A 54176-nucleotide genomic window follows, 5' to 3' on the forward strand; every position below is an offset into this window, starting at 1 on the left:
CTTTCGCTGGGATGACGAATGTGGCGGGGGCGAGCATTGAAGGGCCATGACTTTCCCATGGCAATTAGCGTAAGGCGCTCGCCATGGCTCGCCCTTCCCGCCCCGCAGATATTCCCGGCCTTCCTGCACGCCGCGCCGCTTTGCGGCTGCTCGACGCCGTCCTGCGCCGGGGCGACCCGCTGGAGCTGGCGCTGCATGGCGCGGCGCAGGGGCTCCCCGCAGCCGATCGCGCGCTTGTCCATGCCATCGCCGCAGAAGCGCTGCGCCATCTGCCCGACCTAGACGCGCTGATCGACGGCGCGACTCGTCAGCCGCTGCCGAATGATGCGAAAGCGCGCATGGTGCTGCGGATCGCCCTTATCCAGGTTCTCGCGCTTGGCACGGCGCCGCACGCCGCCATCGCGACTGCCCTGCCGCTGGTGGATGGCGGGCCGCGCAAGCTGGTGCATGGCGTGTTCGGCACAGTGACTCGCGCCGCGCCCGCTCTGCCGGACCCGCCTACCCTGCCTGAAGAGGTCGCCGCGCGGTGGGAAGCGCAGTGGGGAGGCGACATGCCCGCCGCTGCGGCAAGCGCCTATGGCGTGCGTCCGCCCGTGGACGTCAGCCTGCGCCACCCGGCAGAGACGGCCGACTGGGCCGAAAAGCTGGGCGGCGAAAGCTTCGCTCCTGGTCATGTCCGCCTGCCCGATCATGCATCGGTTACGGAGTTGCCCGGCTTTGCAGAAGGCGTATGGTGGGTTCAGGATCTAGCGGCGTCCTGCCCCGCCCGCCTGCTCGGAACAGGCGGAGGCCGCACCGTGCTGGACCTTTGCGCCGCGCCCGGTGGCAAGACGATGCAGTTGGCCGCCGCGGGGTGGCAAGTGACTGCGCTGGATCAATCGAAGAAGCGCCTGGAACGGCTGAGCGAGAATCTGGCACGCACGGCGCTGGCCGCTACGATAGTGCAGGCGGACCTGCGCCAATGGGAGCCTGAACGCCAAGCCGACGCCATCCTGCTCGACGCTCCGTGCACCGCCACCGGCATTTATCGCCGCCATCCCGACGTGCTGCACCGCATCGGTCCGCGCCAGATCGCCGAGTTGGCAGAGCTGCAAGCCGAACTGCTGAGCCGCGCTGCCCAATGGCTGAAGCCTGGCGGGACCCTGATCTACGCCACCTGCTCGCTCGAAAAGGCGGAGGGCGAGGAGCAGCTGGAGGCATTTCTGCGTCAAAACCCCGGCTTCAGCCTTCAGCCAGCACAACAAGGCGAATTGCCGCAGGGCATTTGTCCCGATCCGGAGGGTTGGCTGCGCACTTTGCCCGACACATTGGCCGACAAGGGTTGCACGGATGGCTTTTTCGTTGCCCGCCTTGCTCGCGCGGCACAATGAACTAAGATCGGGGAACGTCAGAAAGGCCACGCTTGCGCCCGACCGAGCCCCTCCCCCTGCACCATAGTTGGCCGCTCTACGATCTGCGCCAGCATCTTGCGTCAGTATCCCTGGACGATCGCACCGCACGCGACGATCAGGCGCTGGCAGAGCGCGGGATCGGGCTGTGGCATTGCGATCTCAGCGACAACAGCCTGTCGTGGACCAGCGGCGTCTACGACCTGTTCGGCATAGAAAGGGGCGTCGCCGTTCCGCGCCCGCTTGCCACTTCGCTTTACCAGCCAGATTCGCGCGAGGCCATGGAGCAGCTGCGCGCCTACGCCATCCGTCATCGGCGCGGCTTCACCCTGGACGTGGATATTCGCCCGCTGGATGGCAGCGAATGCACGATGCGCCTTATCGCCGCGCCGATCCTGGAAGGCACGCGCGTGATCGGCCTGCATGGCGTCAAACAGTTTCTCCCGCGCGGCTCGGCGGGTTCCTGCGGCCTTGACCCCACCATTTTCATCCTGCCCTGAAATCCTTGGCCATACCCGCCGCAAAAGCCTGTGGATAAGGTCGAACTGCAGCGTTGCCCTTGATCGGTGGCGCGGCTAGAGCCGACTGTTGATGACCAGCCCGATCCTTATCTCGCCCTCCATCCTGTCCGCCGACTTCGCCCGCCTGGGCGAGGAGGTCCGCGCGATCGACGAAGCGGGTTGCGACTGGATTCATATCGATGTGATGGACGGCCATTTCGTGCCCAACATCACCATCGGCCCGGCCGTGGTGAAGGCGCTGCGCCCCCACAGCAAGAAGCCGTTCGACGTGCATCTGATGATCTCTCCGGTGGATCAGTATCTGGATGCCTTCGCGCAGGCAGGTGCCGACATCCTGACCGTCCATCCGGAAGCTGGGCCGCATATCCACCGCTCCATCCAGCACATCAAGTCATTGGGCGTACAGGCTGGCGTGGTGCTCAATCCCGGCACCCCGGCCAAGATGCTCGACTATCTGATCGATGATGTCGATCTGATCCTGGTGATGAGCGTCAATCCCGGCTTCGGCGGGCAGAGCTTCATCGAGAATCAACTGCGCAAGATCGAGGCGATCCGCAAGATGATCGACAAGAGTGGGCGCGACATCCGCCTGCAGGTCGACGGCGGCATCGACTTCACCACGGCGCCGCGCGCGATCGAGGCGGGCGCGGATGTGCTGGTCGCGGGCACGGCCACATTCCGTGGCGGGCCTTCCGCCTATGCCGACAATATCCGGAAGCTCAAGGGCGGGTGAGCGACAGGCGGCGCATCCCCAGCCCTTCGCTTGCGGATACGGCGGAATCAGAACCAGCCGAAAACGGGATCGAACAGGGCAAGCGGCTCATCCGCGTGGCGGATGACAAGGGCCTGTCGCTGGCCCAGCGGATCGCCAACCGCTTTTACCTGATGAGCTGGAAGACGCCGATCCACGGTCGGCGGCTGAAGGGAAAATATCCGCTCAAGCTGCTCGCGGTGCCCGATGATGAAATTCCGGGCGATGCGAAGGCGGGGCAGGCCATCCGCGCCGGTTATTTCCTGTTCCGTGGACTGAAGCAACCGCTCAACACGCTGGATTTCGACCGGCTGAGCGTCGTGCCAGCCTTTGCCGATTATCTGCACAGCTTCGCCTGGCTGCGCGACCTGTCGTCCGCCGCCACGCGGGAACAGGGTGCGCCCGTCGCGGAAGCCGTGCTGCGCAAATGGCTGGAGGCGCATGCCGAAACGCCGAGCGAACCGGCCTGGCGCGCGGACAATGCGGGTTGGCGACTGCTGTTCTGGTCGGCCCATGCGCCGCTCATCCTGTCATCCAGCGACCTGGTCTATCGATCGCTGGTGCTGAACTGCATCGCGCGGACGGCGCGGCATCTGGATCGCGGCGCTGACAAGGCACCGCTCGGCCTGCCTCGCCTGGTCGCCTGGGGCGGCATCGTCGCCGCCTCCATGCTGCTGCCCGGTGGCGCGGCACGGAAGATTTTCGGGGAAGCAGGCCTCAAGCGCGCAATCGACAATGCGGTGCATGGCGATGGCGGCATCGTGTCGCGATCGCCGCTGGATCAGCAGGGCGCCATCATGCTGCTTTCCATGGTGCGCGCCGTCTATGACGTGCGCCGGGAACAGGTGCCGCCTTTCCTGACCGAAGCGCTGGGGCGGATGGTGCCCGCCCTGCTTGGCCTCGCACATGGCGATGGGGGGCTGGGCAGCTGGCAGGGTGCGGGCGCTATCGATCCCTCCACGGTCGAAGCGGTGATCCGGGCGAGTCGGGTGCGCGCGCGGCCGCTGCGGCAGGCGAATGACTGGGGGTATCAGCGGCTGGTCGCGGGCCCTACCATCGTTCAGATCGACGCCGCGCCGCCGCCCGTGGCGCGTTTGGCAGCGGCGGGATGCGCCTCCACCACCGCGATCGAGATCAGCGATGGGCCGCAGCGGCTGATCGTCAATTGCGGCGGCGCGGCGCTGGAGGGCGCGTGGATGCCCGATGGGCTGGCGCAAGGGCTGCGCACCACGGCGGCGCACAGCACGCTGGTACTGAACGACACCAATTCCACCGCGCTGATGCCGGACGGCACGCTCGGCCGTGGTGTCACCGAAGTCGAGCTGCACCGGCAGGAGCAGGAAAGCGGCAGTCGCATAGAGATCAGCCATGATGGCTATGTCCGCCGCATGGGCTATGTCCATCGCCGCCTGCTGCTCGTCAGCATCGATGGCCGGGAAATCCGGGGCGAGGATTTGCTGACCCCCGCCGCCCGCCGCCGCAGGCCGGTGAAGCTGCCCGCGCAGTTGCGCTTCCATCTTGCGCCGCTGGTGGAACCTACGGCCACGGCCGACGGTATGGGCGCTCTGTTGCGGATCGAAATGGGGCCGATCTGGCAGTTCCGCGCCAATGCGGGGAAGCTCGCGATCGAGGAGAGCCTGTGGGTCGATGGAGAGGGCCGCCCGCACCAAACCCGCCAGCTGGTCATCACTGCCGAAGCGCTGCCCGGCGGGTCGACGATCGGCTGGCTCTTCAAGCGGATGAGCTAAGGCTCTTAACATCCAATCCTGTCCTTGCCGCATGGGCCCGGCAGGACTAGAGGGCTGCGGCAAGCCTGAGCGGCACCCGAACAGCAGGAAGCATCATGTCAGACGTCACCATCAAACGCGCCCTCCTTTCCGTGTCGGACAAGTCCGGCCTGGTCGAACTGGGCCAGGCGCTGGGCAAACATGGCGTCGAACTGGTGTCCACCGGCGGCACGGCCAAGGCTCTGCGTGATGCCGGGTTGGACGTGAAGGATATTTCGGACCTCACCGGCTTTCCCGAAATGATGGATGGGCGCGTCAAGACGCTGCACCCGAAGGTTCATGGCGGCCTGCTCGCCGTGCGCAACAATCCCGACCATGTCGTCTCGATGCAGGAGCATGAGATCGGCGCGATCGACCTCGTCGTCGTGAACCTTTACCCCTTCGCCGCCACGGTCGCCAAGGGGGCAGAGCGCGAAGAGATTATCGAGAATATCGATATCGGCGGCCCCTCCATGGTTCGCTCCGCCGCGAAGAATCATGAAAGCGTCGCCATCGTCACCGATCCGGCCGACTATGCTCGCCTGATCGCGGAGATGGAGGAAAAGGGCGGCGCGACCAGCTATGATTTCCGCCGTATGCTGGCGGCAAAGGCCTATGCCGCCACGGCCGCCTATGACTCGATGATCGCAAGCTGGTTCGCCTTTGCCGATCAGGGCGTCGATTTTCCCGAGACGCTGGCCGTGTCGAGCAAGCTCGGGTCGAGTCTGCGCTATGGCGAGAATCCGCACCAGTCCGCCGCGCTCTATCTGCCTGTTGGCCCGTCAGCCAACGGCATTGCTCAGGCCAAGCAGATCCAGGGCAAGGAGTTGAGCTACAATAATTATAATGATGCGGACGCCGCGCTCGAACTGGTCAGCGAGTTCCGTGATGGCCCGCCGACTGTGGTGATCGTGAAGCACGCCAATCCCTGTGGCGTGGCGACCGGCAACACGCTGATCGAAGCCTATGAAGCGGCGCTTGTCTGCGACAGCGTATCGGCCTTTGGCGGCATCATCGCTGTCAACCGTCCGCTCGACGGGCCTACGGCCGAGGCGATCAGCGGCATCTTCACCGAAGTGGTCGCGGCACCCGATGCCGATGACGATGCGAAGGCGATCTTTGCGAAGAAGAAGAACCTTCGCCTACTGCTGACCGGCGAACTGCCCGATCCCGCCCGCACCGGGCTGATGATGAAGAGCATCGCTGGCGGGCTGCTCGTGCAGAGCCGCGACAATGGCCGCATCACGCGCGACCAGTTGAAGGTCGTTACCAAGCGCGCGCCCACTGATCAGGAATTGAATGACTGCCTGTTCGCCTGGACCGTCGCAAAGCATGTGAAATCCAACGCCATCGTCTATGCCAAGGGCAACAGCACCGCAGGCATCGGCGCGGGGCAGATGAACCGCCTCGAGTCCGCTCGCATCGCGGCGTGGAAGGCCAAGGATGCCGCTGAAAAGGCAGGGTGGAGCGAAGCCCGCACCATTGGGTCGGCAGTCGCGTCCGACGCCTTTTTCCCCTTCGCCGACGGCCTCCTCGCCGCGGTCGAGGCTGGCGCTACAGCCGTGATCCAGCCGGGCGGATCCATCCGTGACGAGGAAGTCATCGCGGCGGCGGATGAGGCGGGGCTGGCCATGCTATTCACCGGCATGCGGCACTTCCGCCACTGATCCTGTCATGCCGATGCGAGAGGGGGCACATTCCTTTCGCATCCGCAAAAATAGCTGATTTCTGCCACTTTCAGCCAAGTGGCCTCTTCCCAATGCCTTGCGCACATCCTATTTTCGAGCCGACCCCAGGCCCATGCAGGCTGCGGGCAACCATTGTTCGCAGGAGACATAGGATGACCATGAAGACGCTGGCGGCGTTGGCTGCCACGATGACCCTCGCCTTACCTGTTTCGGCACTCGCCTCAAGCACGCTGGTCGTGGATGCCCGCGCAGGCACAGAGACGCGCAGCATCATGGTTTCCGTGGCCGACCTGAATCTGGCGAGCGCGCACGGCGCCCGCTTGGCAAATTCCCGCATCGATCGCGCAGCCAAGCAGGCCTGCGGCTGGTTCAGCGGCTCGATCCAGCAGCCTACGCGTGAATTCCGCGACTGCTACAGCAGCGCCCTGGAAAGCGCGCGGGGCAGTCTGGACGGTTCGGTACAGGGACAGCATCAGGGCTGATCCGTCACGAATAGCGACAGGGCCGTACATGCGGCCCTGTCATGCTTACCCGCCCGTTAACCATTCCTTAGATGATTTCCGCCACTCCCGATGATAGAAGTTAGCCTATCGGGGGGCATTGCATGTCGGAAATCGACCAGAATGTGGATGTCGCCATCATCGGCGCGGGTCCGGCAGGCCTGACTGCGGCCTATCTGCTGACGAAGAAGGGCTACACAGTCACCGTCATCGAGAAGGACCCCCGCTATGTCGGCGGGATCAGCCGCACTGTCGAACTGAACGGTTTCCGCTTCGATATCGGCGGCCACCGCTTTTTTTCGAAGTCTAAAGAGGTTGTCGATCTCTGGAACGAGATCCTGCCCAATGATTTCATCCAGCGTCCCCGGATGAGCCGCATCTATTATGAGGGCAAATTCTACAGCTATCCGCTGCGCGCTTTCGAAGCATTGTGGAACCTTGGCCTGTGGCGATCGACGCTATGCATGGCGAGTTTCGCAAAGGCCAGGCTGCTGCCGAACCGCAACGTCCGCTCCTTCCAGGATTGGACGGTGAATGCCTTCGGGCACAAGCTGTTCTCGATTTTCTTCAAGACCTATACCGAAAAGGTCTGGGGCATGCCCTGCAACGAGATGTCGGCCGATTGGGCGGCGCAGCGGATCAAGGGCCTGTCGCTCTGGGGCGCAGTGAAAGACGGGCTTAAGCGGTCGATGGGGCTCAACAAACGGCCCAATGACGGCATGGCGGCCAAGACCTTGCTTGAAAGCTTTCGCTATCCGCGCCTTGGGCCCGGTATGATGTGGGAAGCGGCACGGGATTTCGTGGTCGCTCGCGGGAACCGGGTGCTGATGGCGCATGGTCTGAAGCAACTGTCACATGACCAGGGCTCCGGCCAATGGCAGATGGTTGCCCAGGGCCCGGGCGGCGATGTGCTGCTGAAGGCCCGTCATGTGATCAGTTCCGCGCCGATGCGTGAGCTTGCAGGCCGCATCCACCCCCTGCCCGCAACGCTCGGCAATGCGATGGAGCTGAAATATCGCGACTTCCTGACCGTCGCCCTGATGATCAAGTCGGAAGACCTGTTTCCCGACAATTGGATCTACATTCATGATTCAAAGGTCCAGGTCGGCCGCATCCAGAATTTCCGCAGCTGGTCTCCGGAGATGGTGCCCGATCCGTCGCTCGCTTGCGTGGGCCTGGAATATTTCTGCTTCGAGGGCGACGGCCTCTGGTCATCGAGCGACGACGCCTTGATCGAACTGGCCAAGCGCGAAATGGCGATCCTGGGGCTCTGCGACCCCGCCGACGTGGTCGGCGGAGCGGTCGTTCGCCAGGAGAAGGCCTATCCGGTCTATGACGACGACTATGCCGCCAATGTGCTGAAGATGCGGACCGAGCTGGAGCAACTCTACCCGACGCTGCATCTGGTCGGCCGCAACGGCATGCATCGTTATAATAATCAGGATCATGCGATGATGACCGCCATGCTGACCGTGCGGAACATCGAAGCGGGTGAACGCCAGTTCGACACCTGGGCCGTCAATGAGGATGCCGAATATCATGAGGCTGGCGCGGAAGGCGAAGAGACGGTCGGGCAGAAGGCAGCGCTGACCAGCCTGCGGCGGGTCCCCGGTCGCTTGAGGGCCGCTTGAACCGGCAGTCATGGCATTGACGAACCTAAGCTATCTGACCAGCGCTGTTGCCGTTCGTTTCACGCTCGTCCGCTATGTGCTGGCGAGCCTGTGCGCGCTCTGCGCCGACATGCTGTTGTTCCTGGCGCTGCTGCGGATTGATGTTCCGCCGACCCTGGCGGGCGCGATTGGCTATACCGGCGGGCTGCTGCTGCACTGGCTGATCAGCGTTCGCTTTGTCTTCCCGTCGGCTGTTGGTCCTACAACCAAGCAACGGCTGGGCTTTGTCGTCAGCGCAGCGGTTGGCATCGGCGTGACCTCGGGCCTTATCAGCGCATTGGGAGCGGCAGGCATGGCTCCGGCGATGGCGAAGCTCTTTGCCATCCCGGTAAGTTTCCTGGGGGTATATGCGATCCGGAAATATGGCGTCTTCGCCGCTCGCTAAGGCCCGTACAGGGTTCACCCGCGACCTGGGGATGCACGGCGTTCCGCGCGCCCGCTGGCTCATCCTGGCCTGGCTATGCTGTGCCGCTGTCCTGCTGTGGCTCTCCCGAAACGAGCTTGGCGCCTTGGGGTTTCGTGATCCGGATGACGCGATGCGCCTTCAGCAGGTGCGGGACTGGCTTTCCGGCCAGCCCTTCCTGGACGTCAGTCAGCACCGCGTGAACCCGCCTTTCGGCGGCCCGATGCATTGGTCGCGGATCGTGGATGCGCCAATCGCGGCCATGATCCTGATCCTGCGGCCGATGGTGGGCAGCAACCTGGCCGAGATAGTGGCCTGTTCGGCGGTTCCGTTGATCTTGCTGGGGGCTTTGGTGTGGGCCGTCCATTGCGCGTCTGCGCATGTCGCCGGGAAGCCAGCGGCCATGCTGGCGCCCGTCCTGGTGCTCATCACGCCGACAATCCTCGTTCAGTTCGGGCCACTGCGGATCGATCATCATGGATGGCAGATCCTCATGGCGGCGATCGCGCTCGCAGGCGCGATGGACCCGCACGCCCGACGCGGCGGGGTGGTCGCTGGCGGGGCAATGGCGGTCTGGCTGCAGATTTCGAGCGAGGGGTTGCCCTATGCCGCCTTGTTCGCGGCCATATTGGCGTTGCGCCAGTGGCGCGATCGCAATGAAGTTGCCCGCTTTGTGGCCTATGCCCTGACTTTGGGCGGCGCCGCGCTGTTCTTGCTGGCCATCCTGCGCGGCCTGCCTCCCCTGGTGCAGGCGCAGTGCGACGCGCTGTCAGCGGCCTATGTGTGGCCACTGCTTGCCTTTGCGGTTGTCACACCCCTTGCCTTTCACCTCGCTCCTGCCTCGGCACTGGGGCGCTTCCTTGCCGCCGGGTCGGGTGCCCTGGCAGCGGCTGCGCTGTTCGTCATTACCGGCCGCCCCTGCCTGACGGGCGATCCGTTCCAGGCACTTGGGCCGATCGCCTATAAGCTTTGGTATCTGCACGTCATGGAAGGCCGTCCGATTTGGGAACAGGGCCGCTCGATGATGGGCCTTATCCTGCTGCCGCAGCTGGCAGGGCTGACTGGTTCGCTTCTGGCCGTGCGTGCCAGCCAATCGGCAAAGACCCGCGACCGATGGCTGGCTGTGGTGCTGCTTCTGACCGGATCGACGCTGATCGCCATGCTGGTGATGCGGGCTATGTCCGTGGCTCATGTTCTGGCCTTGCCGGGCCTTGCCTGGCTCATGTTGCGGCTCTTCCGCCGCGCGCAACAGCAATCCGCAACCCTGCCGAGGGTGTTTGCCTCTTCCGCCGTCGCCCTGCTCACGCCAGCGGCCTTGTGCGCGATCTGGATCGCGGTGACGGCGAGCGCGGACGACAAGGCAGAAAAAGCGGCTACGCCCGCCGGAGAATGCCGCAGCGCCGACGCCTTGGCACCGTTGCGGCGACTGCCCCGATCAACGCTGTTTGCCCCGCTGGATATGGGCCCCGACATTCTGATCAGGACCCATCATAATGTCATCGGCACGGCCCATCACCGCAATGCGGCCGGGATCACCGCAGTCGTCGAAGCCTTCACCGCGCCGCCATCAAGAGCCAGGGACATTCTGAGCGCGTTGAATAGTGGCAAGGGACCGGACTATCTGGTGACATGCGCAGGCCTCAATGAATTCAGGCATTATGCCGACGAACATCCCGGCAGTCTGGCGTCTGTGCTGGACAAGGGCGCTACTCCCGCATGGCTGAAGCCGGTGAAGGTTCAAAGCACCGCAGCCCTGCGGGTCTACAGGATCATGCCGCCGAAAAGCTGAGGGCAACGCCGTTCATGCAATAGCGCTTGCCGGTAGGTCGCGGCCCGTCATCGAACACATGGCCGAGATGGCCGCCGCACCGCGCGCAATGGACTTCGATACGGGGATATACCAGCGAGAAATCCCGCGACGTGCCCACGGCGCGTGGCAGCGGCGCCCAGAAGCTTGGCCAGCCGGTGCCGCTGTCAAACTTCGTCTTAGCGTCGAACAAGCCCTGTCCGCAGCCTGCGCATTTGAAGATGCCAGGACGATGTTCCTTGTTGAGCGGGCTGGTGAAGGGATGCTCGGTCGCATGTTTGCGCAGCACGTTGTACGCTAGGGGGCTCAAGCGTTTGCGCCACTGCGCGTCCGTCAGCGAGAAGGGATAAGCGGCAGCCTCGCCTCCTCCAAGGGCCCAGACGGTAAGTGCGGCGGCTCCGCCCAAGCTACTCTTGAGAAGGTGACGGCGATCCATCATTCTGTCCTAACTTGCCGGGGCTGAGCGGCGCCTGAACAATTTCCTGCTGCTACCCTGCCCAGATTTGAGGACATGCCGCCGGAACAGCCCTACGCCTAGCCGAATGATAGCAGCCACCCAGATCGCCTGCCAGATGATCGCAACGATATGGGGCCAAAGGGCTGCATCCTGCGCCGCCCGCGCGATCATCGCGAAGGGTGAGGAAAAGGGAAAGAGGATCGCGGCGATTTCAGGCGCTGATCCCATATGATCGACGGCATAGGTGGCGAAGAAGAACACGCCCATCTGCGCCATGGTGACCGGCATGTTGAGAGTCTGCACTTCGCGCACTGTGGCGGCCTGCGCGCCAATCCCGAGGAATAGGGAGCCAAGAAGCGCATAGGCCATGGTGAAGTAGATACCGCCAAGCAACAGAAAAATAGGCCATCCGACTGCGGGAGTGGGCGGCGCGATATCCGGGCCTGCGAAGATCCTGACGCCGAACACGACGCCTGCTCCCCAGAAAGCGATGCCGACGAAGCTCATCCCGAGCATCGCGATGAGCTTGCCGAGGAACACAGAGTCGATCGGAACGGCGGCGGCCAGGATCTCGATCACCTTGTTGGTCTTTTCCTCGACAAGATTCGACAGGACCATGCCGGCCAGCAACATGGTCAGCAGGAAAATGAGCACTTGGGCAGCACGGCCGGTCAGCAGGCGGGACTGCGCTTCCGCGCCAGCGCTCGCCGTCACCAGCTGCTTTGCGACCCGCACATGAGGCAATTGCTCGCCGGCCACGGCGGCGCTGGCAAGCAGGTTTATATCACCCTCCAGCATGGCCAGGTCGCCGGCCTTTCCTGTCAGCACGGGTTTGTCGATCGTGCCTGAAACAATGGCGATGAAGCGCGTGTCCGGCCGCGTGAGCAAAGAGCGAGGGTCACTTGGGGGAGCGCGTTGCAGGCGGGGGAGGTTGGCCGCCCCAACGCGCGCGGCCAGCATGTCGTGCGCATGTTCCATCCGCGCGGCGTCATCGGCCGCCATGGCCAGGCCGACGGTCGGACGCAGGCTTTCGGTCGTGATCTTTTCACCCAGCCCCCCGAACGCCATGCCGATCACCACCGGGAACAGGGGACCGAGCAGGAAAAGGATGAAGGTCTTGGAAAAGATCACGGCGGAAAAATCGCGGCGGGCAATCACCAGGGCGGCGCGCAGGATCTGGCTCATCCGGCCAGTTCCTCTTCCGCACCCTGCATCTGCCGGGCCGCGGCTGCGCCCGCAATGGAAACGAACGCGTCATGCAGGCCCGGCCGTTCGATCGAAAGGCTCTCAATGCCTGCCTGTCCGTCGAGCAGGGCGCGCAGCAGCGGTTCGATCCCCTCGTCCGGCAGATCGAAATGCCAGGCGCCATCGGCCGCCAATGTCTCGGCCGGGAGTGCGCGGCGCCAACTGCCATCGCTCGCGCGCGTCCTCAGTCGCACTTGCGGCCGGAGCTTGTCCCGCGCCTCGCTCACCGATCCCTCGAACCGGATCTGCCCACCAGCCACGATCGCGATGCGTTCGCAAAGACGTTCGGCGTGCGCGATGACATGGGTGGAGAAGAGGATGGTGACGCCGCGCCGTGCCTGATCACGGATCAGCGTTTCCAGCTTGCCCTGGTTGATCGCGTCCAGGCCGGAAAATGGCTCGTCCAGAACGATCAGCTTCGGCTCATGAACGATCGTCCCGAAAAGCTGAACGGTTTGGGCCATGCCTTTCGACAATTGGCGGATCGGCTTGTCGACAGAGGCGCCCATGCCATGTTCGGTGAGCATCGCCCGGGCGCGTTCCCGCCCGACCTTGATCGGCAGCCCGCGCAGGGCACCCATGAAGGCGATCGCCTCCGCGGCCTTCATGGACGGGTAAAGGCCGCGCTCCTCAGGCAAATAGCCGATAGCGCGCGCCTGGCGCAGCGGAACGTCGTCGCCCAGCAATCTACGATGGCCTTCATCAGGATCGATGATGCCGAGCAGGGTGCGCAGCAAGGTCGTCTTGCCCGCCCCGTTCGGCCCCAGGATGCCATAGATCGACCCGGCTGGAACGGCGATGTCGATGCCATCGACTGCCCGGAATTTGCCGAAAGTCTTGACAAGAGCATGGCCTTCGACGGCATAGGCCGAAGAAGGAGCCGGATTGTTACGGATCATCCCCTCCTGATAGTCGCACAGCATGCCAACGCAAACCGAATCCTTGGAACAGCGCCTGAAGGCGCAGGCGCGGCGGCTGGGCTTTGCCGCATGCGCCATCGCGCGCGCGGACGCTGCACCTGAGGCGGGACGGCGGCTGCGGCAATGGCTGGACGATGGGTGCCATGGCGAGATGCTGTGGATGGAGGAGCGCGCCGAGCAGCGAGGCTCGCCGCAAGCGCTGTGGCCCGACGTGCGCAGCGTCATCATGCTTGGGATGAGCTATGCCCCCGCGCGCGATCCGCTGGCGCTGGCCGATGAGGGCGACCGTGGACGGATTTCGGTCTATGCGCAGGGGCGCGACTATCATGATGTGGTGAAGAAGGGGCTGAAGAGCCTTGCCCGCTGGCTGGTCGAAGAGCAGGCAAGCGCGCTCAAGGTCTTCGTCGATACCGCGCCGGTGATGGAAAAGCCGATCGCGGCGGCGGCGGGGCTGGGTTGGCAAGGGAAGCACAGCAATCTTGTCAGCCGCGACCATGGCAGCTGGCTCTTCCTGGGCGCGATCTACAGCGAGATTGCCTTGGAGCCCGACCTGCCGGAAACGGACCATTGCGGCAGTTGTACCGCTTGCCAGTCGGCCTGCCCTACCGATGCGTTTCCTGCGCCCTATGTCGTCGACGCGCGCCGCTGCATCTCTTACCTCACCATCGAGCATAAAGGGCCAATCCCACGGGAGTTTCGCGACAAGATCGGCAATCGCATCTATGGCTGCGACGATTGTCTGGCAGTGTGTCCGTGGAACAAGTTCGCCGACGCGGCCGCCGCCAATCGGGCGTTCATCGGCCGGGCCGAACTGGCCGCGCCTGAACTTGGCGACCTGCTGGCGTTGGACGATGCGGGGTTCAGAGAGGTCTTCTCGGGATCGCCCATCAAGCGGATCGGACGCAACCGGATGGTGCGCAACGCCGCGATAGCAGCAGGAAACAGCGGTGATCCGAAGCTGCTGACACCTTTGCGTCCTTTGCTGACCGACGACGATCCCGTCGTGGCAGAAGCGGCCGCCTGGGCCGTGGAGCGGCTATCGGCGCTGTGACCTAACGGTGGAGAGCTGAAGCGCAGGCGCCAGCATCCATATCGGCGCCAGCGGGCGTCCGTGCATCGACATGGGTGACGACCGGCTCCTTGCCGCGAGCAGGGGTGTAGAGATAGGCGTCAAGCACGCAGCGGCCATTCGCGAACTGAAGCTTGCGCATGCTGCTTTCCCTGATGTCCAGACGGGGCGTGCCGAATTGCTGGACGAGGTGGCGCGCGTCCATGCCCATGAGCGGACCTGATTTCATGAAGGCGCTGGCGGGCGGACCCGAAGGCGACCGTCCAGCTGGTGAAGGCGGCACGATCGAGCCACCACAGGCCGACAGAGACAGGGCCAGCAAGGCGCAGAAGACAGGATGAGGGGCTTTCATGAAGACTTGCTCCGGACACCGTGCAGCATGTGTACCGCCATAGCCGCGCTCCAAACCGGTGCAAGCAGGTTGATGAAGGGGATGAGGAACAGAAGCGCCGAAACGAGGCCTAGAAGCCATCGGCTGCCGCCAGACATGGTGACAAGCCCGGCATGCCGCTGCTCCACCATCTCGCTGAGGTCGCGGCCGAGGAGATAGGCATTGAGTATGAGGAAAAGCAGGATCGTCCCGATACCGGTTATCAGAAGGACCAGATAAAGAGGGAGCGCGAGCAGGTTCCAGCCCGCCGACCGCCCGGCCGAGCGAAGAGCCAACCGGACGCTGCGCGCAAAGCCCAAGGGACGAGCCGAAGCTGCGGCGGCGGGATAGCTGTCCTGCTCCACCGCAATGACGATATCATCGGCGAACAGGTTCATTATCGCCATGGCGATCGTCCGGAAGAGCAACCAGGCAAGGGCAAAGACGACCAATGCGGTTGCCGCAGCTTCGGCAAAGCCGCCCCCGCCCCATCCGAGATATTGCCGCGCGCCATGTATCAGCGCCCAAAGCGCCAGAGCGGCCACGGCGAAAATGATCAGCGTCAAGGCCAGCGTCTTTGCAAGGAGGCGCAAGGCCGCTGGATGAAAGATCGCGGGGAAGGCGCGAAAGGCAGCGGCGATCACCATGATGACGCTATTCCCCGCCGCGCCTGTCCGGTCAATCTGCAACATTGCGCGCGGCAGCCGGGCCGGATAGACACGGCGCGATTTCACAGCCTTCTGATAAGGATTTCGCGTGACCGCTGCTGCTGCTCCCTCGCTAGATGTTGTCGCGATCGGCAATGCCATCGTCGACGTGCTTGCTCCTAGCGACGACGCATTCCTGGCCGAACATGCGCTGGCGAAGGGCGGCATGCAGTTGATCGATGCGGCGACTGCCGAAACGCTTTACGCCAACATGGGGGCGGCTAAGGAAATCAGCGGGGGATCGGCCGCGAACACGCTTGCCGGGCTTGCAGCCCTTGGCAAGCGCTGCGCCTTTATCGGGCAGGTCTGCGACGACCAACTGGGCGCGGTTTTCACCCATGATGTGCGAGCGCTCGGCATTCGTTACGATACGCCAGCGGTGAAGGGGGACGTGCCCACGGCTCGCTGCCTGATCCTGGTCACGCCAGACGCGCAGCGGACGATGAACACTTTCCTCGGCGCGTCACAGTTCCTGCCGGAATCGGCCCTTGACCTTGATCTGATCCGATCCGCATCGATCCTCTATCTGGAAGGCTATCTGTGGGACCCCGAGCAGCCGCGGGCTGCGATGCGTGCGGCCATCGATGCCGCCAAGGACGCCGGACGCAAAGTCGCCTTCACGCTGTCGGACGGCTTCGTCATCGAACGGCATCGGGATGATTTCGTGCAGCTTATCGATCAGGGCTTGGTCGACATCCTGTTTTCCAACGAAAGCGAAATCCAGTCGCTGGCGCAGATTGACGATTTCGACAAGGCGGTCGCCGCTTTTTCTGGCCGGGTTCCAGTGCTGGTTTCAACACGGAGCGAAAATGGCGCAGTCGCTGTCGTGGACGGTGTCCGTTATGAAGTTCCGGCAGCGCCCGTTGCACAGATCATCGATACGACGGGCGCGGGCGACCTGTTCGCTGCGGGCTTCCTGGCCGGGCATGTCGAGGGGTTGGACGTGCATCATTGCCTGGAATTGGGCGCTGCTGCCGCGGCCGAGGTCATTTCCCATTGGGGCGCGCGGCCGGAGCAGGACCTGAAACTGATCCGGGCGGCACTTCCAAGGTAAGAAGGCCGGACCGACACTGAGCGCGTGCGGCTCGTTCCTGATTGCAGAGACAATGGCGGCACAGCCTTGGCTAGGCTTGAACGGCTTTCTGCCGCCGGAACAGGGCGCGGTCGTCGGGACCGAAGCCCCACCGCCATATGACCAGGCTGTAGACGACCAGAATCGTCGCCACGCCAAAGACAAGCTCCACCCATTCAAGCGCCGGTGGCAGGGCGACGAAAGCGGCGCCGACGATGCAGGCGACGCCGCACGCGCTGAGCAGCGGCCAGCGCCATGCATTCACCCGCGCCTTCAAAAGGTGCGATAGCAAGCGCGCTTTTACGAGCGCCCCTACCCCGAGCGCGATGGTCAGCGCCAAGGCGGGTGCAGCTGCTATCGCCATGACCGGGAGTTCAAAGCGCCGCGCCAAGGCTATCAGGCCGAAACTGAGCGCAGCCTGCAATCCGATCATGACCAACGAAATCATCAGATTGCGATGGCGAGCGATGTAGACGAGCGCGGACTCGCTGACCACCGCGGTCGCCGCGACGACTTCGGCGAGCAGGAGGAAGGCGAGCGCCCCGGTGCCGCCGACGAAATGCGGGCCGACCAGGCCCATCACGGCCTCGCCCGGAATACCAAGCGCCAGGGCAATGCCCGCCTGCGCAGCGATGATCCAGAAGCCTACCTGGCTCACCTGCCGCGCAATGGCGGTCAGATTGCCTTCGGCAAGATTGCGCGTGATGACGGGGCCCAGGATGGGATCGAAGCTGGTCTTCAGCTTTTGCGGCAAGGATGCGACCTGCTGCGCGACATAATAGACGCCGACGATGGCGGGGCTGACGAACAGGCCCAGGATGGCGAGGTCAAGGCGGCGCGACCCCCACTCCACGCCATCGGCAGCAGCGAGCGGCAGGTTGCGCCGCGCCAGCCTCCACAACCTGCCGAAGTCCGGACGCCAGCCGAAGGGAATGCCATAGTGGCGGGTCATGGGGATGATGGACGCAACCAGCGCGGCGACCATGGAGACGACGTATGACAGGATCAGGCCGTCGCGCGTCGAGTAGAAGGCGAAAGCGAAGGCACCGATGCTGATCGCCCAGGGTTCTATGATGGACCTGGCCCGAACCGTCGCCCCTATATCGAACCGATAGGCACAAGCGGCCAGCGCGACATCCGATCCGGCGACCGCGATGACGATGAGTGCCAGCAGACGGTCCAGGCCATTGATGCCGCTATTGGGGAACATGGCTTGGGGGAATGCGACCAATATGCCGCTGCCGATCGCGGCGGCGATCAGCGTCACGAGCATCGCGTCGGTCACCACATGGCTATGCGGGCGCTCGGTCTGCGCCAATGCGCCAGCCAGGCCACGCTTCAGCCCAAGCGTTGCAAGCTGGGCGACGAATTCGACGACCAGCACGGCATAGGCGAAGCGGCCAAGGGCATCCGCACCGTACCAGCGGCCTGCGATGAACAGAAAGGGCAGGCGCGCAGCCAGCCGCAGGAGAAAGCCGAACACATTTGTCCGGCCGCCTTTGGCAAGCGCCGCGATATCATCCTGTTGCGCGGAGGGATTTTGCTCAGCCGGCAAAGAAAGAGAGTCCCCCTGTCGCGTCATATTTTCTGGTGCCGGATGGTAAACAATAAATGATCGGAGAGCGACGGATTTATTCCGGCCGCAACGGACGGGCGAGCAGCGCGTCGATGACTTCACCCAAGGGCGCCGCATCTTCGAGCAGGGCACAGACAGCTTCCACCACCGGCATTTCGACGGATGCCGCACGGGCCGCTTCGCGCAGCACCGGCGCGGTGAAAGCGCCTTCGGCGACTGTGCGGCGATTGGCAAGAAGCTCCCCTGCCGGCTTCCCTTCGCCCAGCCCCTTCCCGAGGGAGAAATTGCGCGAATTGGTCGACGAGCAGGTGAGGACCAGGTCACCCAGGCCCGACAAGCCCGAAAGAGTTTCAACCCGCGCCCCCCGAGCAAGGCCGAACCGGGTCATTTCGGCAAACCCACGGCTGATGAGTGAAGCGCGGGCATTGAGCCCAAGGCCAGCGCCCTCTGCAACGCCGCACGCGATGGCGAGCACGTTCTTCACAGCTCCGCCGATTTCCGCGCCTACGACGTCGTCCGACACATAGGGGCGGAAGGCGGGGCGCGCGACACGCGCCGCTATGCGATCGGCCAGTTCTGCATCTTCGCATGCAAGAGTGATGGCGGTAGGCAGTCCCCGCGCGACTTCATGCGCGAAGGTCGGGCCGGACAAGACACCAATCGGCGAGCGAGGCTGGGCCTGCCTGGCGACTTCAGACATCAGCAGACCGCTGCCCGCTTCAATACCCTTTGAGCAGAGGACGAGCGGGAGACCGGCAGGCAGTCCGGTTACGATGGTGCGCAGATGCTGAGCTGGGCAGACGATGAGCAGCAGGTCGCGATCCGCCATATCCGCCATATCACCTGTGGCATCCACGGCGGGACTCAGAGGAATGTTCGGCAGATAAAGCGGATTGAGATGGTCTTCATTGACCGCGCTGACCACGTCCGGCTCAAGCGCCCACAAGCGAACATGCTCCCCCTGGGAAGCAAGGGTCTGCGCCAGCGCCGTGCCCCAAGCGCCCGCTCCGATAACGCCCACCTTCATGCCTTCACTCCTGCCCCGCGCGCTTTCTCCGCATCCGGATCCAGCGGCCAGCGCGGCCGAGCTGGAACGGTAAGATCATCGACCAGCCCGGCCGCATGGCGCTCCGCCCCCGCCCAGGCGATCATCGCCGCATTGTCCGTGCAAAGCCAGAGCGGCGGCGCGACAAAGGGAAGATCATGCCGCGCGGCGAGCGCTTGGAGCGCTGCGCGGATCGACTGGTTGGCAGCGACCCCTCCCGCGACGACGAGGGCGGTTATCCCTTCAAGCGTAGCGAGCTGCTTTTCCGTCCGATCGACTAGGCAATCTATTACCGCCTGCTGAAAGCTCGCGGCGATATCCTCGGTTGCATATTGGCCCGATTGAGCCGCGCGCATTACGGCGCTCTTCAGGCCAGCGAAGGAGAAATGCGGCTCGGCCGTTCCGACCAGGGGGCGCGGAAGAGGTACGGCTTGCGGGTTGCCGCTGGATGCCGCGCGTTCGACCGCCGGTCCACCCGGATAGCCGAGGCCAAGCAGTTTCGCAGTCTTGTCGAAGGCCTCTCCGCTGGCGTCATCGATCGTCGTCGCCAGCCTGGAATATTCTCCTGGTCCGCGAACATGGAGCAGTTGGCAATGCCCGCCAGATACCAGCAGCAGCAGATATGGGAATTGCAGCGCCGGATCAGCGAGGCGGGGCGACAGGGCGTGGCCCTCCAGATGATTGACGGCGACCAGCGGCTTGTTCACGGCATGGGCGAGCGCCTTGCCCGTCACCAATCCGACCATCACGCCGCCGATCAAACCCGGTCCCGCCGTGGCGGCGATCACGTCCACCTGCTCCAGCGTCAGTCCGGCGTCGGCGAGCGCGGCTTGGATCAAGGGAGCAAGCGCCTCGACATGCGCGCGGGCGGCGATTTCCGGCACCACGCCGCCATAGGGGCGATGCGCCTCTTCCTGCGTCGCCAGCCGGTGCGCGAGGATTTTGCCCTCAGCCGTCACCAGCGCTGCCGCAGTTTCGTCGCAGCTTGATTCCAGGCCAAGGATGATCGTCATTGCCGCTTCCATCTAATGCCCACGGATATTAGAGCAAGCGGCATATGACATCGCACTCCTACACGCCTGATCGTCCGCTGCGCCTTGGTACGCGAGGTTCGCCATTGGCGCTGGCGCAGGCGCGCATGACGGCGGAGGCGCTGTGCGCGCGGCATGGGTGGGATGCGGACGTGATCGCGACTGTCGTCGTCCAGACGAGCGGCGACCGGATTCAGGACAGGGCACTGGCCGAAATCGGCGGCAAGGCGCTGTGGACCAAGGAACTGGACCGCGCGCTGATCGAAGGGCAAATCGATTTCGCCGTTCATTCCATGAAGGATGTGGAGACTATACGGCCTGCGGAAATCACGATCGCGGCGATGCTGCCGCGGGCGGATGTGCGGGATCGGCTGGTCGGGGCGGAAAGTTTCGAGGCGTTGCCGGACAATCCGGTGGTGGGGTCGAGTTCGCCACGGCGGGCGGCGCAGGTGAAGCGGCTTCGCCCGGATGCGCGGGTCGTGCTGTTCAGGGGCAATGTCGCGACGCGGCTGGCGAAGCTTGCTGCCGGAGAGGTGCACGCGACCCTGCTTGCAGCGGCCGGGCTCGACCGGCTGGGGCAGCCGGACGTGGGAACATGCATTCCGCTTGACGTCATGTTGCCAGCGCCATCGCAGGGGGCAGTGGGGATCGAGACGCTGAGCGGCAATGCGGAGATGCTGGCCTTGCTCGCCGAGATCAACGACGTCGATACGTTCGATTGCGTGACGGCGGAGCGCGCGGTTCTCAAGGGTCTTGGCGGCACATGCCATTCGCCAATCGCAGCCCTGGGCCGTTTGGAGGATGGCGGCATTCGTCTTGCAGCGGAGATATTGAGTCCCGATGGCCGCGAGCGGGTCGAGGATGTGAGGATCATCAGCCGAGGGGACAGCGCCGCCGCCGAAGCGCTGGGACGATCGCTGCTGGAGCGAGCAAGCGCAGAACTGCGCGCGCTGTTCGAAGCGTGAAGCCCGTCATCATCCTGCGGCCGGAGCCAGGGGCGAGGGAGACGGCTGCGCGGGCGATGAAGCTCGGCCTTATGCCCCGCCTGTGCCCCCTGTTCGAAGCGCGGCCGATCGACTGGGACGCACCGCCAGCCGAGCGGTTCGACGCGCTGCTCATGACCAGCGCGCAGGCAGCGCGGCTCGGCGGGCCGCTGCTTTCCCGATACAGACGGCTGCCCGCCTATGCGGTCGGGCACGCCACGGCCCGCGCCATGGAAGAACAGGGATTCGAGCATGTTACGGAGGGCGACCGGGATGGCAGCGCGATTGCCGCGCGCATCGCGGCTGACGGGCACGCCCACGTCCTGCACCTTGGTGGAACGACCCTTGCCCGGATCGATTCCGGGCCGCTGACGATCGATCGGGTGGCGGTTTACACGATCGGAGGGCGGCCGGACGCAGAGATCGATCCCCATTTGGAGCCCGGCGCCATACTGCTGGTTCATTCGCCTCGCGCCGGGAGTAGGCTCGCGGAACTGATCGGGCCGGAGCGGCGCGGCAGCCTGCATGTGATCGCCATCAGTCCAGCCGCGCTTACCGCTTGCGGGCCGGGCTGGTCGAGCGGCCAGGCGCCTGAATTGCCCGATGATGAGAGGATGCTGGCCCTCGCGGCGCGATTGTGCGAATGATCCCGCCAAGATGGAAGAGAGGTCCTCGATGAGCGAAGAAGGCGGCGCAGCGAGCGCGACAGCGATCCCGCCGGTTCCTGCACGCACGCGGGGTTCCTGGACGACTTTCCTTGCCGTGGTCCTCGCTTTCGTGATCGGCGTGGCGATTGCGATAGTGGCGATGTTCTATTTCCAGGGGCGCTGGGCTGGATCGCCCTCCCGCCCTGCCCTAGCCGCTGATCCTTATCCAAGATCCGGCGTCGCGCTGCGTCCGCTGTCGGCCGACGCCGGGCAAATGCTGGACGGGCGGGTCGTACAATTGGAAGAGCGGCTCAACCGCATCACGGTCGAGGCTCAGGCAGCCTCAGGCAACGCAGCCCGCGCCGAGGGGCTGCTGGTCGCTTTTGCCGCGCGGCGCGCGCTCGATAGCGGGACGCCGCTCGGCTATGTCGAAGGACAGTTGAGGCTGCGCTTCGGCCAAGCCCAGCCCCGCGCGGTGGCGACCATCATCAATGCTGCGCGCGAGCCGGTGACGCTCGCCGACCTGCGGGCCGGCCTTGCCACCGTGTCGGATCAGCTGACGACCCCGGGGCCGCAGAGCAGCTGGTGGGATTCGGTCGAGCATGAAGCGCGCGCTTTGTTGACCATCAGGCGGTCATCCACGCCCTCTCCCCGCCCCGAGGCCGCGATGGAGCGTGCACTGCGCTATATCGACGCGGGGCGGGTGGGTGCGGCGTTGACGGAAGTCGAAGCCATGCCGGGTAGAGCCGCCGCCGACCGGTGGATGCAGTTCGCCCGCCGCTATATAGAAGCCCGGCGCGCGCTGGACCTGATCGAGACGGCGGCGATCCTGGAACCCCGGCAGTTGCGCGGCGTCGACGGCGGGCCAGTCGCGCAAACCTCTCCCCTCGCCCCCTGAACCCACTGTCATAATCGGCGAGCCGTTGCCCCGGCTGCACGAAACCATTGGACGCGCTGGGCATTTGTCATGAGAATGTCATCTTTCGCCCTCCGGGCCATGGAGACTATTTTCTCGTGCCGCCTTATGTTCGATCGATCAGTGGTTTGTGGAAGGGGCGCGAGGCGCAGCCCGCGCGGCAGGTTGGTCGGCCGTCCTGGCAGCATCTGATCGCCAACGCATCCATGCCTGTCGATCTCGCCCGCACGCGGGCGCGAAGGGCCGCCTTGTCGCGCGCGATAAAGGGTGACGGGCGGCATGTCCTGTTGATTCCCGGCCTGCTCGCGTCCGAACAGAGGATGGAGCCGATGCGCACCATATTGGAGGCGGCAGGATTCCATGCCCATGGCTGGGGCATGGGGCGCAATCTTGGCCCGCGCCCTGACACGCTGGAGCAGATCGGCCGGAGGGTGGACGCCATCCGCAGCCGGAGCGGCGCGCCCGTAACCCTGGTGGGCTGGAGCCTCGGCGGCCTGTTTGCGCGGGAATATGCGAAATGTGCACAGGAGAAGGTTGCCGGGGTGATTACCCTCGGATCGCCCTTTTCCGGCGATCCACGCGCCAATCATGCATGGCGGCTCTATCAGATGGTGGCAGGCCATCCGGTCGATTGCCCGCCCTTTGCCTGCAGCCGGGATGTGAAGCCACCGGTTCCGACCATCGCGCTATGGTCGCGGCGGGATGGCGTCATCCTGCCGGAATGCGCGAAGGGCCGTGCCCATGAGCGCGACAGAGCCATCGAGGTGGACTGCACGCATATGGGCTTTGCCGTTGCGCCGGAAGGCATACTGGCCGTGGGCGAGGCGCTGAAAGCGTTGGGCAACTGATCTGGTCAGCTGTGTTTTGGAAACATGTTCAATCTGAACCACTTGATCCGTTCAGATTGAGCTTGTCGAAGCCCTCTCCTCCTTGAGAAAATTAGAGCCCTTCGACGGGCTCAGGGCGAACGGTGTGAGAGGTGGTGCCGATCTAAGCACAACTTTCCAGGGTCAGCCTAAGCGCCGAAGCGCTTCCTCCTTAGCGATCAGCGGCAGGAGCTGCGCCATGTCGGGGCCATGATCGAGGCCTGTGAGCGCACGGCGGAGCGGCAGGAACAGCATCTTGCCCTTTCGACCGGTCCGTTCCTTGAGCGCGCCAGTGAGCGCGGGCCAGATGTCAGGCCCGAAGTCCAGGCCGAGCAGGATTTCGCGCGCGGTGGCGAGGAAGGCGCGATCATCCTCATCAGGCGCAGGCGCTTCGACAGGGCCGGTCACGATACGCCACCAATCGGCGGCCTGCGACATATTCTCCAGATTGGGCCGGATGGCGTTCCATCCAGCTTCATCCATCCCGGCAGGCAGGCGGGCGGACACGGCTTCGTAGGGTAGAAGGTGGACGATCTTCTGGTTGAGCGTTGCCAGTTCCGCTTCATCGAAACGCGCGGGCGCGCGGCCGAAATGCGCAAAGTCGAAGCTTTCGACCAACGGATCGACATCGGCGAAGGGCTCGATCGGCATGGAGGTGCCAAGGCGGGCGAGCAGGGAAAGGACAGCCATTGGTTCCAGTCCGATTTCACGGAAATGCGCAACGCCGAGTGAGCCCAGCCGCTTGGAAAGCTTGCCTTCGCTGCCGGTCAGCAGAGCCTCATGCGCGAAGGATGGCAGCTGCGCGCCCAGAGCGGCGAACATCTGGATTTGCGCCGCCGTGTTGGACACATGGTCTTCGCCACGCAGCACATGGGTTATGCCCATGTCGACATCGTCGATCACGGACGGGAGCATGTAGAGCCAACTGCCATCGGCGCGGCGGATCACGGGGTCGGACAGCAGCTTGGGGTCGAAGCGCTGCTCGCCACGGATGAGGTCGGTCCAGAGGATCGGCTGATCATGATCGAGCCTGAAACGCCAATGGGGCTTGCGGCCTTCGGCTTCATGGGCGGCGATCTGGTCGCCGGTCAGCGACAGGGCGGCGCGGTCATAGACCGGGGGAAGGCCCCGGCCGAGCAGCACCTTGCGCCGCAGTTCCAGTTCCTGGCTCGTTTCATAGGCCGGATAGACATGGCCCGACGCCTTCAACTGCTCGAAGCGGCTTTCGTAGAGGGCGAAGCGATCCGATTGCTTTTCTTCCGCGTCCCAATGGACGCCGAGCCAGGACAGGTCCGCCTTGATCGCGTCGGCATATTTGGCGCGTGACCGTTCAAGATCGGTATCGTCGAGGCGCAGAAGGAACTTGCCGCCGCTTTTGCGCGCCCAAAGCCAGTTGTGCAGCGCGGCGCGGATATTGCCGACATGAAGGTTGCCGGTAGGCGAGGGAGCGAAGCGGGTGATGACGGTCATGAGCTTAAAGCGTCCGGAAAGCGTTGGTGATCGGATAGCGGCGATCACGCCCGAAATTGCGAATGCCCAGCTTTACGCCCGGAGGCGACTGGCGGCGCTTATATTCCGCGACATAGAGGAGGCGCTCGATCCGGGCGACGACATCCTTGTCGAAGCCGCGCGCGACAAGCTGTTCGACGGACAGTTCCTCTTCGACCAGGCCATAGAGGATCGGGTCCAGCACTTCATAGGGCGGTAGGCTGTCCTCATCCTTCTGGTCCTCGCGCAGTTCCGCGCTTGGCGGCTTGGTGATCACGCGCTCCGGCATGACCGGACCAGAGGGCCCGAGGCCGAGCGAGGAGACATTCTCGTTCCGCCAGCGGCTGAGGTCGAAGACGGTGGTTTTGTAGGCGTCCTTCAACACCGAATAGCCGCCCGCCATGTCGCCATAGATGGTGGCGTAGCCGACCGACATCTCGCTCTTGTTGCCTGTGGTCAGCAGCATGTGGCCGAACTTGTTCGACAGGCCCATGAGCGTGACGCCACGGATGCGGGACTGGAGATTTTCTTCCGTCAGGTCGCGCTGCCGCTCCGCGAAGACATCGGCGAGCATCGTGTCGAACGCTGCCACGGCAGGTTCGATTCCGATGCTGTCGTAGCGGATGCCGAGCAGGCGGGCGCATTCGACGGCATCGTCCAGGCTGTCCTGGCTGGTGAAGCGCGACGGCAGCATGACGCTCCAGACGCGATCGGGTCCCAGGGCGTCCACCGCCACCGCTGCCGACAACGCCGAATCGATGCCGCCTGACAGGCCCAGGACGACGCCAGGAAAGCCGTTGCGGTTCACATAGTCGCGCAGGCCGAGCACCATCGCATTATAGATGTCGGCCGGGCGGCTATCGAGTTCATGCCGATCGCCGGGGATGCAGACCCACTGGCCTTCCCACTTTTCCCAATGGGTGAGGACGAGGGCTTCTTCCCAATCGGGCAGTTGGTGAGCGATGCTGCGGTCGGCGCCCATGACGAAGGACGCGCCGTCGAACACCAGTTCATCCTGGCCGCCCACGCGGTTGAGATAGACGAGCGGCAGGCCGGTTTCCCGCACGCGCGTGCCAGCGACGGCGTTGATGCGGCGATCGTCCTTGTCGACTTCGAACGGGCTGCCATTGGGGCTGATGAGGACTTCCGCTCCTTCCGCGCGCAGATGGGCTGTGACGAAGGGAAACCAGATATCCTCGCAGATCGGCACGCCGATCTTCACGCCGCGGAAATCGATGGGCGCGGGCAGCGGGCCGGGCGCGAAGAGGCGCTTTTCATCGAAGGTGCCATAATTGGGCAGCTCGCGCTTTTGCCGGATGGCGGTGACCGCGCCGTCTTCCAGCAGGGCGACGACGTTGAACAACACGCCTTGCGACACGACCACCGTGCCGACCAGCATCGCCGGGCCGCCGTCCGCCGTCGCTTGCGCCAGGCGATCCAGCTCATGGTTCGCGCGGTCGACCAGCGCGGGCTTCAGCACCAGGTCTTCGGGCGGGTAGCCGATCAGCTGAAGTTCGGGAAAGACGATGAGGTCGGCTCCGGCCGCGCGGGCCCGCCATTCGAGCATCGCGTCCGCATTGGCCTTCAGGTCGCCCACGCTCTGTGTCATCTGGGCAAGGGCGATCACGAGTTTGTCGGTCATGGCCGCGCCCTAGTCCATTTTGCCCGCCTGCGCAAAAGCGCCTTTCCACTGAGGGCAAGCGCCGCTAAAGGGGCCGCGTTTCGCGCATCGTCATCCAATCGTCACAGGGGTTTGGCCATGAAACTCATGACCGGCAATTCCAACAAGCCGCTTGCGGCCGCCATTGCGGATTATATCGAGATCCCCCTGACCGATGCGAGCGTCCGCCGCTTCGCCGATGAGGAAGTTTTCGTGGAAATTCACGAGAATGTCCGGGGCGAAGATGTGTTCGTCATCCAGTCGACGGCCTATCCGACCAACGACAATCTGATGGAATTGCTGATCATGATCGATGCGCTGAAGCGCGCGTCGGCCAAGCGAATCACGGCGGTCGTCCCTTATTTCGGCTATGCCCGGCAGGACCGGAAGCCCGGGCCCCGCACCCCGATCTCGGCCAAGCTGGTGGCGAACCTCATCACCACGGCTGGCGCGAACCGCGTGCTTTCGGTCGATCTGCATGCGGGGCAGATCCAAGGCTTTTTCGACATTCCGACCGACAATCTGTTCGGCGCGCCGGTCATGTCGGCTGACATCCAGGCGCGTTTTGGCGACCGGAACCTGATGGTCGTGTCGCCGGATGTGGGCGGCGTGGTGCGTGCCCGTGCGCTTGCCAAGCGGCTGGACAACGCGCCGCTCGCCATCGTCGACAAGCGGCGTGAGCGCGCGGGCGAATCGGAAGTGATGAACATCATCGGCGACGTGAAGGGCCGCTTCTGCGTCCTGATCGACGATATCGTCGATTCGGCCGGGACGCTTTGCAACGCAGCCGGAGCGCTGAAGGCTGCGGGCGCGGAAGATGTGGTTGCCTATGTCAGCCATGGCGTGCTGTCGGGCGGCGCGGTTGCCCGCGTCGAGGCTTCCGAGCTCAAGGAGCTGGTGATCACCGATTCGATCCAGGGCACGGACGCTGTGTGCAATGCCAAGAGCATTCGCCACCTGCCGATCGCGCCGCTGTTGGGCGAAGCGATCAAGCGGATCGCGGATGAAAGCTCGGTCTCCAGTCTGTTCGACTGACCGGCGAAGTTGCGCCGCGCGACTTCTATGAAGCGCCCGGCAGCAACAATATGGGCAGGCAGAATAGCAGGATCAGGCCGCCGACGACCCTCTGCGCGCGGGAAATGCCCAGTGGCGCGCCCTGCCAAAGCATCGGGCAGGCAAGCAGCGCCAGCAGCAGGAGCATGTTGGACAGGGCGGCCGATCCCCCAATGGGCGCGTCCTGCCGTAAGGCTAGCGCGCCCAGCAAGGCAGCGAAACTCAACATCCAGCCGATCAGCGCCACAGCCATTCCCTTCCGATACGAACGCATAAACGGCGCGGGTTGCCGAAGCTTAAACGGCGGACCTCCAAGGATCATAGGTGCCGAAGCTCCACAGATTGCCTTCCGGATCGAGCGCTTCATAGCCGCGACCGGGATAGCCCTGATTGTCATGCGGCTCGTTCACCACCACCGCGCCCTGATTGCGGGCATGAAGACAGTGCACATCGGCGTCCGCGACCACGACATAGATGCAGGTCGTGACGCCGCCCAGATCGCGCGGCGTGGTCCAGCTGTAGAGCGACTCCGCCTCACCATCGCGTGCGCTGCCGAGCATCACCATGCCATCGCCCAGGACTAGCTGCGCATGATGGATGATGTGCGGATCGGTCTCATCCTCATGACAGGCGTGCAGTTCAAAGCCGAAGGCGTCTTGCAGGAAGCTTATGGCCGCCGGGGCATCGGCATAGCGCAGGCCGGGGATCACTGGGGAACCGGGCATCTTTTCCCTCCTTCATCGATCGTCAAGCGGGCTGGCTAAGCCTAGCGCAACGGGCGCTTTCCGGCTAGGCGGGAGCGATGACAACCCGCGACGACCTGACCCTTGCCCACCGCCTGGCCGACGCTGCCGCAGCGGCGATCCGGCCTTTCTTCCGCGCGCGATACGACACGGAGTTCAAGTCGGACAAGTCGCCGGTGACAGAGGCCGACCGGGCGGCCGAAGCGGCGATCCGGGCCATATTGGAAAAGGAGCGCCCGCAGGATGGCATTATCGGCGAGGAATATGGCGCAACCCGCGAAGATGCCGAGCGCGTCTGGATCCTCGACCCGATCGACGGCACGCGCAGCTTTATCGCGGGACGGCCGATATTCGGCACGCTGATCGCGCTGACCCAGGCAGGCTGGCCAACCATCGGCATCATCGACCAGCCGATCGCGAAGGAACGTTGGGCAGGCATGATGGGCCAGCCGACGACCTTCAACGGCGCGGCCGTCACCAGCCGCCGCTGCCGCTCATTGGAAGAAGCCATCCTTGCCAGCACCGGTCCGCAATATTTCCCCGGCTGCACCGGCGAGCATTTCTCGCGGCTGGCAGGGCAGTGCCGCGATACGGTGTGGGGTGGGGACTGTTATAATTACGGCCTGATCGCGTCGGGGCATGTCGATATCGTCGTGGAGGCCGGGTTGAAGCTGCACGACATCGCCGCGCTGGTGCCTGTCGTGGAGGGCGCGGGCGGGCGCATGTGCGATTGGGCGGGCGACCCCATCACGGCTGAAAGCGACGGGCGCGTGATCGCCTTGGGTGATGCGGCGAGGCTGGATGATGTGCTGGAAGCGCTGGCGGAGGGGCATCACGATCATTGACGCTCAGGCCGTGAGCCCGGCTACCGCTTCAGCATAGATGCGCCTGCTTTCATCATCGAAGCAGATGAAGAGGATGAGGTCGAGGGCCAAGGGAAAGGCAGTCAGTTCTTCCCGCACCGTCCGGGCCGCGACCTTGGACGCCTCATCTTTCGGATAGCCATAAATGCCTGTGGAAATGGCGGGGAAAGCGATGCTGCGGAGGCTGTTTTCGCGCGCCAGTCCGAGCGACGATTTGTAGCAGTTCGCGAGCAACTCCCCTTCGCTTGCACCCCCGCCCCGCCACACCGGGCCGACAGTATGGATGACATGCGCAGCGGGCAGATTGTAGCCGCGGGTGATCCGTGCCTCCCCTACCGGACAGCCGCCGAGCATGCGGCATTCGGCAAGCAGTTCGGGGCCTGCCGCCCGATGGATCGCGCCATCCACCCCGCCTCCACCAAGTAGAGAGCTGTTGGCGGCGTTGACGATCGCATCCGTCGCACAACGGGTGATGTCGCCAGTCCGGATATCCCAGCGGCACGTGCCGGAGATCATGACGCAGCCCGCACTGTAGGTCGCATTCGCCGCATTGCCCTAGAATATCCCGAGAAACTTCTTCTTCTGCTTCTTTTCCTGCCTGGCACTGGCCTTGCCGGACTCTTCCTTTGACGTGGTGCCCCGGCCGACATCATCTCGTGGCTTGCCGTCCTTCGTGCGCTGGGCAGCGGCCGTCGCGCCCGCCAGGACGGGGCCGCAAGCCGCGCTCCTGGCGTCACCTACATCGACAAAGGCCAACACGGCAGCGAGCGGGCTCGCCGCGATTCCGAGCGCTGCCGCCGCGCCGCCGCGCGCCACCAGTTCAGGACTGATGACGTCGATGCCGGGCTTTGCGAAATAGCCGTTGATGCCGACCGGCGACTGGCCCGAAAACAGGCTGAACTTCTTGCCATCGGCGCGGAAAACAAGATCAAGGCTCTCGTTACGGAAGGAGAAGCCGCCCCGTCCCAGCATGACATTCTTCTTGGTATCGATGATGATCGGATCAGCCGCAGCGATGCCGTTGCGGACAGTGAAGGCGATGAGCCCGCAGTTGATCTGGACAGGCTCCTTCAGCTTCTTTTCAAACATCTTCGTGATGAAGGTGCCCACATCGAGTTCGGCAAGCTGCACATTGCGCGCCCACATGGTGCCGGCAGGCAGGATGACAGCAATCCTGCCATTCGCGGTGCTGAGCGAATCATGCACCGTATCGCCAAGGCCGGTTATCTGCGCCCGTGCCTTGATAATGCCGGTGGTGCCCGATTCCTCGACACCCCAGCGGCCAAGCAGCTTGCCCATGGGCGTGGGCGAGAGGCGGACATCATAGCGGGTGCGGACCGGCTTGCCCCGCGCATTTATCTCTATGTCCGAACTGACATGCCCGGCGGACATGTCGAAGGTGAGCGGCGACAGCGTCAGCAGGCTGCGCTCCAGCGCGAGCGTAAGGCCGATATTGGAGATCGGCACGTTGGGCGCCCGGACCTGACGCACGTCATAGCGGACATTGGCGTCGAAATTGCGCAGCGCCTCTACCCGGAGCGGCGCATCCGGGAGGATGCGGGGTCTGCCGCCGACATTCTCGATCGCGCCACTTGCGCCCTGCGCTTCCAGCTTCTGGGGATTGTAGCCGATGAAGGGTCCTACATCGACTATGTCGAGCGTGCGGGTAGCCAGGTCCGCATTCAGGCGCAGGCGATCGTTGGGCAGCGAAACGGTCATGCGGCCGGAAAGGTCGCTGTCTCCGAACCGGCCCTTAAGATGAGTGAAGCGCCATTCTCCATCCTGCTTCGTAAGCGCGGAGGTGAAGCGATAGGTGCGGGTTTCAGGAATGGCGACGCCGAGGAAATCGAACAGCAGCGCAAGATTGGGACCGCGCGTCACCAGCCGCAGGTCCGCCCCTTCGATCTCGGTCGCACCGGGCAAGGTGCCGCTGATCTCCAATATCGTCGTCCCCGACTGCGCGTAGAGCGCGAGGCTGTTCTTGCCGCCCGTTATCGTCTGGTTGGGCGAAAGCAGCCCACCACGCAAGGTGAAGGGGCGGCTTCGCATCGTGCCGTCGCCGGAGAAGCGAATGTCGCTTGCAAAGCGCGTGTCCTGCGCCTTGACGGTTTCGAAGCGTATGTCGGTCGACAGCTGCATCCGGGGGTCGCGATACCGCAAGGTCGTCCCCGCGAGCAGCGCTCGGCGGATAAGCGGCAGATCGAGCGGCTCTCCCTTCTTGTTCGGATCACCGAAGGTCCATGTATTGCTCTTGCCATCCCGCGACCATTCAAGGTCAGCGGCGGCGTTGCGAAGCTCAAGCCAACGGACGCGATATTTGTCGCCGAAGATAAGGCTGAGCGGTGCGATCCGCGTATCGATAAGATCGGAATAGAAGAAATGCGGGCGGCTCGCCCAAGGCGTGTTGGCGATCGACATCCCCTCGGCGCGGAACTTGATGGTGATGGGCGCGAAATAGAGTTGGAAGTCGCCAGCAACGTTGACCGGACGTTCCAGGCGGCTGGTGAGGAAGCGTTCGAACGGATGTTTGAGGAACCGGCCCTTGGTGATGAACAGGATCAGCCACAGCAGAAATATCAGGCCGATGATGTAGGCGATGATGCGAAGGGGCAGCGGAACCTTGCGCCATTTCTGGCGTGCGGAGGACCAATAATGGCCGATGCCTCCTGCCGCGCCGCCGGGCGCAGGAGCCTCTTTTGCCGGAGTGTCCGGCCGCAAGGGATCGGCATCGGCCATGGCGCAAGAACGCCCGTCCCCGTCTTTGGGTCCGAATCACCTTGCCTTTGAAGGTGCTTCCGACTATGCGCGCCCCTTCGCGATATTTGGAAGGACCGCCCGGCTAACTAGGGCTGCCGTGGCTGTCCGTAATCGTCGCGCTGAAGAAGGAGACGAAAATGCCCAAGCTCAAGACCAAGAGCGGTGTGAAGAAGCGCTTCAAGTTCACCGCTTCCGGCAAGGTCAAGCACGGCGTCGCTGGCAAGCGTCACCGCCTGATCAGCCACAACGCAAAATATATCCGCCAGAACCGCGGCACGTCGGTCATGTCCGACGCCGACGTGGCTCACGTGCGCCTCTGGGCGCCCTACGGCCTGAAGTAAGGAGTAGAGGCACATGGCACGCGTAAAACGTGGTACGACCACCAAGGCGAAGCATAAGAGGATTCTGGATCAGGCGAAGGGCTATTATGGCCGTCGCAAGAATACGATCCGCATCGCCCGCCAGGCTGTCGAAAAGGCCGGCCAGTACGCTTATCGCGACCGCAAGGTCAAGAAGCGGACCTTCCGTGGCTTGTGGATCCAGCGCATCAACGCTGGCGTCCGCGCTGAAGGGCTGACCTATTCGCAGTTCATGCACGGCCTGAAGCTGGCCGGCGTCGATCTGGACCGCAAGGTTCTGGCCGACATCGCGATGCACGAAGGCGAGGCGTTCAGCGCCATCATCGCCCAGGCGAAGGCTGCGCTGCCCGCGGCCTGAGCATAGAACGATCGAAAGATCGTCCAAGGGGCGCCGGGGCAGAAGCTTCCGGCGCCCTTTTTGTTTTTCAGTCCAATCTCCGTTCGCCCTGAGCCTGTAGAAGGGCGCGCGGCTTTGAAAGGCTCAGCCCAAACGAGGGTGAGCAAAGGAGGCTGATCCCATGTCGCTGCATGTCTGGTGGCTCTATGTCACGGCGGTTTTCCTGATCTCGGCCACGCCGGGGCCGAACATGCTGCATGTGATGACGCAGAGCATCGCCCATGGTCCACGCAAGGCGGTGGCCACCATGGCGGGGCTGATGAGCGCGGTGCTGCTGTGCCTCATCGCCTCCGCGCTGGGTCTGGGCGCGCTGCTGAAGGCGTCGCCGCGCCTGTTCGATGTGCTGCGCTATGCGGGCGTGGCCTATCTGATCTGGTTGGGGATCAAGGCATGGCGCGCTCCGGCAACGGGCGGCGGCGATGCTGACGCGGGGCAGGCTCAGCGCGCCAGCAAGCTCTATGGCACGGCGCTGCTGACGGGCCTGTCCAACCCCAAGCTCATCATCTTTGCCGCCGCGCTGTTTCCGCAGTTCATCGACACCACCCGCCCCTTCGCGGTGCAGCTGGCGATACTGGTGGCAAGTTTCGTGGTGATCGAAAGCTTCTGGTACAGCGTCTATGCGCTCGGCGGCATGAAGCTGAAGCGCTGGCTGGAGCCGGCCAACCGGCAGCGGCTGTTCAATCGAGGAACGGGCCTGCTCTTCATTGGATTTGGCGGGGCGCTGCTGGGCGCGCGGGCCTGACCCTTTTCTTGGCGCTCGCGCCCGGCTAAGGCCCGCACAACTTTCGCCTTCGCGGGACTGCTGAAAATCATGAGTGAGATTTCCAATCTGAAAGCCGGCCTGATCGCCGACATCAATGCCGCCGATACGCTCGATGCGCTGGAAGCGCTGCGCGTCGGCGCCATGGGCAAGAATGGGGTGGTGACGGGACTGCTCAAGACATTGGGGCCGATGAGCCCCGAGGAGCGGCTGGAGAAAGGCCCGCCGATCCAGGATCTGCGCGAAAGCGTGACGGCGGCGCTTGCCGACAGGAAGGCGGCGCTGGAGCAGGCGGCGCTCGACGCGAAGCTTGCGGCCGAGAAGATAGACATGACCTTGCCCGCCGGCATCGGCCCGCAGGGATCGGTGCATCCGGTGAGCCAGGTGATGGACGAACTGGCGGAGATTTTCGCGGACCTGGGCTTCTCGGTGGCGACAGGGCCGGAGATCGAGGACGACTGGCATAATTTCACCGCGCTCAACATTCCCGAGACGCATCCGGCGCGGGCGATGCACGACACCTTCTATTTCCCCGACGCCGAGGGCAAGAAGATGCTGCTGCGCACCCATACGTCGCCGGTGCAGATCCGCACGATGATGAGTGGCGAGCCGCCGATCCGCATCATCGCGCCGGGCCGGGTCTATCGATCCGACAGCGACGCGACGCACACGCCCATGTTCCATCAGATCGAGGGGCTGGTGATCGACAAGGGCATCACCCTTGGGCACCTCAAGTGGACGCTGGAGACCTTCCTCAAGGCCTTTTTCGAGCGGGACGACATCGTTCTGCGGCTGCGGCCGAGCTACTTCCCCTTCACCGAGCCTTCGGTCGAAGTGGATGTGGGCTACACGCTGACCAACGGCCAGCGGGTGATCGGCGGCGACGGCGATGCGCCCGGCGGCGGCTGGCTGGAAGTGCTGGGCAGCGGCATGGTAAACCGCCGCGTGATCGAGGCTTGCGGGCTGGATCCGGACGAGTGGCAGGGCTTTGCGTTCGGTACGGGCGTCGACCGACTTGCCATGCTGAAATATGGGATGAACGACTTGCGCGCTTTCTTCGACGGCGATCTGCGCTGGCTGAAACATTATGGCTTTTCGGCGCTGGACGTGCCGACGCTGAGCGGAGGAGTGGGCGCATGAAGTTCACGCTGAGCTGGCTCAAGACGCATCTCGCCACCGATGCCGACCTTCCGACGATCCTGAAAGGGCTGACCAACATCGGCCTGGAGGTCGAAGGCGTGGAGAACCCGGCGGACAAGCTCGCGCCCTTTCGCATCGCCAGGGTGCTGACGGCGGAGCCGCATCCGCAGGCGGACAAGTTGCAGGTGCTGACCGTGGATGCGGGCGATGGCCCCTTGCAGGTCGTGTGCGGCGCGCCCAATGCGCGCGCGGGCCTTGTTGGCGTGTTCGGAACCGAGGGCGCGGTGGTGCCGGTGAATGGCATGGTTTTGAAGAAGACCGCCATTCGCGGGGTCGAGTCCAACGGTATGATGTGTTCGTTCCGGGAGCTGGAACTGGGCGAAGACCATGAAGGAATCATCGAATTAAACGCGGATTCTCCGGTGGGAGAGGTCTATGCCCGGTGGGCGGGGCTCGATGACCCGGTGATTGATGTGAGTATAACACCTAATCGCCAGGACTGCATGGGCGTGCGGGGGATTGCGCGCGATCTGGCGGCAGCGGGCTTGGGCACGCTCAACCCGATCATCGTGCCGACGGTGGAGGGCGTGCGTCCGGGACCGGACGTCCGGGTCGAGGATGAAGATGGCTGCCCGGCCTTCTTCGCGCGCACGGTGCAGGGCGTCACCAACGGCCAGTCGCCCGAATGGATGGCGCGACGGCTGAAAGCCATTGGGCAGAAGCCGATCAGCACGCTGGTCGATATCACCAATTATCTGATGATCGACCTTGGCCGTCCGCTGCATGTCTATGACATGGCGACGCTGAAGGGTCCGCTGACGGCGCGCAAAGGCAAGTCGGGCGAAGAGGTGCTGGCGCTCAACGGCAAGACCTACACGGTTGACGAGACGATGACCGTCATCGCCGACGATGAAGCGGTGCACGACATTGGCGGCATCATGGGCGGCGAGCATTCGGGTGCGACCGACGCCACGACCGACGTACTGATCGAATGCGCCTATTTCACGCCGGAGCGGATTGCGGTCACCGGGCAGAAGCTGGGCCTGACCAGCGACGCACGCGGACGGTTCGAGCGCGGGGTCGATCCGGCCTTCCTGGATGATGGCCTGTCGATCGCGACCGACCTGGTGGTGAAGCTGTGCGGTGGCACGCCGAGCCAGGCGACGCGCGCCGGTGAGCCGCCGGTCGCCAACAAGATCGTCCGCTACGAGCCGTCGCAATGCTTGGCGCTGGCAGGCGTCTATGTGAGGGACGACGAGCAGAAGCGCATCCTCGAAAGCCTGGGCTTTGGCGTGGAGGGGCATGACGCCACGTTCGAATATGAAGACGGAATGCCGGTGACCACGCCCGCCCATTGGAGCGTTTCCGTGCCGAGCTGGCGGCGGGACGTCGATGGCTGGCCCGATCTGGTCGAGGAAGTGGTGCGGATCGTCGGGCTGGATCAGGTGCCCTCCACCCCCCTGCCCCGCGCACCGGGCGTGGCGCGGCCGACGGCGACGGCGGAGCAACTGGTCGAACGGCGGGTACGGCGCACCGCGGCGGCGCGCGACCTGGCCGAGGCGATTAACTGGTCCTTCATCTCGGAGAAGGAAGCCGCATCAGTCGGCGGCGGCGACTGGACGCTCGCCAATCCGATTTCCGAAGATCTGAAGGTGATGCGGCCTTCGCTGCTGCCCGGCCTGCTGTCGGCGACGCGGCGCAACATGGACCGCGGCGCGGCTTCGGTGCGGCTGTTCGAGGTGGGACGGCGCTATTTCGCCGAAAAGGAGCGGGCGACCATCGGCTTCGTGCTGGCGGGCGAGAAGACGCCGCGCGGCTGGCAGACGGGCAAGGCGCAGGCTTTCTCGGCCTTCGATGCCAAGGCGGAAGTATTGGCGCTGCTGGCGGCCGCTGGCGCGCCGGTGGCGAACCTGCAGAGCTTTGGCGAGGCGTCGGGCGCTTACCATCCGGGGCAGTCAGGGACGCTGCGGCTGGGGCCGAAAGTGGTGCTCGCCGAGTTCGGGGTGCTGCATCCTTCGCTGGCTAAGCAATTTGGCCTGACCGGCACTGTGGTCGCGGGCGAGATCTTCCTGGATGCGATCCCGGCCAAGCGGAAGAGCGGCTTCATGCGCGCGCCTTATGCGCCGCCCGCATTGCAGGCGGTAAAGCGCGACTTCGCCTTTGTCGTCGATGAGGCGGTCGAGGCGGACGCTCTGGTGCGTGCGGTCAAAGGCGCGGACAAGAAGGCGATCGTCGATGCACGGTTGTTCGATGTGTTTGTCGGCCCGGGCGTCGATGAGGGGCGCAAGAGCCTGGCCATTGAGGTGACGTTGCAGCCGGGGGAGAAGAGCTTCTCGCAAGACGAGCTGGACGCCATCAGTGCTGCGGTGGTGAAGGCTGCGGAGAAGTTGGGCGGGACGCTGCGGGGGTAATCCAGGCGGTTTGGTTCGATCTCGACGAAACGAACGGGGGTAGGGAGGGGCTGAACCTGCGGTAGTTTCCTTGCCGTCGTCCCGGGCTTGAGCCGGGACCCCGCTTTTCTTCAGCCATGCGAACGAGGAAGCGGGACCTCGGATCAAGTCCGGGGTGACGATCTCGATTGACCCAGTGAACATCATACAGGGGGTGTGCGATGGACGAGTTGATTACGATCGCTTCGGACGGCCTCACCGCCAGCATCAATCCGCTTGGCGCGGAGCTTTGGTCGCTCACCGACGCGCAGGGCCGGGAACTGATGACCGATGCCGATCCGCGTTGGTGGACGGGGCATGCGCCTTTGCTCTTTCCCTTCGTCGGGCGGTCACGAGGCGACAGCTATCGGCTTGGCGGGCAGGACTATCCAATGCCGCAGCATGGATTTGCCCGGCGAATGGCCTTTGCGCAGGTGGAGCATCTGTCCGAATCCGTGACTTTCCGGCTGGAAGCGAATGCAGTGACGCGGGCGGTTTATCCGTTCGATTTCCGGCTGGACATGCAGTTCGCGGTTGCAGGCGCCACCTTGATGATGACGGCCACCGTCATGAACCGGGGCGAGGCGGACATGCCCTTTTCCTTTGGCTATCATCCAGCCTTCGCCTGGCCGCTGCCTTATGGCGGGGCGGCAGACGCGCATGTCGTGGAGTTCGAGAAGGCGGAGCCCGCCCCGATCCGGAAGGTGGGGGATGAGCCCGGACTGATCGCGCGGGAGAGCGTACCGTCGCCGGTCGAGGACAATGTGCTGACGCCCAGCCATGCGATGTTCGAGGGCGATGCGCTGATCTGGGATGAGATGGAGAGCCATAGCCTCCTCTGGGGCGTGCCGGGGCAAACCCGGTTGAAGATCGACTTTCCCGATACGCCTTGGCTGGGGCTGTGGCAGAAGCCCGGCGCGCATTATCTCTGCGTGGAGCCTTGGGCGGGCATGGCGGACCTGGTCGGGTTCGAGGGCGACGTTTGGGAGAAGCAGGGGATCATGCGGTTGCTGCCCGGGGATGAGCGGCGGTTCCGCATGGACGTGACGCTGGTGGACGTGTAACGGCCGCGTCAATGATTCCGTTCGGGCAGTCTGGACGAGTCACGCCCTTCGACAAGCTCAGGGCGAACGGTTGTTTTTGATAGAGCCCCTGACAGGATCATGACCATTCCATCCCGCCGCACCTTCGCGATCATTTCCCACCCTGACGCCGGTAAGACGACGCTGACCGAAAAGCTGCTGCTGGAAGGTGGCGCGATTCACCTGGCCGGTGAGGTCAAGGCGCGCGGGGCGAACCGGCGGGCGCGGTCGGACTGGATGAAGATCGAGCAGCAACGCGGCATTTCCGTGACGTCCTCGGTTATGACGTTCGAGCGTGATGGGATCACGTTCAACCTGCTCGACACGCCGGGGCACGAAGACTTTTCCGAAGACACCTATCGCACGCTGACCGCCGTCGATTCCGCCGTCATGGTGATCGACGCCGCCAAGGGCATCGAGCCACAGACGCGCAAGCTGTTCGAGGTCTGCCGTCTGCGCAACGTGCCGATCATCACCTTCGTCAACAAGGTGGACCGCGAGGGACGTGATACGTTCGCGCTGCTGGACGAGGTAGCCGACGCGCTGGCGCTCGACGTGTGCCCGATGAGCTGGCCGGTCGGCATGGGCGGCGAGTTCGAGGGGATTTACGATTTCGCCAAGAACCGGCTTCGTCAGCCTAGCGGCCCTTCCAAGGAGTTCGAGGGCAAGGAAGTGTTTGTCGAAGGCATCGATGACGATGCGCTGGCCGAGCATGTATCCGCGCGGGGGCTGGAGAAGCTGCGCGAGGAAGCGGAGCTGGCCGTGGGCGGCTACGCCGATTTCGATCTGGCCGCCTATCGGCATGGCGATTTGACGCCGGTCTATTTCGGGTCGGCGCTCAAGCTGTTCGGCGTGACCGAGCTGATCGATGCGCTTGCCGCCCATGCGCCACCGCCGCGCGCCCAGCCGGCCGAGCCCGCGCCGGTGGAGCCGGAAGATAGCGAAGTGACCGGCTTCATCTTCAAGGTGCAGGCCAATATGGACCCGCAGCACCGCGACCGGATCGCGTTCATGCGGTTATGTTCGGGCAAGTTCCGGCGGGGGATGAAGCTGACGCCGAGCGGGTCGGGCAAGCCGATCGCGGTGCATTCGCCGATCCTCTTTTTCGCGCAGGACCGCGAGATTGCGGACGAGGCGTTTCCCGGCGACATCATCGGCATTCCCAATCACGGGACATTGCGAGTGGGTGATACGCTGTCGGAAAAGGCGGGCGTGCGCTTTACCGGCCTGCCGAACTTCGCGCCGGAAATCCTGCGGCGCGTGGCGCTCAAGGACCCGACCAAGACGAAGCAGTTGCGCAAGGCGCTTGACGACCTGTCCGAAGAAGGCGTGATCCAGGTTTTCTACCCGGAGATTGGATCGAACTGGATCGTCGGGGTGGTCGGGCAGTTGCAGCTGGACGTGCTGATTTCGCGGCTGGAGGCGGAGTATAAGGTGGCGGCCGGGCTGGAGGCTTCGCCTTTCGACACGGCGCGCTGGATTTCCGGTGACGATGCGGCGATCAAGGATCTGGTGTCGTTCAACGGGGCCAATATGGCGAAGGACCGGGACGGCAATCTGGTGTTCATGGCCAAGAGCGCGTGGGACATCGGATACCAGCAGGAGCGGCATCCCAAGGTGAAGTTCAGCGCGACCAAGGAGCGTTGAGGCATTGGCGGACGCCGAATGACCGCCATCCTCTACAGCTTCCGGCGATGCCCCTATGCCATGCGGGCGCGGATGGCGCTGATCGCCAGCGGGCAGAAGGTGGTGCTGCGCGAGGTGGCGTTGCGTGACAAACCGGCGGAACTGGTCGCCGCGTCGCCCAAAGGCACGGTGCCGGTGCTGGTCCTGCCGAATGGCCGCGTGATCGACGAGAGTCTGGACATCATGCGCTGGGCGCTATCGCGGCATGATCCCGAAGGCTGGCTTGACGGGGATGATGCAGCCCTGATCGCGCGCAATGACGGGGCGTTCAAGCATCATCTCGACCGATACAAATATGTGAGCCGCTACAGGTCCGATCCGCTGGAACATCGGTGCGCGGCCATGGAAATATTGGCTGGGCTTGAGGCGCGGCTGGAGCGGAGCAATTACCTTACCGGCGAGCAGCGGAGGCTGGCGGATATCGCCATCTTTCCCTTTGTGCGGCAGTTCGCCGCCGTGGAACCGCAATGGTTTATTGCGCAGCCCATTCCGCTGGTGAGAAACTGGCTGGACCTGCTGACGGGATCCCCCTTGTTTGCGCGCGCGATGCTGCGGATCGAGCCGTGGCGGGAAGGGGATGCTGCGGTTCTGCTTTAGCCGCGCCGCAGCAGGAAGACAGCGTGCTCGGCGAACAGGTTCGCGTTCGCATGCGTGGTTTCCTTGTCGCCCTTCAGGAACCACTGGCCATCGATCTTCCAGCCGCGTTCCTTCACCAGCGCACGGAAGTCATCGACCGTGACATGATGAATGTTGAGCGTGTCGTACCAGGTGTCGGGCAGCAGGCGCGTCACCGGCATGCGGCCGCCCCACATCAGCGAGAGCCTTCCGCGCCAATGGGCGAAGTTGGGGAAGGACACGAACGCCTGGCGGCCGATGCGCAGCAGTTCCTCCACCACCAGGTCCGGACGACGGGTGGTCTGGAGCGTCTGGCTTAGAATCGCGTAATCGAAGCTGGCGTCAGGATAATAGGCAAGGTCGGTATCGGCGTCGCCCTGCACCACCGACAGGCCGCGGCCGACAGCGGCGGCGACATTATCGCCGTCGATCTCCAGCCCGCGCGCATCGACCTGCTTGGCGTCGCGGAGCGCGGCCATCAGCGCGCCGTCGCCGCAGCCGACGTCCAGCACCCGCGCGCCCGGCGTGACGGTGCGGGCGATGAGGGCAAGGTCGGGACGCAATCCCTCTTCGCTCATGCGCGGCCGCCCTTCAGGAAGCCGTCGACCACGCGGTTCAGTTCGGGACATTCGAGCAGGAAGGCGTCATGTCCGAAGGGGCTCGACAGTTCGACGAAGCTCGCCTGCGCGCCGCTGGCGTTGAGGGCGTGGACGATGACGCGGGATTCCGCCGTGGGATAGAGCCAGTCGGTATCGAAGCTGACCAGACAGAAGCGCGCTTTGGAGGGCGCGAAGGCGGTGGCGAGGCTGCCGCCATGATCCTCCGCAATGTCATAATAGTCCATCGCCCGGGTGATATAGAGATAGGAGTTGGCGTCGAACCGTTCGACGAAACTCAAGCCCTGGTGGCGCAGGTAGCTTTCCACCTGGAAGTCGGCGTCGAAGCCGAAGGTCTTGGCGTCCCTCCCCTGCAGGCGGCGGCCGAATTTCTCGGTGAGGCCTGCTTCGGAAAGATAGGTGATGTGCGCCGCCATGCGCGCGACGGCAAGACCTGCGCTGGGCACCTGGCCATCGGCATAATAGTCGCCCCCGCGCCAGTTGGGATCGGCCATGATCGCCTGGCGGCCGACTTCGTGGAAAGCGATATTCTGGGCGCTGTGGCGCGCGGTCGAGGCGATGACAATGCAGCTTTCGACGCGGTTGGGGAAGATGGTCGGCCAGCTAAGCGCCTGCATGCCGCCCATTGAGCCACCAATGACGGCAGCAAGGCGGCCTACCCCGAGATGATCGAGCAACAGCGCCTGCGCGCGCACCATGTCGGCGATGGTGAGCACGGGAAAGCGCATGGCGTATGGGGTGTTGCTGGCAGGGTCGATGCTGGCCGGGCCACTGGAGCCCATGCAGCTGCCGATCACATTGGCGCAGACGATGAAATGCCGTGCGGGATCGACGGGCTTCCCCTCCCCCACCATGCGCCACCACCATCCGGGCTTGCCGGTGACTGGATGATCGGACGCGACATATTGGTCGCCGGTCAGCGCATGGCAGATGAGGATGACGTTGGAGCCGTCAGCATTCATCGCGCCGTAGGTTTCATAGGCGATATCAACGGGCGCGAGGACCGCGCCGCTGTCCAGCCGGAGGGGGCCGGCGAGGCGGACCTGGCGGCGGAGGCCGAAACGGCTGTCGTCGGTGGAGGAGGCGCTGGCCATGGTGCAAGCGGGCTAGGACCGTGGAGGGGTGCTGTCAATCGGGTGGGGATCGGCTAGGACCGCTGCATGAGTCAGACCCGCATTCCTATCGTCGTCTATGGACCGCTATCCCCTTATCTGGAGGAGCAGCTGAAGGCCCGCTTCCAGGTGCATGAGGTGGCGGCGGATGCCGATTCGATCGCGCTGGACGGGGCCGTGCGAGGGGCTCGGGCGCTGGTGTCCTTCGGTTCAGTTGGAGCGCCTGCAGCGATCATGGATGCGCTGCCACGGCTGGAACTGATCAGCCTTTTTTCCGTCGGCTATGACAAGGTCGATATCGCGCATGCGCGAAAGAAGGGCATCAAGGTCAGCAACACTCCTGACGTGCTGACCGACGATGTGGCCGATCTGGCGGTAGGGCTGCTCTACGCGGCCGTGCGCAACATCGCCGCCAATGATCGGATGGTGCGATCCGGCAAATGGGCGCTTGGGCAACAAGTGGCGCTGAGCGGGAGCGTCACCGGGCGCCGGATCGGCGTATTGGGACTGGGGCGGATCGGCCGGGCGATCGCGCGGCGGCTGGAGCCGGTGGCGAGCGAGATTATTTATCATAATCGCATGCCCGCCGCAGGCACGCGCTACCGTTATGTGCAGGACCGGATAGCCTTCGCGCGGGAAAGCGAGGTGATCATCGTCGCGACGTCTGGTGGACCGGAAGCGCGCGGGCTGGTCGACGCCGCGATGCTGGATGCGCTCGGCCCGCAAGGCATGCTCATCAATATCAGCCGTGGAAGCGTCGTCGATGAGGATGCGCTGGTGGCGGCGTTGACCGAAGGGCGGATCGGCGGCGCGGGGCTGGACGTGTTCGTGAACGAGCCGCAGGTCCCCGAAGCCCTGTTCGCCATGGACAATGTCGTGCTGCAACCGCACCAGGGAAGCGCTACCGTAAACACGCGCAAGGCGATGGCTGACCTCGTGCTCGCCAATCTGGACGCGTGGGCAGCGGGTAAAGCGCTGGTTACGCCGGTCATATAGCAGCGCTTTGCCTTTGGTGCGGATGACGCTAAAGCGCGCGCATGACCAAACCCGCACCCAAGGAATGGATTCTGGGCATCTCGCCCTATGTGCCCGGCAAGGCAGCGGCCGATGACGGGCGTCCGCTGATCAAGCTGAGCGCGAACGAAAACCCGCTGGGCACCGGCGAGGCGGCGCGCGCCGCCCTCATCGCCGCGACAGCGGACCTTGCCACATATCCCGATCCCGGCGCAGCGAAGATGCGCGAGGCGATCGCGGCGGTACATGGGCTTGATCCCGCGCGGGTGATCTACGGCACGGGATCGGACGAGCTGCTGCACATTGCCGCCAGCGCCTATGCTGGGCCGGGCGACGAGATATTGTACGTCAAATACGGCTTTTCGGTCTACGACATCGCGGCGCGCCGGGTCGGCGCGACGCCAGTCATCGCGCCTGACAAGGATTATGCGACCGACGTGGACGCATTGCTGGCCTGCGTGACGGAGAAGACCAAAGTCGTTTTCCTGGCCAACCCCAACAATCCCACGGGCACGATGACGCCGCGCGAGGAGATCGCCCGGCTGCATGCATCTTTGCGGCCCGATATTCTGTTTGTGCTGGATCAGGCCTATGCCGAATATCTGGACGCGAACGAGGATGATGGCGGGTTGGAGCTGGCCAGGAACGCCAGCAACGTGCTTGTCACGCGCACCTTTTCGAAAATTTACGGGTTGGCGGCTGAACGTATCGGCTGGGGCTATGCCAGCGCCGAGATCATTGATGCGCTGCATCGCATCCGCGCCCCGTTCAACGTGACCACGGCTGGACAATCGGCGGCCATCGCGGCGGTGACGGATCAGGCGTGGGTCGAGGCGAGCCGGGCGCATAATCGGCAGTGGCGTCTGTGGCTGGCCGATGAGATCGCGGGCTTGTCGAACCATGGCCTGCGGGCCGTGCCGAGCAAGGCGAACTTCCTGCTGATCCTCTTCAACGGCAAGCTGACCGCCGAAGCTGCGATGAAGGGTCTTTGGGACGAAGGCTTCGCGACCCGGTGGCTGCCCGGGCAAGGGCTTCCCAACGGCCTTCGCATCACCATCGGCACGGAGGAACAAGTCCGCGCGGTCGCGGCCAAGCTGCGCGCCATGGCGGAAACGGCCTGACATGCTGCCCTTCGCGCGCGTCACCATCATCGGCCTTGGCCTCATCGGATCGAGCCTGGCGCGGGCGATCCGCGAATATATGCCGACGGTGCGCGTAACCGGCCATGATGCCGACGCGCGCGTGCGGGAGATCGCGCGCGCCATCGACCTGTGCGACGATGTCACCGACACGGCGGGCGCGAGCGTGACGGATGCGGATCTGGTCGTCCTGTGCGTTCCGGTGAGGGCGATGGGCGCGGCGGCTGCGGAAATTGCGGACGATCTGCCTGCCGACGCGATCATCAGTGACGTGGGATCATGCAAGGCCGATGTGCTGGCGCAGCTGAGCGGCGCTCTTCCGGGGCGCATGATCATCCCGGCGCATCCTGTCGCGGGCACCGAAAATAGCGGGCCGGAAGCGGGGTTTGCCAGCCTGTTCCGGGGGCGCTGGTGCATCATCACTCCGCCCGCCGATGCCGATCCCGTGGCGGTCGAGCGCGTCTCTGAACTGTGGCACCGGATCGGTGCGGACGTGGAAATGATGGACCCGCAGCATCATGACCTGGTGCTCGCGGTGACCAGCCACCTGCCGCACCTTATCGCCTATACGATCGTCGGCACGGCCAGCGACCTGGAGGATGTCACCCAGTCCGAGGTGATCAAATATTCGGCCGGTGGCTTTCGCGACTTCACCCGTATCGCGGCGTCGGACCCGACCATGTGGCGGGACGTGTTCCTGGCGAACAAGGACGCGGTGCTGGAGATGCTGCAACGCTTTTCGGAAGACTTGTCAGCGCTGCAGCGGGCGATCCGCTGGAACGACGGTGACACGCTGTTCAACCTGTTCACGAAGACGCGGGCGATCCGCCGGTCCATCATCGAACAGGGACAGGATGATCCAAAGCCGGACTTCGGGCGATCGCATTAGGCGGCGCTCGACAGCGGATTAAGCGCGTTGATCGCGGCATGGACGCGGGCTTCGGCCTCCCGGCGATCAAGGCCTGTGGGCACGACATCCCCGACCTTGTAGGTGATGATGCCAGGGCGCTTCATGAATTTGCCGCGCGGTGACAGGCGGCCGCTGTCCACTGCGATGGGCACGACCGGCAAGGCGAGCAGGGAATAGAGCCCGGCGAAGCCAGCACGCAGCGGCGGGCTTTCCCCATGGGGCACCCGCGTTCCCTCCGGGAAAAGGCAGACTGCGCGCCCCTGGTCAGTTGCCGCACGCGCGGCGGCGCGCAAAGTCCGCAAGGCGCTGGCCCCCGCGCTGCGCTCGACCGGGATCAGGCCGTAGAGCCGCGCGATCCGTCCCCATAACGGAATATCTAGCAACTCGCGTTTAGCGGCGATCACTGGCCGATCGAAGACGCACAGCAGATCGATTGTCTCAAACATCGACTCATGCTTGACGATGTAGAGATAGCGGCCTTCGGGCAGGTCGCCGACGATGCGTATCTTCTGCCCCAGCAGCCATCTTGTGCAAAAGCGGTGAAAGCGGCTCCATGCCGTCGCGATCACCTGAACCCCGGCAGGCCATGGCCACGCCACCAGCAGCGCGGAAAGGACCAGCAGCAGCGATCCACTGTAAAAGACCAGCATGAAGGCGAGCGAACGGAGGGCAGTGATCATGGCGCCGTCCTTCTAGATGCCGACGAGCGCGGCGGCACGGCGGAGCAGATATTTATTATATTCCCGCATCAACATGGTTAGGCTGGGCCGGCTGGGCACGGCGTCATAGATGATTGTCAGCTTGTTCGGCACCGCCTGGCGCAGTTCCAGTGCTGCGCGGCGCATGTGCCAGTCAGTCGTGATCAAGCGGACGGTGCGAAAATGCCGCCGCTCGAGCCAATGAGCCGTCTCGATCGCGTTGGAGCGTGTGTCGATGGCTTCGCGGCCAAGGGTGATGCAGCAGGAAAACAGCCGCTCGGGCCGGTCATATTGCGCCGCCAGTTCGGCAGGTCGCACGGAACGGTCGACGCCGGATATCAGCATGCGCTTCGCAGCGCCCTCCTCCAGCAGGGCGAGGCCCCGATCGATCCTGCCAGCACCGCCGGTCAGCACGACGATGGCATCGGTCGGACGACCGTCGAGCGGCTGCGGCAGGAAGATTGCGAACCAGGCGAAGCCAAGCATCCAGGCAAGAAGCGAGACAGCGAACAGGCGGACGATCATAGCAGCCGCCCCAGCGATCGCAGCACAGTCCAGCGCGCGGCAAGCGTCGAAAGAAGGACACCGCCGATGGGCAGCAGGGCAAGGATCAGCCAGCTGGTCCAGGGGAGGCTGATCGCCGCGAGCAGGTCAGAACCGGTGGCGGCGAGGCGCGTGCCCAGCAGGATGATGACGAGCAAGGCGGTAACGAACCCGAGCAAGCCGCCGAAAAGAGCATCAAGGCCGATGCGCCGCTGGAAGAGCCGGGCGATCTGAACATCGGTGGCGCCCATCAGGTGCAGCACGTCGATGGTGCCGCGATGGCTGTCATGCGCCGCGCGGGCCGCAAGGACGACAATGGCGGCGGTGGCGAGCGCCATCAGCAGCACGATCCCGGCCGCCAGGCTGCCAAGAGCGGTGAGGAGGCTGCCGAGCGGCCGGAGAAATGCCGCATGCGGCTCCACGCGGATGCGAGGCGAAAGGGCGGCAAGGACGCGGTTCAGACGCTGAACCTTGGCCGCCGTCGCTCCGGGCGTGAGCTCGACGTCGATCAACGCAGGGATGGGGAGGTCGCCGTCGGCGGCATCCTGGCCGAGCCATGGCCTGATCTGATCGGCAAGCGTGGCGGGGTCCACCGGACGGACCGCGCGAACGTCGGGCGATTTGCGGAGGAGACGCGCAGCAGCGCCGCTCAGCTCCTCGCGCCGGTCGGCATTGGCCTCCACGATCTGGATCGTGGCGCGACCCGCAAGGTCCGCACCCACGGATTGAACGGCCGCGGCAAGGCCAAGGCCGGATGCTGCCGCAAGCACGGTCAGGAACATCATGATCGCGATGACCCAGGGCATGGGCCCGGCAACGCGGCCTTCGGGCAGCAGCCGATGACGCGCGGCGGCAGCAGCGCGGCGGTCCGCGCCCGTCATGATACTGCCACGCCTTGCGGCCGGGGCGGATAACGCAGCGCTCCGGTTGGGTCCGACAGGCGCCCCTTGTCCAGCCGCATCATCTGTGCGCCCTGAACCTGACCTATGAGCGGCAGGTCGTGGGTGGCAACCACGATCGTTGTCCCAAGCCGATTGAGCGCCTCGAACAGGGTCAGCAGGCGGCGGGCCATGTCGGCGTCGACGTTCCCGGTGGGTTCGTCGGCGACGAGAATTTCGGGGCGGGCGATGACGGCGCGGGCAATGGCGACGCGCTGTTGCTCTCCGCCCGACAAGGTGGCCGGACGCGCCTGCCCGCGATCGCCAAGGCCGACCCAGTTGAGCATTTCGGAAACGGATGCGTCGATCTCGCTCTCCGCCATGCCTGCGACGCGCAGGGGCAAGGCGATATTGTCATAGGCGGACAGGTGAGACACCAGCCGGAAATCCTGAAAGACCACGCCGATGCGCCGACGGAAGCCGGGCAGGCGCTTGCGGGGCAGCGTCACCACATCCTCACCGAACAGGCGAATGACGCCCCGGCTCGGCCGCTGGGCGAGGTAGAGCAGCTTCAGAAGGGACGTCTTGCCCGCGCCCGAAGCACCGGTGAGGAAATAGAAGCCACCGCCATGGAGGGAGAAGCTGACGTCGGACAGCGTCTCGCTATCCAGACCATAGCGCAGGCCGACATTTTCGAACTGTACGATCGCCGACATGCCTTGGTTGATGCGCCCGCGCGCTCCCTGCTTCCCCTGCCATGCAGCCATGGCACAGGGGGCGGGCTGGCGTAAAGCCCAAGGCGTTGCAAACCGCCGAGTCGCGCCATCTTCGGCCCTGCCCTTCAATGCCGCTTGCCCTCGAGTCAAAGCCATGCCTATGAAGCGTCATGATCCTGGTGTGTCCCAATTGCGCCACGCGCTATATTGTGCCGGACAGCGCCGTCGGCCCCAATGGCCGCCAGGTTCGCTGCGCCTCCTGCAAACATAGCTGGTTCCAGGAAGGGCCAGTCTTGGCGCCCAGGGAAGAGGCCATGGTGGAGGCGCACGCGCCGGTTGCTGCCGAAGCACCTCCCGCCCCGCCTCCCCCTCCACCCGTGTCAGCCCCGGCACCCACCGCTCCTGCGCCTGTCGAGACGGAGGCTGATCCACAGCCTGTGGAAGAGGCAGCCCCGGCACCCGCGCCCAAGCCCTTCACGGCGGCTGCTCCGGTCATGGCGGCAGCGCAGAGCGACAATCGGGTCGACGACATCTATGGCCGCGTGCGGGAGGATGCTGAGGAACCCTCCGCCGCCCCGGTGAAGCCACGCCGCAACAGGCTGAAGCTTTGGACCTATGCAGCGGTGCTGTTCTGCCTAATGATCGGCGGTGTCGGCGGCGCGCTCTGGTATTTCGGAACGCCGAGCTGGGCCGTCAATCTGGGCCTGGTGTCCGAGGAAGGCGATCCTGACCTGCTCTTTTATCTTTCCAAGCCTGCCGAACGCCGGAAGCTGCCGACCGGCGAAGAATATTTCGCGTTCGGCGCGCGGATCGTAAACAGTGGGAAGGAGACCCTGCCGGTGCCACCGGTGCTGGTGCAGTTGCGCGACCAGCAGAACCGGCTGGTGTTCAGCTGGACGACGAAGGCTGACCGCACCAGCCTGAAACCGGGTGAAGAAGCGTCGATCAACGAGAGCCGGATCGATATTCCCAAGAATGCCGAGAATTTGTCGCTGACTTTCGTGCAGTAACGCGCCGCTGCGTAGGCCTTATTTGGCAGGACAGAACCGAACCGCCGGCCCGTTCGCCTGAGCCTGTCGAAGGGCTTCTCTTAAAATAGGGAAGAGGCTTCGAAAGGCTGAGTCCGAACGGAGGATGGGTTTCGTTGCTTTCCTACGGATAGCTCACCGTCTTTGGCCGCCCCTGCGGGATCGGAATGAACTCCTGATCATCTCCCGGGATCAACGGGAAGCGCATCGCTTCCCAATCCTCGCGCGCCTGGAAAAGGCGGTCCTTGGAGGATGAAACGAAGTTCCACCATACATGGCGCGCCGTCTGGAAGGCCTCACCGCCGCAATACATCACCCGGCCGCCATCGACGCTCATCAACGTGGCGCGGGTGCCGGGGCGCAGCACGTAAAGTGTCTGCGGCAATAGCGGCACCCCATCGATCGCTGCGTCTCCACCAGCGACATAAAGGGCACGCTCATCAGCGTCGGCATCGATCGGGACGCTGCCGCCCGGCATCAGCTGGATATCGGCATAGATGGTGTCGGCATAGGTGGTGACGGGCGAGCTAGCACCCCAAAGACTTCCCATGATGACCCGCGCATTGGCCCGACCGCAATCGATGACCGGTAGCCCGCCCTCGCTGACATGTTCAAAGGCAGGCGCCATTTCCTCGACGCCGTCGGGAAGCGCCAGCCAGGTCTGGATGGCCGAGAGCTTGGACTCCCGCGCACGGTCGCTGTCGGGCGAGCGTTCGGAATGGACGATGCCACTGCCTGCGGTCATCAGGTTGATCGCGCCCGGCTCTATCAGCTGTTCGGTGCCCAGCGAGTCCCGATGGAGAAAGGCGCCCTCGAACATGTAGGTAACGGTCGCAAGGTTGATGTGCGGATGGGGGCGCACGTCGATGCCCTGCCCCGCGCCGATCCTCGCTGGCCCAGCCTGATCGAAGAAGATGAAGGGGCCTACCATCGTCCGGCCCGGCGCAGGCAAGGAGCGGTGGACGCGGAAATCACCCAGGTCGTGCGTGGTCGGCGTGATCGTCTGAATGATGAGGTCGTCTGGCTTCATATAGTGTCCCCTGATCAGGCTTCGCCGGGCGCACGCGCCTTGATCGCCAGCGCGTGCACCTTGTCGCGGAGCAGGTCGGCCAGCGCCGTGCTGACCAGCCGCTGCCGCGCGACACGATTCTTGCCCGCAAATTCAGCCGAGACGATCTCCACCGTAAAGTGGCTTTCGCCCGATCCATCATGTCCGGCGTGGCCGCGATGCATTTCGCTGTCGTCGATCACGGCGAGTTGCTCTGGTGACAGGGCGGCGCGTAGCCGCTGCTCAATCTCTGTGGCCACCGGGCCTTTCAGTTGGGTGCTCATCGCACCTATATAGGCCCTTTGTTCCACCATGCATCAGGGCAAATTTGTCTACCGATCCCTTCTCGACCCGTCGTTTCAACCGCTTCCATGGCCGCGTGGAGAGCGATCGCCCTTGCGCGGTCGAAGGATGCGCCGAACCGGGCGAGTTTCGCGCGCCGCCATTGGAAGGCGGGCGGCCGAACCAGGAAGGTCCGCGCTGGCGCTGGCTGTGCCTCGACCATGTGCGGGAGTTCAACCAGGGCTATAATTTCTTCACCGGCATGAGCCCCGATGAGATCGCCGCCGCACAACGCCCCTATGCAGGGTGGGAACGGGAAACGCGCGCCTTTTCATCGAACGCCGCCAGCCCGCCGCCCAAATGGTCGGACTTCCAGGACCCGCTCGACGCGATCGGCGCCAAGTTCAGGGAGCGGGTGGCAAAGGCGCGGGCCGACAACCAGATGCGGCAGGACGGCAAATTCCTGTCCAACGACGATCGCAAGGCGCTGTCCGTGATGGGATTGCCCGTTGATGCGGATCGCAAGGCGTTGCGGCAGCGTTATACGGAGCTGCTGCGGCGCTATCATCCCGATCACAATGGCGGCGACCGCAGCCACGAAAGCGCCCTGCAGGGCGTGATCGAGGCCTATGGCCTGCTGCGCAAGGCGCCTGCCTTTGTCTGAGCGGGCAGTCCGCGCCGCGCCGATTGGCTACTCGACACCGGCCTTCGCCTTACGTTAGGGCGGAGGAGACCGAACAGAAAGAAGACCGATGACCGACATTCCGAACGTCCAGCCCGATACACGATCAGAGACGCTGCTGGCCGCGCCCGACCGTGAGGTCGATGCACGCGAGACGTTCGGTGTCGACGTCGACATGAAGATCCCGGCCTTTTCCGAAGCGGACGAGCGGGTGCCTGATCTTGATCCCGCCTATGTGTTCGATCCGGATACGACGCTCGCGATCCTGGCGGGCTTTGCCTATAACAGGCGCGTCATGGTTCAGGGCTATCATGGCACGGGCAAGTCCAGCCATATCGAGCAGATCGCCGCGCGCCTCCGCTGGCCCTGCATCCGCATCAACCTCGACGCGCATATCAGCCGCATCGACCTTGTCGGCCGCGACGCCATCGTGCTGCGCGACGGGCAACAGGTGACGGAATTCCGCGAAGGCTTGCTGCCATGGGCGTTGCAGCGCCCGGTAGCGTTGGTGTTCGACGAATATGATGCCGGGCGTCCCGATGTGATGTTCGTGATCCAGCGTGTACTGGAAACCGACGGCAAGATGACGTTGCTGGACCAGAATCGCGTCATTCGGCCCAACCCGCATTTCCGCCTGTTCGCGACCGCCAACACGGTGGGCCTGGGCGACACGACCGGCCTTTACCATGGCACACAGCAGATCAACCAGGGACAGATGGACCGGTGGAACCTGGTCGTGACGCTGAACTATCTACCCGCTGCGACCGAGGCGCAGATCGTGCTCGCCAAGTCGGGCGAATATGATCATGAGGGCGGCCGCAAGGAAGTCGAGAATATGATCAAGGTGGCGGAGCTTACCCGCCAAGGCTTCATCAACGGCGACATTTCGACCGTGATGAGCCCCCGCACCGTCATCAGCTGGGCGCAGAACGCGCTCATCTTCAAGAATGTCGGCTTCGCCTTCCGCCTGTCCTTCCTCAACAAATGTGATGAGGCGGAGCGGCCGCTGGTGGCGGAATATTATCAGCGCGTGTTCGGCAAGGATCTGCCGGAAAGCGTCGCCCACCGGGCGGCGTGACGCGATGATCGTCGTCGAGCGTATCGCGCCGGATGGCAGCGCGCACCGGGTCAACATCCGGGGCCATGAGCTGATCGTCGATATGACGCCGCCCGATGGGCATGATGCGGGGCCCGATCCGCATGATCTGTATGATTCGGCGTTGGGCGCATGCAAGGCCATGACGATGCTTTGGTATGCGCAGCGGAAGGGCATTCCGGTCGAGGACATCCATGTCGGCGTCGTCCGGGACGCCAGCGAGGAACGGGACGGCATCTACCGGCTTACGACGCGGATCGCGCTTGGCGGGCCTTTGACGCAGGAGCAGCATGATACACTGATCGGCGTCGCCGCGCGCTGCCCCGTTCACAAGCTGATGAGCGATGTGGAGACACGGATCGAAACCGTCGCCGTGCCGCCTGTCGGCGAGGCTGAGCGGCCGTGACGGAGACCATCGCTCCGGTTGGCCCCGGCCGCCGCCTGCCGCTGGAGCGCGCGTTCAACCTGCGCGATTTCGGCGGCTATGCGACTGCCGAGGGGCGCGTCGTCCGGCGAGGCATGTTGTTCCGGTCGGGCACCATGGCACTGCTGAGCGAAGCGGACGCGGCGCATCTGCGTTCGCTCGGCATCCAGGCGATCTGTGATTTCCGGCGAGGCAATGAACGGAGCGCGGAGCCGACGCTCTGGCATGGAGCGGAAGTCGATTATTTCTGCCGCGACTATAGCGAAAGCAGCGGCGTCCTGGGCGAGATGCTGAAGCGCAAGGACGCGACCGCGCAGGACATGCGTCACGCGATGATTGCGCTGTATCGCGCCATCCCGCTGGACCATGCCGCATCCTATCGCGCGATGTTCGCTCAGATCCTGGCCGGACGCGTGCCGATCATCATCAACTGTTCGGCGGGGAAAGACCGCACTGGTGTCGGCGCTGCGTTGATATTGGCAGCATTGGGCGTGCCGCGGGAAACGATAGTCGATGACTATTTGTTGACCAATGAACATGCCGACTGGGATTGGCTGCTGACCCAACGCAGCACGCTGGTCGCGCGGGCATGGTCGGCACGGGCCGAGGCGCTGGAGCCATTATTGACCGTGGATGAAGCGTATCTCGACAGCTTTTTTGCCGAGCTGGACAGCAGCCATGGCGGCATCGAGGGCTATCTGACTGGTCCTTTGAAGATGGACGAGGGCGCGCGGCAGCTGCTGCGAGAAAGGCTGCTCGACTGATGGCGGAGCGTTCGCCCCTGGATGCTTTCAAGGACGTGCTGTCCGGCGCGGCCCGGTCGATCGCGCGCGATGCGGAGGTCGAGGTCGGCTTTACCGCGGACGCCCCGCATATGGCGGGCAAGGCGATCAAGGTGCCGACGCCCGGCCGCAACCTGCCCCCCGACCAGGTCGCGCTCGCCCGGGGCTTTGCCGACGCCAATGCGCTGCGGCTGCGGCATCATAATCTGAAGCTGCATGCCAACGCTGCGCCAGCCGACGCCACCGCGCGCGCCGTCTATGACGCGGTCGAGCAGGCGCGTGTGGAGGCTATCGGGTCGCGGGCGATGGAAGGCGTGCGGGCCAACCTCAACCATGCGCTGGAGTTGCGGCTGAAGTCCGATCCGCTGCGCCGGGCACGCTCTGCCGATGAAGTGCCGCTGTCGACAGCGCTCGCGCTCAAGGTGCGTGAGCGGCTGACCGGCCAGGCTATCCCAAAGGATGCGACCGGTGGCATGGCCATGGTCGATGCCTGGATCGAGGAGAAGGCAGGCGCCGACCTTGATGCGCTGGGCCTCGCCATCGACGACCAGCGCGCTTTCCAGAAGCTCGCCCAGGCGATGCTGGAGCATCTTCAGCTGGTCGAAAGCGACGCGCCGCCCCCCACCGACGAAGAGGAACCGCAGGACGAAGGCGAGGACGAGGAAGAGCAACAGGAAGAAGGCGATTCGGGCGAAGAGGAGTCCGGCGACAGCGACATGAACGCCGAGGCGCGGGCCGAGGACAAGGGCGGCGACACCGAAGAAGGTGAAACCGAAT

The 54176-nt window shown here is 64.4% G+C and carries 56 protein-coding genes (1 of these 56 only partly in view); 34 read left to right on the top strand and 22 right to left on the bottom strand.

What is annotated here, in order from left to right:
* Window positions 1–83: 83 nt before the first annotated feature.
* The 9 genes from NCHOL11_RS12325 to NCHOL11_RS12365 all read left to right on the top strand — a co-directional run bounded on the left by NCHOL11_RS12325 (window position 84) and on the right by NCHOL11_RS12365 (window position 10476).
* Complete coding sequence (locus NCHOL11_RS12325; protein WP_097092553.1) at window positions 84–1370, top strand: RsmB/NOP family class I SAM-dependent RNA methyltransferase; 1287 nt, start codon at window positions 84–86, stop codon at window positions 1368–1370.
* Window positions 1371–1402: 32 nt separating this feature from the next.
* Window positions 1403–1888, top strand: a complete 486-nt coding sequence (locus NCHOL11_RS12330) for a diguanylate cyclase (RefSeq protein ID WP_097092554.1) — start codon at window positions 1403–1405, stop codon at window positions 1886–1888.
* Window positions 1889–1979: 91 nt separating this feature from the next.
* A complete protein-coding gene (gene rpe / locus NCHOL11_RS12335) occupies window positions 1980–2642 on the top strand; it encodes a ribulose-phosphate 3-epimerase (protein WP_097092555.1) in 663 nt (220 codons plus the stop codon).
* Entirely contained in the window at window positions 2639–4408 is a 1770-nt protein-coding gene (locus tag NCHOL11_RS12340; protein WP_097092556.1) for a heparinase II/III family protein, read from the top strand. The genes rpe and NCHOL11_RS12340 overlap by 4 nt, the downstream gene beginning before the upstream one ends.
* Window positions 4409–4503: 95 nt before the next feature.
* Entirely contained in the window at window positions 4504–6093 is a 1590-nt protein-coding gene (gene purH / locus NCHOL11_RS12345; protein ID WP_097092557.1) for a bifunctional phosphoribosylaminoimidazolecarboxamide formyltransferase/IMP cyclohydrolase, read from the top strand.
* A 173-nt stretch (window positions 6094–6266) separates the two neighbouring features.
* Window positions 6267–6596 (top strand): UrcA family protein, encoded by a 330-nt coding sequence (locus tag NCHOL11_RS12350; RefSeq protein WP_097092558.1) that lies wholly within the window; start codon window positions 6267–6269, stop codon window positions 6594–6596.
* A gap of 122 nt (window positions 6597–6718) precedes the next feature.
* Window positions 6719–8245: an NAD(P)/FAD-dependent oxidoreductase gene (locus tag NCHOL11_RS12355; RefSeq protein ID WP_097092559.1), complete on the top strand. Its 1527-nt coding sequence runs from the start codon at window positions 6719–6721 to the stop codon at window positions 8243–8245.
* A 10-nt stretch (window positions 8246–8255) separates the two neighbouring features.
* Window positions 8256–8669 carry a GtrA family protein gene (locus NCHOL11_RS12360; protein ID WP_097092560.1) on the top strand — a complete coding sequence of 138 codons (414 nt, stop codon included), beginning with the start codon at window positions 8256–8258 and terminating at the stop codon, window positions 8667–8669.
* Window positions 8632–10476: a hypothetical protein gene (locus tag NCHOL11_RS12365; RefSeq protein ID WP_369680242.1), complete on the top strand. Its 1845-nt coding sequence runs from the start codon at window positions 8632–8634 to the stop codon at window positions 10474–10476. Before NCHOL11_RS12360 ends, NCHOL11_RS12365 begins: the two co-directional genes overlap by 38 nt.
* Here NCHOL11_RS12365 and msrB read toward each other — a convergent pair.
* Genes msrB through NCHOL11_RS12380 form a run of 3 tightly spaced genes read right to left on the bottom strand, consistent with a single transcriptional unit; the run spans window position 10457 to window position 13095 of the window.
* Window positions 10457–10930, bottom strand: coding sequence for a peptide-methionine (R)-S-oxide reductase MsrB (gene msrB / locus NCHOL11_RS12370; protein ID WP_097092932.1), 474 nt, complete (start codon window positions 10928–10930; stop codon window positions 10457–10459). The two genes, NCHOL11_RS12365 and msrB, sit on opposite strands and share 20 nt — an antisense overlap.
* 9 nt (window positions 10931–10939) lie before the next feature.
* Window positions 10940–12136: an ABC transporter permease gene (locus NCHOL11_RS12375; protein WP_097092562.1), complete on the bottom strand. Its 1197-nt coding sequence runs from the start codon at window positions 12134–12136 to the stop codon at window positions 10940–10942.
* The gene (locus tag NCHOL11_RS12380) at window positions 12133–13095 is read right to left on the bottom strand and encodes an ABC transporter ATP-binding protein (RefSeq protein WP_097092933.1); all 963 of its coding nucleotides are present in this window, start codon (window positions 13093–13095) and stop codon (window positions 12133–12135) included. Before NCHOL11_RS12380 ends, NCHOL11_RS12375 begins: the two co-directional genes overlap by 4 nt.
* 22 nt (window positions 13096–13117) lie before the next feature.
* On the opposite strand from NCHOL11_RS12380, the gene queG reads away from it, so the two are divergent.
* Window positions 13118–14167: a tRNA epoxyqueuosine(34) reductase QueG gene (gene queG, locus NCHOL11_RS12385; RefSeq protein ID WP_097092563.1), complete on the top strand. Its 1050-nt coding sequence runs from the start codon at window positions 13118–13120 to the stop codon at window positions 14165–14167.
* Window position 14168: 1 nt separating this feature from the next.
* On the opposite strand, the gene NCHOL11_RS12390 is transcribed toward queG, so the two are convergent.
* Both NCHOL11_RS12390 and NCHOL11_RS12395 read right to left on the bottom strand, forming a co-directional pair.
* Window positions 14169–14537, bottom strand: a complete 369-nt coding sequence (locus NCHOL11_RS12390; protein WP_097092564.1) for a hypothetical protein — start codon at window positions 14535–14537, stop codon at window positions 14169–14171.
* Complete coding sequence (locus NCHOL11_RS12395) at window positions 14534–15202, bottom strand: EI24 domain-containing protein (protein WP_097092934.1); 669 nt, start codon at window positions 15200–15202, stop codon at window positions 14534–14536. Before NCHOL11_RS12395 ends, NCHOL11_RS12390 begins: the two co-directional genes overlap by 4 nt.
* A gap of 109 nt (window positions 15203–15311) precedes the next feature.
* Here NCHOL11_RS12395 and NCHOL11_RS12400 point away from each other — a divergent pair, with 109 nt between their 5' ends.
* Window positions 15312–16316 carry an adenosine kinase gene (locus tag NCHOL11_RS12400; protein ID WP_097092565.1) on the top strand — a complete coding sequence of 335 codons (1005 nt, stop codon included), beginning with the start codon at window positions 15312–15314 and terminating at the stop codon, window positions 16314–16316.
* Window positions 16317–16386: 70 nt separating this feature from the next.
* Here NCHOL11_RS12400 and NCHOL11_RS12405 read toward each other — a convergent pair whose 3' ends face one another.
* The 3 genes from NCHOL11_RS12405 to tsaD are packed head-to-tail and all read right to left on the bottom strand — an operon-like array spanning window position 16387 to window position 19968.
* Window positions 16387–17916 carry a lipopolysaccharide biosynthesis protein gene (locus tag NCHOL11_RS12405; protein ID WP_097092566.1) on the bottom strand — a complete coding sequence of 510 codons (1530 nt, stop codon included), beginning with the start codon at window positions 17914–17916 and terminating at the stop codon, window positions 16387–16389.
* Window positions 17917–17965: 49 nt separating this feature from the next.
* Window positions 17966–18937, bottom strand: coding sequence for an NAD(P)H-dependent glycerol-3-phosphate dehydrogenase (locus NCHOL11_RS12410; protein ID WP_097092567.1), 972 nt, complete (start codon window positions 18935–18937; stop codon window positions 17966–17968).
* The gene (gene tsaD / locus NCHOL11_RS12415) at window positions 18934–19968 is read right to left on the bottom strand and encodes a tRNA (adenosine(37)-N6)-threonylcarbamoyltransferase complex transferase subunit TsaD (protein ID WP_097092935.1); all 1035 of its coding nucleotides are present in this window, start codon (window positions 19966–19968) and stop codon (window positions 18934–18936) included. The genes NCHOL11_RS12410 and tsaD overlap by 4 nt, the downstream gene beginning before the upstream one ends.
* Before the next feature lie 44 nt (window positions 19969–20012).
* On the opposite strand from tsaD, the gene hemC reads away from it, so the two are divergent.
* The 4 genes from hemC to NCHOL11_RS12435 all read left to right on the top strand — a co-directional run bounded on the left by hemC (window position 20013) and on the right by NCHOL11_RS12435 (window position 23380).
* Window positions 20013–20951: a hydroxymethylbilane synthase gene (gene hemC / locus NCHOL11_RS12420; protein ID WP_097092568.1), complete on the top strand. Its 939-nt coding sequence runs from the start codon at window positions 20013–20015 to the stop codon at window positions 20949–20951.
* Window positions 20948–21616 carry a uroporphyrinogen-III synthase gene (locus NCHOL11_RS12425; protein ID WP_097092569.1) on the top strand — a complete coding sequence of 223 codons (669 nt, stop codon included), beginning with the start codon at window positions 20948–20950 and terminating at the stop codon, window positions 21614–21616. Before hemC ends, NCHOL11_RS12425 begins: the two co-directional genes overlap by 4 nt.
* A gap of 28 nt (window positions 21617–21644) precedes the next feature.
* Window positions 21645–22514 carry a hypothetical protein gene (locus NCHOL11_RS12430; RefSeq protein WP_441339479.1) on the top strand — a complete coding sequence of 290 codons (870 nt, stop codon included), beginning with the start codon at window positions 21645–21647 and terminating at the stop codon, window positions 22512–22514.
* A 116-nt stretch (window positions 22515–22630) separates the two neighbouring features.
* Window positions 22631–23380 carry an esterase/lipase family protein gene (locus NCHOL11_RS12435; protein ID WP_097092936.1) on the top strand — a complete coding sequence of 250 codons (750 nt, stop codon included), beginning with the start codon at window positions 22631–22633 and terminating at the stop codon, window positions 23378–23380.
* A 162-nt stretch (window positions 23381–23542) separates the two neighbouring features.
* Here the strand turns inward: NCHOL11_RS12435 and gltX are convergent, their stop codons facing one another.
* Both gltX and NCHOL11_RS12445 read right to left on the bottom strand, forming a co-directional pair.
* Entirely contained in the window at window positions 23543–24868 is a 1326-nt protein-coding gene (gene gltX, locus NCHOL11_RS12440; protein ID WP_097092571.1) for a glutamate--tRNA ligase, read from the bottom strand.
* Window positions 24869–24872: 4 nt separating this feature from the next.
* Window positions 24873–26528: an NAD+ synthase gene (locus tag NCHOL11_RS12445; RefSeq protein ID WP_097092572.1), complete on the bottom strand. Its 1656-nt coding sequence runs from the start codon at window positions 26526–26528 to the stop codon at window positions 24873–24875.
* Between the two features lie 117 nt (window positions 26529–26645).
* On the opposite strand from NCHOL11_RS12445, the gene NCHOL11_RS12450 reads away from it, so the two are divergent.
* The gene (locus NCHOL11_RS12450) at window positions 26646–27581 is read left to right on the top strand and encodes a ribose-phosphate pyrophosphokinase (protein WP_066525693.1); all 936 of its coding nucleotides are present in this window, start codon (window positions 26646–26648) and stop codon (window positions 27579–27581) included.
* Between the two features lie 25 nt (window positions 27582–27606).
* On the opposite strand, the gene NCHOL11_RS12455 is transcribed toward NCHOL11_RS12450, so the two are convergent.
* Both NCHOL11_RS12455 and NCHOL11_RS12460 read right to left on the bottom strand, forming a co-directional pair.
* Entirely contained in the window at window positions 27607–27873 is a 267-nt protein-coding gene (locus tag NCHOL11_RS12455) for a hypothetical protein (protein WP_441339480.1), read from the bottom strand.
* Between the two features lie 22 nt (window positions 27874–27895).
* Window positions 27896–28324 carry a VOC family protein gene (locus tag NCHOL11_RS12460; protein ID WP_097092573.1) on the bottom strand — a complete coding sequence of 143 codons (429 nt, stop codon included), beginning with the start codon at window positions 28322–28324 and terminating at the stop codon, window positions 27896–27898.
* Window positions 28325–28401: 77 nt separating this feature from the next.
* On the opposite strand from NCHOL11_RS12460, the gene hisN reads away from it, so the two are divergent.
* On the top strand, window positions 28402–29187 hold the full coding sequence (hisN, locus tag NCHOL11_RS12465) for a histidinol-phosphatase (RefSeq protein WP_097092574.1): 786 nt from the start codon (window positions 28402–28404) through the stop codon (window positions 29185–29187).
* Window positions 29188–29190: 3 nt separating this feature from the next.
* Here the strand turns inward: hisN and NCHOL11_RS12470 are convergent, their stop codons facing one another.
* Both NCHOL11_RS12470 and NCHOL11_RS12475 read right to left on the bottom strand, forming a co-directional pair.
* Window positions 29191–29721, bottom strand: coding sequence for an O-acetyl-ADP-ribose deacetylase (locus NCHOL11_RS12470; RefSeq protein ID WP_097092575.1), 531 nt, complete (start codon window positions 29719–29721; stop codon window positions 29191–29193).
* 39 nt (window positions 29722–29760) lie between these two features.
* The gene (locus NCHOL11_RS12475; protein WP_097092576.1) at window positions 29761–31941 is read right to left on the bottom strand and encodes an AsmA family protein; all 2181 of its coding nucleotides are present in this window, start codon (window positions 31939–31941) and stop codon (window positions 29761–29763) included.
* A 158-nt stretch (window positions 31942–32099) separates the two neighbouring features.
* Here NCHOL11_RS12475 and rpmI point away from each other — a divergent pair, with 158 nt between their 5' ends.
* The 8 genes from rpmI (at window position 32100) to NCHOL11_RS12515 (ending at window position 40412) form a co-directional block, all read left to right on the top strand.
* Window positions 32100–32303 (top strand): 50S ribosomal protein L35, encoded by a 204-nt coding sequence (gene rpmI / locus NCHOL11_RS12480; RefSeq protein ID WP_007689506.1) that lies wholly within the window; start codon window positions 32100–32102, stop codon window positions 32301–32303.
* A 13-nt stretch (window positions 32304–32316) separates the two neighbouring features.
* Window positions 32317–32679, top strand: a complete 363-nt coding sequence (rplT, locus tag NCHOL11_RS12485; RefSeq protein ID WP_022682430.1) for a 50S ribosomal protein L20 — start codon at window positions 32317–32319, stop codon at window positions 32677–32679.
* A 160-nt stretch (window positions 32680–32839) separates the two neighbouring features.
* Window positions 32840–33460 carry a LysE family translocator gene (locus NCHOL11_RS12490; RefSeq protein WP_097092577.1) on the top strand — a complete coding sequence of 207 codons (621 nt, stop codon included), beginning with the start codon at window positions 32840–32842 and terminating at the stop codon, window positions 33458–33460.
* Window positions 33461–33529: 69 nt separating this feature from the next.
* The gene (gene pheS, locus NCHOL11_RS12495) at window positions 33530–34618 is read left to right on the top strand and encodes a phenylalanine--tRNA ligase subunit alpha (protein WP_097092578.1); all 1089 of its coding nucleotides are present in this window, start codon (window positions 33530–33532) and stop codon (window positions 34616–34618) included.
* On the top strand, window positions 34615–37029 hold the full coding sequence (gene pheT / locus NCHOL11_RS12500; RefSeq protein WP_097092579.1) for a phenylalanine--tRNA ligase subunit beta: 2415 nt from the start codon (window positions 34615–34617) through the stop codon (window positions 37027–37029). Before pheS ends, pheT begins: the two co-directional genes overlap by 4 nt.
* Window positions 37030–37229: 200 nt before the next feature.
* Window positions 37230–38111 carry an aldose 1-epimerase family protein gene (locus tag NCHOL11_RS12505; RefSeq protein ID WP_097092580.1) on the top strand — a complete coding sequence of 294 codons (882 nt, stop codon included), beginning with the start codon at window positions 37230–37232 and terminating at the stop codon, window positions 38109–38111.
* A 99-nt stretch (window positions 38112–38210) separates the two neighbouring features.
* Window positions 38211–39776 (top strand): peptide chain release factor 3, encoded by a 1566-nt coding sequence (locus NCHOL11_RS12510; protein WP_097092581.1) that lies wholly within the window; start codon window positions 38211–38213, stop codon window positions 39774–39776.
* Window positions 39777–39794: 18 nt separating this feature from the next.
* A complete protein-coding gene (locus NCHOL11_RS12515; protein WP_097092582.1) occupies window positions 39795–40412 on the top strand; it encodes a glutathione S-transferase in 618 nt (205 codons plus the stop codon).
* Here NCHOL11_RS12515 and metW read toward each other — a convergent pair.
* Together metW and metX are read right to left on the bottom strand one after the other, a co-directional pair.
* Window positions 40409–41008 carry a methionine biosynthesis protein MetW gene (gene metW, locus NCHOL11_RS12520; RefSeq protein ID WP_097092583.1) on the bottom strand — a complete coding sequence of 200 codons (600 nt, stop codon included), beginning with the start codon at window positions 41006–41008 and terminating at the stop codon, window positions 40409–40411. The genes NCHOL11_RS12515 and metW overlap by 4 nt on opposite strands.
* Complete coding sequence (gene metX / locus NCHOL11_RS12525; RefSeq protein WP_097092584.1) at window positions 41005–42141, bottom strand: homoserine O-acetyltransferase MetX; 1137 nt, start codon at window positions 42139–42141, stop codon at window positions 41005–41007. Before metX ends, metW begins: the two co-directional genes overlap by 4 nt.
* Window positions 42142–42207: 66 nt before the next feature.
* On the opposite strand from metX, the gene NCHOL11_RS12530 reads away from it, so the two are divergent.
* The 3 genes from NCHOL11_RS12530 to NCHOL11_RS12540 are packed head-to-tail and all read left to right on the top strand — an operon-like array spanning window position 42208 to window position 45201.
* The gene (locus NCHOL11_RS12530; protein ID WP_097092585.1) at window positions 42208–43155 is read left to right on the top strand and encodes a 2-hydroxyacid dehydrogenase; all 948 of its coding nucleotides are present in this window, start codon (window positions 42208–42210) and stop codon (window positions 43153–43155) included.
* 41 nt (window positions 43156–43196) lie between these two features.
* Window positions 43197–44294: a histidinol-phosphate transaminase gene (gene hisC, locus NCHOL11_RS12535; protein WP_097092586.1), complete on the top strand. Its 1098-nt coding sequence runs from the start codon at window positions 43197–43199 to the stop codon at window positions 44292–44294.
* 1 nt (window position 44295) lies between these two features.
* On the top strand, window positions 44296–45201 hold the full coding sequence (locus NCHOL11_RS12540; protein ID WP_097092587.1) for a prephenate/arogenate dehydrogenase family protein: 906 nt from the start codon (window positions 44296–44298) through the stop codon (window positions 45199–45201).
* On the opposite strand, the gene NCHOL11_RS12545 is transcribed toward NCHOL11_RS12540, so the two are convergent.
* The 4 genes from NCHOL11_RS12545 to ftsE are packed head-to-tail and all read right to left on the bottom strand — an operon-like array spanning window position 45198 to window position 48057.
* Window positions 45198–45902, bottom strand: a complete 705-nt coding sequence (locus NCHOL11_RS12545) for a lysophospholipid acyltransferase family protein (RefSeq protein WP_097092588.1) — start codon at window positions 45900–45902, stop codon at window positions 45198–45200. The two genes, NCHOL11_RS12540 and NCHOL11_RS12545, sit on opposite strands and share 4 nt — an antisense overlap.
* A gap of 12 nt (window positions 45903–45914) precedes the next feature.
* Window positions 45915–46445, bottom strand: a complete 531-nt coding sequence (locus tag NCHOL11_RS12550; RefSeq protein WP_097092589.1) for a YdcF family protein — start codon at window positions 46443–46445, stop codon at window positions 45915–45917.
* The gene (locus NCHOL11_RS12555) at window positions 46442–47344 is read right to left on the bottom strand and encodes a cell division protein FtsX (protein ID WP_097092590.1); all 903 of its coding nucleotides are present in this window, start codon (window positions 47342–47344) and stop codon (window positions 46442–46444) included. The genes NCHOL11_RS12550 and NCHOL11_RS12555 overlap by 4 nt, the downstream gene beginning before the upstream one ends.
* Window positions 47341–48057, bottom strand: coding sequence for a cell division ATP-binding protein FtsE (ftsE, locus tag NCHOL11_RS12560; RefSeq protein ID WP_097092938.1), 717 nt, complete (start codon window positions 48055–48057; stop codon window positions 47341–47343). Before ftsE ends, NCHOL11_RS12555 begins: the two co-directional genes overlap by 4 nt.
* A gap of 170 nt (window positions 48058–48227) precedes the next feature.
* Between ftsE and NCHOL11_RS12565 the strand changes: the two genes are divergently transcribed.
* Window positions 48228–49067: an MJ0042-type zinc finger domain-containing protein gene (locus tag NCHOL11_RS12565; protein WP_097092591.1), complete on the top strand. Its 840-nt coding sequence runs from the start codon at window positions 48228–48230 to the stop codon at window positions 49065–49067.
* A 142-nt stretch (window positions 49068–49209) separates the two neighbouring features.
* Here the strand turns inward: NCHOL11_RS12565 and NCHOL11_RS12570 are convergent, their stop codons facing one another.
* Together NCHOL11_RS12570 and NCHOL11_RS12575 are read right to left on the bottom strand one after the other, a co-directional pair.
* Entirely contained in the window at window positions 49210–50115 is a 906-nt protein-coding gene (locus NCHOL11_RS12570; RefSeq protein WP_097092592.1) for a pirin family protein, read from the bottom strand.
* 14 nt (window positions 50116–50129) lie between these two features.
* Entirely contained in the window at window positions 50130–50417 is a 288-nt protein-coding gene (locus tag NCHOL11_RS12575; RefSeq protein WP_097092939.1) for a BolA family protein, read from the bottom strand.
* A gap of 44 nt (window positions 50418–50461) precedes the next feature.
* Here NCHOL11_RS12575 and NCHOL11_RS12580 point away from each other — a divergent pair, with 44 nt between their 5' ends.
* The 5 genes from NCHOL11_RS12580 to cobT form a co-directional block, all read left to right on the top strand.
* Window positions 50462–51079, top strand: coding sequence for a J domain-containing protein (locus NCHOL11_RS12580; protein WP_097092593.1), 618 nt, complete (start codon window positions 50462–50464; stop codon window positions 51077–51079).
* Window positions 51080–51167: 88 nt separating this feature from the next.
* Window positions 51168–52175 (top strand): cobaltochelatase subunit CobS, encoded by a 1008-nt coding sequence (cobS, locus tag NCHOL11_RS12585; RefSeq protein ID WP_097092594.1) that lies wholly within the window; start codon window positions 51168–51170, stop codon window positions 52173–52175.
* A gap of 4 nt (window positions 52176–52179) precedes the next feature.
* Window positions 52180–52599 carry an OsmC family protein gene (locus NCHOL11_RS12590; protein ID WP_097092595.1) on the top strand — a complete coding sequence of 140 codons (420 nt, stop codon included), beginning with the start codon at window positions 52180–52182 and terminating at the stop codon, window positions 52597–52599.
* Window positions 52596–53381, top strand: coding sequence for a tyrosine-protein phosphatase (locus tag NCHOL11_RS12595; protein ID WP_097092596.1), 786 nt, complete (start codon window positions 52596–52598; stop codon window positions 53379–53381). The genes NCHOL11_RS12590 and NCHOL11_RS12595 overlap by 4 nt, the downstream gene beginning before the upstream one ends.
* Window positions 53381–54176, top strand: partial view of a cobaltochelatase subunit CobT gene (cobT, locus tag NCHOL11_RS12600; protein WP_097092597.1) — the 5' portion only. 1031 nt of this gene lie beyond the right edge of the window; only the first 796 of its 1827 coding nucleotides appear in the window; its start codon is at window positions 53381–53383; the stop codon falls past the right edge of the window. The genes NCHOL11_RS12595 and cobT overlap by 1 nt, the downstream gene beginning before the upstream one ends.

This window comes from Novosphingobium sp. Chol11 (assembly GCF_900218065.1).
Lineage (GTDB): Bacteria > Pseudomonadota > Alphaproteobacteria > Sphingomonadales > Sphingomonadaceae > Sphingobium > Sphingobium agri.

Excerpts from the sequence above, each read along its gene's own strand:
- NCHOL11_RS12490 (WP_097092577.1), top strand. The coding sequence starts at position 32,840 with ATGTCGCTGCATGTCTGGTGGCTCTATGTCACGGCGGTTTTCCTGATC.
- NCHOL11_RS12380 (WP_097092933.1), bottom strand. The coding sequence starts at position 13,095 with ATGATCCGTAACAATCCGGCTCCTTCTTCGGCCTATGCCGTCGAAGGC.
- NCHOL11_RS12565 (WP_097092591.1), top strand. The coding sequence starts at position 48,228 with ATGATCCTGGTGTGTCCCAATTGCGCCACGCGCTATATTGTGCCGGAC.
- rplT (WP_022682430.1), top strand. The coding sequence starts at position 32,317 with ATGGCACGCGTAAAACGTGGTACGACCACCAAGGCGAAGCATAAGAGG.
- NCHOL11_RS12470 (WP_097092575.1), bottom strand. The coding sequence starts at position 29,721 with ATGATCTCCGGCACGTGCCGCTGGGATATCCGGACTGGCGACATCACC.
- pheT (WP_097092579.1), top strand. The coding sequence starts at position 34,615 with ATGAAGTTCACGCTGAGCTGGCTCAAGACGCATCTCGCCACCGATGCC.
- NCHOL11_RS12445 (WP_097092572.1), bottom strand. The coding sequence starts at position 26,528 with ATGACCGACAAACTCGTGATCGCCCTTGCCCAGATGACACAGAGCGTG.
- NCHOL11_RS12365 (WP_369680242.1), top strand. The coding sequence starts at position 8,632 with ATGCGATCCGGAAATATGGCGTCTTCGCCGCTCGCTAAGGCCCGTACA.
- hemC (WP_097092568.1), top strand. The coding sequence starts at position 20,013 with ATGACATCGCACTCCTACACGCCTGATCGTCCGCTGCGCCTTGGTACG.
- purH (WP_097092557.1), top strand. The coding sequence starts at position 4,504 with ATGTCAGACGTCACCATCAAACGCGCCCTCCTTTCCGTGTCGGACAAG.
- NCHOL11_RS12375 (WP_097092562.1), bottom strand. The coding sequence starts at position 12,136 with ATGAGCCAGATCCTGCGCGCCGCCCTGGTGATTGCCCGCCGCGATTTT.
- NCHOL11_RS12575 (WP_097092939.1), bottom strand. The coding sequence starts at position 50,417 with ATGAGCACCCAACTGAAAGGCCCGGTGGCCACAGAGATTGAGCAGCGG.
- msrB (WP_097092932.1), bottom strand. The coding sequence starts at position 10,930 with ATGGATCGCCGTCACCTTCTCAAGAGTAGCTTGGGCGGAGCCGCCGCA.
- gltX (WP_097092571.1), bottom strand. The coding sequence starts at position 24,868 with ATGACCGTCATCACCCGCTTCGCTCCCTCGCCTACCGGCAACCTTCAT.
- NCHOL11_RS12570 (WP_097092592.1), bottom strand. The coding sequence starts at position 50,115 with ATGAAGCCAGACGACCTCATCATTCAGACGATCACGCCGACCACGCAC.
- pheS (WP_097092578.1), top strand. The coding sequence starts at position 33,530 with ATGAGTGAGATTTCCAATCTGAAAGCCGGCCTGATCGCCGACATCAAT.
- metW (WP_097092583.1), bottom strand. The coding sequence starts at position 41,008 with ATGAGCGAAGAGGGATTGCGTCCCGACCTTGCCCTCATCGCCCGCACC.
- NCHOL11_RS12545 (WP_097092588.1), bottom strand. The coding sequence starts at position 45,902 with ATGATCACTGCCCTCCGTTCGCTCGCCTTCATGCTGGTCTTTTACAGT.
- NCHOL11_RS12360 (WP_097092560.1), top strand. The coding sequence starts at position 8,256 with ATGGCATTGACGAACCTAAGCTATCTGACCAGCGCTGTTGCCGTTCGT.
- hisC (WP_097092586.1), top strand. The coding sequence starts at position 43,197 with ATGACCAAACCCGCACCCAAGGAATGGATTCTGGGCATCTCGCCCTAT.
- NCHOL11_RS12390 (WP_097092564.1), bottom strand. The coding sequence starts at position 14,537 with ATGAAAGCCCCTCATCCTGTCTTCTGCGCCTTGCTGGCCCTGTCTCTG.
- rpe (WP_097092555.1), top strand. The coding sequence starts at position 1,980 with ATGACCAGCCCGATCCTTATCTCGCCCTCCATCCTGTCCGCCGACTTC.
- NCHOL11_RS12505 (WP_097092580.1), top strand. The coding sequence starts at position 37,230 with ATGGACGAGTTGATTACGATCGCTTCGGACGGCCTCACCGCCAGCATC.
- NCHOL11_RS12510 (WP_097092581.1), top strand. The coding sequence starts at position 38,211 with ATGACCATTCCATCCCGCCGCACCTTCGCGATCATTTCCCACCCTGAC.
- NCHOL11_RS12455 (WP_441339480.1), bottom strand. The coding sequence starts at position 27,873 with ATGCGTTCGTATCGGAAGGGAATGGCTGTGGCGCTGATCGGCTGGATG.
- NCHOL11_RS12515 (WP_097092582.1), top strand. The coding sequence starts at position 39,795 with ATGACCGCCATCCTCTACAGCTTCCGGCGATGCCCCTATGCCATGCGG.
- NCHOL11_RS12430 (WP_441339479.1), top strand. The coding sequence starts at position 21,645 with ATGAGCGAAGAAGGCGGCGCAGCGAGCGCGACAGCGATCCCGCCGGTT.
- cobS (WP_097092594.1), top strand. The coding sequence starts at position 51,168 with ATGACCGACATTCCGAACGTCCAGCCCGATACACGATCAGAGACGCTG.
- NCHOL11_RS12555 (WP_097092590.1), bottom strand. The coding sequence starts at position 47,344 with ATGACGGGCGCGGACCGCCGCGCTGCTGCCGCCGCGCGTCATCGGCTG.
- NCHOL11_RS12410 (WP_097092567.1), bottom strand. The coding sequence starts at position 18,937 with ATGAAGGTGGGCGTTATCGGAGCGGGCGCTTGGGGCACGGCGCTGGCG.
- rpmI (WP_007689506.1), top strand. The coding sequence starts at position 32,100 with ATGCCCAAGCTCAAGACCAAGAGCGGTGTGAAGAAGCGCTTCAAGTTC.
- tsaD (WP_097092935.1), bottom strand. The coding sequence starts at position 19,968 with ATGACGATCATCCTTGGCCTGGAATCAAGCTGCGACGAAACTGCGGCA.
- NCHOL11_RS12460 (WP_097092573.1), bottom strand. The coding sequence starts at position 28,324 with ATGCCCGGTTCCCCAGTGATCCCCGGCCTGCGCTATGCCGATGCCCCG.
- NCHOL11_RS12350 (WP_097092558.1), top strand. The coding sequence starts at position 6,267 with ATGACCATGAAGACGCTGGCGGCGTTGGCTGCCACGATGACCCTCGCC.
- NCHOL11_RS12395 (WP_097092934.1), bottom strand. The coding sequence starts at position 15,202 with ATGGTGATCGCCGCTGCCTTTCGCGCCTTCCCCGCGATCTTTCATCCA.
- ftsE (WP_097092938.1), bottom strand. The coding sequence starts at position 48,057 with ATGTCGGCGATCGTACAGTTCGAAAATGTCGGCCTGCGCTATGGTCTG.
- NCHOL11_RS12540 (WP_097092587.1), top strand. The coding sequence starts at position 44,296 with ATGCTGCCCTTCGCGCGCGTCACCATCATCGGCCTTGGCCTCATCGGA.
- NCHOL11_RS12590 (WP_097092595.1), top strand. The coding sequence starts at position 52,180 with ATGATCGTCGTCGAGCGTATCGCGCCGGATGGCAGCGCGCACCGGGTC.
- queG (WP_097092563.1), top strand. The coding sequence starts at position 13,118 with ATGCCAACGCAAACCGAATCCTTGGAACAGCGCCTGAAGGCGCAGGCG.
- metX (WP_097092584.1), bottom strand. The coding sequence starts at position 42,141 with ATGGCCAGCGCCTCCTCCACCGACGACAGCCGTTTCGGCCTCCGCCGC.
- NCHOL11_RS12475 (WP_097092576.1), bottom strand. The coding sequence starts at position 31,941 with ATGGCCGATGCCGATCCCTTGCGGCCGGACACTCCGGCAAAAGAGGCT.
- NCHOL11_RS12450 (WP_066525693.1), top strand. The coding sequence starts at position 26,646 with ATGAAACTCATGACCGGCAATTCCAACAAGCCGCTTGCGGCCGCCATT.
- NCHOL11_RS12550 (WP_097092589.1), bottom strand. The coding sequence starts at position 46,445 with ATGATCGTCCGCCTGTTCGCTGTCTCGCTTCTTGCCTGGATGCTTGGC.
- NCHOL11_RS12355 (WP_097092559.1), top strand. The coding sequence starts at position 6,719 with ATGTCGGAAATCGACCAGAATGTGGATGTCGCCATCATCGGCGCGGGT.
- NCHOL11_RS12530 (WP_097092585.1), top strand. The coding sequence starts at position 42,208 with ATGAGTCAGACCCGCATTCCTATCGTCGTCTATGGACCGCTATCCCCT.
- hisN (WP_097092574.1), top strand. The coding sequence starts at position 28,402 with ATGACAACCCGCGACGACCTGACCCTTGCCCACCGCCTGGCCGACGCT.
- NCHOL11_RS12405 (WP_097092566.1), bottom strand. The coding sequence starts at position 17,916 with ATGACGCGACAGGGGGACTCTCTTTCTTTGCCGGCTGAGCAAAATCCC.
- NCHOL11_RS12325 (WP_097092553.1), top strand. The coding sequence starts at position 84 with ATGGCTCGCCCTTCCCGCCCCGCAGATATTCCCGGCCTTCCTGCACGC.